Source organism: Streptomyces sp. NPDC090106 (genome assembly GCF_044747265.1).
Classification (GTDB): Bacteria; Actinomycetota; Actinomycetes; order Streptomycetales; family Streptomycetaceae; genus Streptomyces.
This window is the reverse complement of the sequence record NZ_JBIVDS010000023.1, coordinates 1-57,671: the sequence shown is the minus strand read 5'-3', so window position 1 is coordinate 57,671 and position 57,671 is coordinate 1. Positions and strand designations below refer to the sequence as shown.

The 57,671-nt window shown below is 72.1% G+C and carries 44 protein-coding genes and 1 other RNA gene (1 of these 45 running past the window's edge); 21 read left to right on the top strand and 24 right to left on the bottom strand.

Annotated elements, in window-relative coordinates; translation table 11 throughout:
- Positions 1–1,172, top strand: partial view of a glycoside hydrolase family 3 C-terminal domain-containing protein gene (locus ACIPSE_RS44160; protein WP_401675181.1) — the end only. Its footprint begins 1,729 nt before the window's first position; only the last 1,172 of its 2,901 coding nucleotides appear in the window; the start codon falls outside the window, past its left edge; it ends in the stop codon at positions 1,170–1,172.
- Positions 1,173–1,240: 68 nt separating this feature from the next.
- Here ACIPSE_RS44160 and ssrA read toward each other — a convergent pair.
- From ssrA to ftsE, 5 genes are all read right to left on the bottom strand, one after another.
- Positions 1,241–1,635, bottom strand: a transfer-messenger RNA (tmRNA) gene (ssrA, locus tag ACIPSE_RS44155).
- A 91-nt stretch (positions 1,636–1,726) separates the two neighbouring features.
- Positions 1,727–2,269: an SsrA-binding protein SmpB gene (gene smpB / locus ACIPSE_RS44150; RefSeq protein WP_401675221.1), complete on the bottom strand. Its 543-nt coding sequence runs from the start codon at positions 2,267–2,269 to the stop codon at positions 1,727–1,729.
- A 91-nt stretch (positions 2,270–2,360) separates the two neighbouring features.
- Positions 2,361–3,530, bottom strand: a complete 1,170-nt coding sequence (locus ACIPSE_RS44145; protein ID WP_401675178.1) for a S41 family peptidase — start codon at positions 3,528–3,530, stop codon at positions 2,361–2,363.
- Positions 3,531–3,597: 67 nt separating this feature from the next.
- Entirely contained in the window at positions 3,598–4,515 is a 918-nt protein-coding gene (gene ftsX / locus ACIPSE_RS44140; protein WP_401675175.1) for a permease-like cell division protein FtsX, read from the bottom strand.
- 36 nt (positions 4,516–4,551) lie between these two features.
- Positions 4,552–5,241, bottom strand: coding sequence for a cell division ATP-binding protein FtsE (gene ftsE / locus ACIPSE_RS44135; protein ID WP_401675173.1), 690 nt, complete (start codon positions 5,239–5,241; stop codon positions 4,552–4,554).
- A 246-nt stretch (positions 5,242–5,487) separates the two neighbouring features.
- Here ftsE and ACIPSE_RS44130 point away from each other — a divergent pair, with 246 nt between their 5' ends.
- The gene (locus ACIPSE_RS44130) at positions 5,488–5,679 is read left to right on the top strand and encodes a hypothetical protein (RefSeq protein WP_401675171.1); all 192 of its coding nucleotides are present in this window, start codon (positions 5,488–5,490) and stop codon (positions 5,677–5,679) included.
- Positions 5,680–5,773: 94 nt separating this feature from the next.
- Here ACIPSE_RS44130 and ACIPSE_RS44125 read toward each other — a convergent pair whose 3' ends face one another.
- The 4 genes from ACIPSE_RS44125 to ACIPSE_RS44110 all read right to left on the bottom strand — a co-directional run bounded on the left by ACIPSE_RS44125 (position 5,774) and on the right by ACIPSE_RS44110 (position 10,880).
- The gene (locus ACIPSE_RS44125) at positions 5,774–6,349 is read right to left on the bottom strand and encodes a hypothetical protein (RefSeq protein ID WP_401675168.1); all 576 of its coding nucleotides are present in this window, start codon (positions 6,347–6,349) and stop codon (positions 5,774–5,776) included.
- A gap of 320 nt (positions 6,350–6,669) precedes the next feature.
- A complete protein-coding gene (prfB, locus tag ACIPSE_RS44120; protein WP_401675165.1) occupies positions 6,670–7,773 on the bottom strand; it encodes a peptide chain release factor 2 in 1,104 nt (367 codons plus the stop codon).
- A gap of 85 nt (positions 7,774–7,858) precedes the next feature.
- Positions 7,859–9,094: a serine/threonine-protein kinase gene (locus tag ACIPSE_RS44115; RefSeq protein ID WP_401675163.1), complete on the bottom strand. Its 1,236-nt coding sequence runs from the start codon at positions 9,092–9,094 to the stop codon at positions 7,859–7,861.
- Between the two features lie 136 nt (positions 9,095–9,230).
- Positions 9,231–10,880: a serine/threonine-protein kinase gene (locus ACIPSE_RS44110; RefSeq protein WP_401675160.1), complete on the bottom strand. Its 1,650-nt coding sequence runs from the start codon at positions 10,878–10,880 to the stop codon at positions 9,231–9,233.
- A gap of 486 nt (positions 10,881–11,366) precedes the next feature.
- On the opposite strand from ACIPSE_RS44110, the gene ACIPSE_RS44105 reads away from it, so the two are divergent.
- The 5 genes from ACIPSE_RS44105 (at position 11,367) to ACIPSE_RS44085 (ending at position 20,768) form a co-directional block, all read left to right on the top strand.
- Positions 11,367–14,690 (top strand): FHA domain-containing protein, encoded by a 3,324-nt coding sequence (locus ACIPSE_RS44105; RefSeq protein ID WP_401675219.1) that lies wholly within the window; start codon positions 11,367–11,369, stop codon positions 14,688–14,690.
- Between the two features lie 177 nt (positions 14,691–14,867).
- Positions 14,868–16,256, top strand: a complete 1,389-nt coding sequence (locus ACIPSE_RS44100; RefSeq protein ID WP_401675157.1) for an ABC transporter substrate-binding protein — start codon at positions 14,868–14,870, stop codon at positions 16,254–16,256.
- Between the two features lie 8 nt (positions 16,257–16,264).
- On the top strand, positions 16,265–17,620 hold the full coding sequence (locus ACIPSE_RS44095; protein WP_401675154.1) for a carbohydrate ABC transporter permease: 1,356 nt from the start codon (positions 16,265–16,267) through the stop codon (positions 17,618–17,620).
- Positions 17,617–18,498 (top strand): carbohydrate ABC transporter permease, encoded by an 882-nt coding sequence (locus ACIPSE_RS44090; RefSeq protein WP_401675151.1) that lies wholly within the window; start codon positions 17,617–17,619, stop codon positions 18,496–18,498. Before ACIPSE_RS44095 ends, ACIPSE_RS44090 begins: the two co-directional genes overlap by 4 nt.
- A gap of 149 nt (positions 18,499–18,647) precedes the next feature.
- Entirely contained in the window at positions 18,648–20,768 is a 2,121-nt protein-coding gene (locus ACIPSE_RS44085; protein ID WP_401675148.1) for a CDP-glycerol glycerophosphotransferase family protein, read from the top strand.
- Between the two features lie 148 nt (positions 20,769–20,916).
- Here the strand turns inward: ACIPSE_RS44085 and ACIPSE_RS44080 are convergent, their stop codons facing one another.
- Positions 20,917–21,330 (bottom strand): organic hydroperoxide resistance protein, encoded by a 414-nt coding sequence (locus ACIPSE_RS44080; RefSeq protein WP_401675145.1) that lies wholly within the window; start codon positions 21,328–21,330, stop codon positions 20,917–20,919.
- A 125-nt stretch (positions 21,331–21,455) separates the two neighbouring features.
- Here ACIPSE_RS44080 and ACIPSE_RS44075 point away from each other — a divergent pair, with 125 nt between their 5' ends.
- Both ACIPSE_RS44075 and galE read left to right on the top strand, forming a co-directional pair.
- A complete protein-coding gene (locus ACIPSE_RS44075) occupies positions 21,456–21,941 on the top strand; it encodes a MarR family winged helix-turn-helix transcriptional regulator (RefSeq protein WP_401675142.1) in 486 nt (161 codons plus the stop codon).
- A gap of 62 nt (positions 21,942–22,003) precedes the next feature.
- Positions 22,004–23,017, top strand: coding sequence for a UDP-glucose 4-epimerase GalE (galE, locus tag ACIPSE_RS44070; RefSeq protein WP_401675139.1), 1,014 nt, complete (start codon positions 22,004–22,006; stop codon positions 23,015–23,017).
- Here galE and ACIPSE_RS44065 read toward each other — a convergent pair.
- Entirely contained in the window at positions 23,014–24,681 is a 1,668-nt protein-coding gene (locus tag ACIPSE_RS44065; RefSeq protein WP_401675136.1) for an alpha/beta fold hydrolase, read from the bottom strand. The genes galE and ACIPSE_RS44065 overlap by 4 nt on opposite strands.
- A 175-nt stretch (positions 24,682–24,856) precedes the next feature.
- Between ACIPSE_RS44065 and ACIPSE_RS44060 the strand changes: the two genes are divergently transcribed.
- Together ACIPSE_RS44060 and ACIPSE_RS44055 are read left to right on the top strand one after the other, a co-directional pair.
- Positions 24,857–26,017 carry a sensor histidine kinase gene (locus ACIPSE_RS44060; protein ID WP_401675133.1) on the top strand — a complete coding sequence of 387 codons (1,161 nt, stop codon included), beginning with the start codon at positions 24,857–24,859 and terminating at the stop codon, positions 26,015–26,017.
- Positions 26,014–26,736: a response regulator transcription factor gene (locus ACIPSE_RS44055; RefSeq protein ID WP_401675130.1), complete on the top strand. Its 723-nt coding sequence runs from the start codon at positions 26,014–26,016 to the stop codon at positions 26,734–26,736. The genes ACIPSE_RS44060 and ACIPSE_RS44055 overlap by 4 nt, the downstream gene beginning before the upstream one ends.
- On the opposite strand, the gene ACIPSE_RS44050 is transcribed toward ACIPSE_RS44055, so the two are convergent.
- Positions 26,723–27,349 carry a TetR/AcrR family transcriptional regulator gene (locus ACIPSE_RS44050; RefSeq protein WP_401675127.1) on the bottom strand — a complete coding sequence of 209 codons (627 nt, stop codon included), beginning with the start codon at positions 27,347–27,349 and terminating at the stop codon, positions 26,723–26,725. The genes ACIPSE_RS44055 and ACIPSE_RS44050 overlap by 14 nt on opposite strands.
- 267 nt (positions 27,350–27,616) lie before the next feature.
- Between ACIPSE_RS44050 and ACIPSE_RS44045 the strand changes: the two genes are divergently transcribed.
- Both ACIPSE_RS44045 and ACIPSE_RS44040 read left to right on the top strand, forming a co-directional pair.
- Complete coding sequence (locus tag ACIPSE_RS44045) at positions 27,617–28,543, top strand: ABC transporter permease (RefSeq protein WP_401675124.1); 927 nt, start codon at positions 27,617–27,619, stop codon at positions 28,541–28,543.
- The gene (locus ACIPSE_RS44040; protein ID WP_401675121.1) at positions 28,536–29,369 is read left to right on the top strand and encodes an ABC transporter ATP-binding protein; all 834 of its coding nucleotides are present in this window, start codon (positions 28,536–28,538) and stop codon (positions 29,367–29,369) included. The genes ACIPSE_RS44045 and ACIPSE_RS44040 overlap by 8 nt, the downstream gene beginning before the upstream one ends.
- Here the strand turns inward: ACIPSE_RS44040 and ACIPSE_RS44035 are convergent.
- The 4 genes from ACIPSE_RS44035 to ACIPSE_RS44020 form a co-directional block, all read right to left on the bottom strand.
- Positions 29,366–29,818: a GtrA family protein gene (locus ACIPSE_RS44035; protein WP_401675118.1), complete on the bottom strand. Its 453-nt coding sequence runs from the start codon at positions 29,816–29,818 to the stop codon at positions 29,366–29,368. The genes ACIPSE_RS44040 and ACIPSE_RS44035 overlap by 4 nt on opposite strands.
- 120 nt (positions 29,819–29,938) lie before the next feature.
- A complete protein-coding gene (locus ACIPSE_RS44030) occupies positions 29,939–34,870 on the bottom strand; it encodes an NAD-glutamate dehydrogenase (protein ID WP_401675115.1) in 4,932 nt (1,643 codons plus the stop codon).
- Between the two features lie 509 nt (positions 34,871–35,379).
- The gene (locus ACIPSE_RS44025; RefSeq protein ID WP_401675112.1) at positions 35,380–36,045 is read right to left on the bottom strand and encodes an HAD family hydrolase; all 666 of its coding nucleotides are present in this window, start codon (positions 36,043–36,045) and stop codon (positions 35,380–35,382) included.
- Positions 36,046–36,151: 106 nt separating this feature from the next.
- A complete protein-coding gene (locus ACIPSE_RS44020; RefSeq protein WP_401675109.1) occupies positions 36,152–36,667 on the bottom strand; it encodes a DUF6912 family protein in 516 nt (171 codons plus the stop codon).
- A gap of 330 nt (positions 36,668–36,997) precedes the next feature.
- On the opposite strand from ACIPSE_RS44020, the gene ACIPSE_RS44015 reads away from it, so the two are divergent.
- Positions 36,998–37,600, top strand: a complete 603-nt coding sequence (locus ACIPSE_RS44015; RefSeq protein ID WP_401675106.1) for an Rv3235 family protein — start codon at positions 36,998–37,000, stop codon at positions 37,598–37,600.
- 150 nt (positions 37,601–37,750) lie between these two features.
- Here the strand turns inward: ACIPSE_RS44015 and secA are convergent, their stop codons facing one another.
- The gene (secA, locus tag ACIPSE_RS44010) at positions 37,751–40,591 is read right to left on the bottom strand and encodes a preprotein translocase subunit SecA (protein ID WP_401675103.1); all 2,841 of its coding nucleotides are present in this window, start codon (positions 40,589–40,591) and stop codon (positions 37,751–37,753) included.
- A gap of 267 nt (positions 40,592–40,858) precedes the next feature.
- On the opposite strand from secA, the gene ACIPSE_RS44005 reads away from it, so the two are divergent.
- The gene (locus tag ACIPSE_RS44005; RefSeq protein ID WP_401675100.1) at positions 40,859–41,431 is read left to right on the top strand and encodes a GNAT family N-acetyltransferase; all 573 of its coding nucleotides are present in this window, start codon (positions 40,859–40,861) and stop codon (positions 41,429–41,431) included.
- 64 nt (positions 41,432–41,495) lie between these two features.
- Entirely contained in the window at positions 41,496–42,674 is a 1,179-nt protein-coding gene (locus ACIPSE_RS44000; RefSeq protein ID WP_401675097.1) for a winged helix-turn-helix domain-containing protein, read from the top strand.
- A gap of 22 nt (positions 42,675–42,696) precedes the next feature.
- Here ACIPSE_RS44000 and ACIPSE_RS43995 read toward each other — a convergent pair whose 3' ends face one another.
- The 7 genes from ACIPSE_RS43995 to mtnA all read right to left on the bottom strand — a co-directional run bounded on the left by ACIPSE_RS43995 (position 42,697) and on the right by mtnA (position 51,727).
- Positions 42,697–43,443 carry a response regulator gene (locus tag ACIPSE_RS43995; protein WP_401675095.1) on the bottom strand — a complete coding sequence of 249 codons (747 nt, stop codon included), beginning with the start codon at positions 43,441–43,443 and terminating at the stop codon, positions 42,697–42,699.
- Between the two features lie 208 nt (positions 43,444–43,651).
- Entirely contained in the window at positions 43,652–44,344 is a 693-nt protein-coding gene (gene hpf / locus ACIPSE_RS43990) for a ribosome hibernation-promoting factor, HPF/YfiA family (protein WP_401675092.1), read from the bottom strand.
- A gap of 311 nt (positions 44,345–44,655) precedes the next feature.
- Positions 44,656–45,672, bottom strand: a complete 1,017-nt coding sequence (locus ACIPSE_RS43985) for a ComF family protein (RefSeq protein ID WP_401675089.1) — start codon at positions 45,670–45,672, stop codon at positions 44,656–44,658.
- Between the two features lie 129 nt (positions 45,673–45,801).
- Positions 45,802–47,685, bottom strand: a complete 1,884-nt coding sequence (locus ACIPSE_RS43980; RefSeq protein WP_401675086.1) for an LpqB family beta-propeller domain-containing protein — start codon at positions 47,683–47,685, stop codon at positions 45,802–45,804.
- On the bottom strand, positions 47,675–49,717 hold the full coding sequence (mtrB, locus tag ACIPSE_RS43975) for an MtrAB system histidine kinase MtrB (RefSeq protein WP_401675083.1): 2,043 nt from the start codon (positions 49,715–49,717) through the stop codon (positions 47,675–47,677). The genes ACIPSE_RS43980 and mtrB overlap by 11 nt, the downstream gene beginning before the upstream one ends.
- A 1-nt stretch (position 49,718) precedes the next feature.
- On the bottom strand, positions 49,719–50,408 hold the full coding sequence (gene mtrA, locus ACIPSE_RS43970; protein WP_187284748.1) for a two-component system response regulator MtrA: 690 nt from the start codon (positions 50,406–50,408) through the stop codon (positions 49,719–49,721).
- Between the two features lie 176 nt (positions 50,409–50,584).
- Positions 50,585–51,727, bottom strand: coding sequence for an S-methyl-5-thioribose-1-phosphate isomerase (gene mtnA / locus ACIPSE_RS43965; protein WP_401675081.1), 1,143 nt, complete (start codon positions 51,725–51,727; stop codon positions 50,585–50,587).
- 140 nt (positions 51,728–51,867) lie between these two features.
- Here mtnA and ACIPSE_RS43960 point away from each other — a divergent pair, with 140 nt between their 5' ends.
- The 5 genes from ACIPSE_RS43960 to ACIPSE_RS43940 are packed head-to-tail and all read left to right on the top strand — an operon-like array spanning position 51,868 to position 57,511.
- Positions 51,868–53,262 carry a glycerophosphoryl diester phosphodiesterase membrane domain-containing protein gene (locus ACIPSE_RS43960; RefSeq protein WP_401675078.1) on the top strand — a complete coding sequence of 465 codons (1,395 nt, stop codon included), beginning with the start codon at positions 51,868–51,870 and terminating at the stop codon, positions 53,260–53,262.
- 4 nt (positions 53,263–53,266) lie between these two features.
- Positions 53,267–54,022, top strand: coding sequence for a DUF4129 domain-containing protein (locus tag ACIPSE_RS43955; RefSeq protein ID WP_401675075.1), 756 nt, complete (start codon positions 53,267–53,269; stop codon positions 54,020–54,022).
- Positions 54,019–55,212 carry a DUF4350 domain-containing protein gene (locus ACIPSE_RS43950; protein WP_401675072.1) on the top strand — a complete coding sequence of 398 codons (1,194 nt, stop codon included), beginning with the start codon at positions 54,019–54,021 and terminating at the stop codon, positions 55,210–55,212. The genes ACIPSE_RS43955 and ACIPSE_RS43950 overlap by 4 nt, the downstream gene beginning before the upstream one ends.
- Positions 55,209–56,201, top strand: a complete 993-nt coding sequence (locus tag ACIPSE_RS43945; RefSeq protein ID WP_401675070.1) for an AAA family ATPase — start codon at positions 55,209–55,211, stop codon at positions 56,199–56,201. Before ACIPSE_RS43950 ends, ACIPSE_RS43945 begins: the two co-directional genes overlap by 4 nt.
- A complete protein-coding gene (locus ACIPSE_RS43940; RefSeq protein WP_401675067.1) occupies positions 56,201–57,511 on the top strand; it encodes a DUF58 domain-containing protein in 1,311 nt (436 codons plus the stop codon). Before ACIPSE_RS43945 ends, ACIPSE_RS43940 begins: the two co-directional genes overlap by 1 nt.
- Positions 57,512–57,671 lie beyond the last annotated feature (160 nt).

Sequence of the window (57,671 nt, the reverse complement as noted above, 5' to 3'; positions counted from 1 at the left end):
TCGCGGAGGCCGTGGCCGCCGTCGAGGGCCGGGACTCGGCGGTGGTGGTGATCGGCTCGATGCCCGCGATCAACGGCCGTGAGGCCCACGACCGCACCGACCTGAACCTCGCCCCCGCCCAGGAGGCCCTGGTCAGGGCGGTCCGCGCGGCCAACCCGAACACGGTCGTGGTCGTCGAGAACAGCTACCCGACGGCCCTCGGCGCTCTCCAGGACGAGGTCCCGGCGCTGCTGTGGACCTCCCACGCGGGCCAGGAGACCGGCAACGCGCTGGCCGACCTGCTCTACGGCGACGCCAACCCTTCGGGCCGCCTCACCCAGACCTGGTACCGCTCCGCCGCCGACCTGCCGTCGATCCTCGACTACGACATCATCAAGTCCGACCGCACCTACCAGTACTTCAAGGGCCAGGCCCTCTACCCCTTCGGGTACGGGCTGTCCTACACGACGTTCCGCTACGGCGCCCTGCGCAAGGTCCCCGGCGGCTACGAGGTCGAGGTGACCAACACGGGCAGCCGCACCGGCGCCGAGGTCGTCCAGCTCTACACCCACCAGCGCGTCTCCCGCGACAAGCAGCCCCTCAAGCAGCTCAGGACGTTCGCCCGCGTCACCCTCGCCCCCGGCCGGTCCACGACGGTCAGGCTGAAGCTCACCGCCGACGACCTCGCCCACTGGGACGTCACCCGCTCCCGGTGGGTGGTGGAGAAGGGCACGTACGACATCCTGGCCGGCTCCTCCTCCGCGGACGTCCGCGCCCGCACCACCTGGCAGGTCCCCGGCGAGACCATCCCGGCCCGCGACCTGAGCCGCGCCACCCGCGCCGAGAACTTCGACGACTACTCCGCCACCGGCCTCGTGGACGAGTCCAGGGAGCGCGGTACGGCGGTGGCGGCGGCCTCCGACCGGGCCTGGCTGAAGTTCGCGGACGCCCGGCTCGGTTCGGGCGCCTCGACGTTCACCGCCCGCGTGGCCGGAGCCGCGGGCACCGTCGAGATCCGCCTCGGCTCCCCCACCGGCACCCTCGTCGGCACCGCGGCCGTCGCCGGGACGTCCTCGCCGTACACCTATGAGACGGTCACGGCCGATCTGACCCGGGCGGCGAAGGGCCGCACCGATGTGTATCTGGTCCTGAACGGAAAGGGCCTGCGCCTGGCGACGTTCACGGTGACCTGAGAGAAACCGTGCCGGGACAAGACGAAGGCCCGGTGGTCGGGGACCACCGGGCCTTCGCTACATGGGAATTGTGGAGATGGCGGGAATCGAACCCGCGTCCAACGGTGTGGAATCAGGGCTTCTCCGTGTGCAGTCCAGTACGAGTTTCTCGGCCCTCCGGATCACCTGGACAAGTCCGGAACGGGCCCAGTCACTGTTAGATTTCCCTCTTCACCCCGTGACCGGGATCAAGGTTTAGTCCCCTAGCTGATGCCAGGATCCGGGTCGGGAACACCCCCGGGCTGACACTCCCATCAAGGAGCTATTCGATCACTACCTGATCAGGCAGCGAGAGCGAAAAGCTCGGGAGAATCGCTCTTGGAATTGGCGATTATTGGTTTCGGCCTGTGGTTTACGAGATCATGGCCGCTTCCTCGACACGCTTCCCCTGCTTCGACATCCGCTGTCGAAACCGATCATCCCCATGTGTTTTTTTCAATCACACGCGCCCTCGGTGGGGCACAGGTGCCATCGTACGTGACCAACGCACGCCGATGCCACTGTATTCCGCGCCGCTAGGCGCCCCGCTGCCTGCGCTTCGCCGCCGCGATCGCCCGGTCCGACTCCCGCCGGTCCTGCTGCTCACGCAGGGTCTGGCGCTTGTCGTACTCCTTCTTGCCGCGCGCGAGCGCGATCTCGGCCTTGGCGCGCCCGTCCTTGAAGTACAGGGCGAGGGGCACGATCGTGTGACCCGTCTCCTGGGACTTGGACTCCAGCTTGTCGATCTCCTCGCGGTGCAGGAGCAGCTTGCGCTTGCGGCGCACGGAGTGGTTGGTCCAGGTGCCCTGGTGGTACTCCGGGATGTGGGCGTTGTGCAGCCACGCCTCGCCCTGGTCGATCTGGACGAAGCCGTCGGTCAGCGAGGTGCGGCCCTCGCGCAGCGACTTGACCTCGGTGCCCATCAGGACGATCCCGGCCTCGTAGGTGTCGATGATCGCGTAGTCGTGCCGGGCCTTCTTGTTCTGGGCGACGATCTTGCGCTTGCCGCCCTTCTCGCCGTCCCTGGCCTTGTCGGCGCTCCCGCCCTGCTTGGGCTGGGACTCCTTGGGTACGTACATTCCCTTGCTCATAGTGCCGTCCATTTTCGCACTACGCGGGGGGTGCGGGGGAAGCGGTTTACGCGGCGCGGCCCAGCCGGCCCGCCACGGCCTACGACTCGGGGCCCAGCCCGCTGAGCACGGTCTCCGCGCTCTCGATCAGCCGCTGGTCGGCCTCCAGGTCCGGGGTGATGCCCACCCCGTCGACGCCGCGCCCCGAGGGGGTGCGGTAGTGGCCGACGGTCAGCTCGGCGACCGAGCCGTCCGGCAGGCGGCTGGGCATCTGCACCGAGCCCTTGCCGAAGGTGCGGGAGCCCACGACGATGGCCCGCCCGCGGTCCTGGAGGGCCCCGGTGAGCAGCTCGGCCGCGCTCATCGTGCCGCCGTCGACGAGCGCGACCAGGGGTCTGGTGGTGTCACCGCCGGGCGCGGCGTGCAGGACCTGCTGGGCGCCGTCGAGGTCGTAGGTGGCGACGAGACCGCCGTCGAGGAAGGCGGAGGCGGCGGTGACGGCCTCGGTGACCAGACCACCGGAGTTGCCGCGCAGGTCGAGGACGATCCCGGAGTCGAGCGGGGAGCGCCGTACGGCGTCACGGACGAGGTCGCCGGAGCCCTTGGTGAACGAGTCGATCCTGATGAGGGTGACGCCGTCGGCGAGCCTGCGGACGGTCACGGAGTCCGTGGACAGCTTCGCCCGCCGCAGCGTCTCGCTCCACGCGCGCGTGCCCCGCTGGAGGCCGAGCGTGACCGTCGTGCCGGCCGCCGCGTCGGTGGCGTCCCCGCGGAGTAAGGAGACGACCTCGGTGACGGGGCGCCCGTCGACCTTCGCCCCGTCGACGGTGCGCAGCAGATCGCCCTTGCGGATGCCGGCGGATGCCGCGGGCGAGTCCGCGCTGACCTTCGTCACCTCGATCCGGCCGTCCCGCTCCCGGCGGGCCCACAGGCCCACTCCGGTGTAGCGGCCGTCGAGGGCCTGCTCGAACTCCTCGAACTCGCCCCGGGAGTAGACGGCACCCCAGCGGTCGCCGCTGCGGCTGACGGCCCGCTCGGCCGCCTCCATGGGCGACTTGCCGTCGGCCATGGCCTCCTCGGCGGCCTTCGCCACCTCCTCGTGGCGCCCCGCGGGGGCCGCCGAACGGGGCGCGTCCGGGGTGCCTTTCCGGTCGCTCACCGGCAGCGACCCCGTCGCCGCGCCCGCGACCAGCACGCTCGCGAACACCAACGTCAGAGCCGCCCCGCGGCGTACGCGGCGGGGCTGACAGAACAGGTCACGGCCTGACATGCGGGTGAGTCTAGGACAACGCGAAGGGCCGCACGGTCGGTTGACCGCACGGCCCTGTTGGCGTGTGTCACACCTTCAGGTACTTGCGCAGCGCGAAGAACGCGGCCAGCGCCGGCATCAGAAGGCTGGTGGCCAGGATGAGCGGGAGCTTGGCCAGCACGGCGTCCCAGCCGATGAAGTTGATGAGGTTCAGCTTCTCGGACAGGGCAAGGCCGTGGTCGATGATGAAGTACCGGGAGACCAGCAGGAAGGCACAGGCGACACCGCCGCCGATGAGCCCGGCGACCGCGGCCTCCATGATGAACGGCGCCTGGATGTAGAAGCCGGAGGCGCCGACCAGCCGCATGATGCCGGTCTCCCGCCGCCGGCTGAACGCCGAGACGCGCACCGTGTTGACGATCAGCATCAGGGCGACCACCAGCATGAGGGCCATCACCGCGCGGGCGGCCCAGTTCATGCCGTTGAGGAGGCCGAAGAGGTTGTCGAGGATGCCCTTCTGGTCCTGGACGGACTGCACGCCGTCCCGGCCGTCGAAGGCGGTCGCGACGACCTGGTACTTCTCCGGGTCCTTCAGCTTGATCCGGTACGACTCCTGCATCTGGTCCGGCGTGAGCGACGCGGCCAGCGGGGAGTCCCCGAACTGCTCCTTGTAGTGCTTGTACGCCGCGTCCTGCGACTCGTAGGTGACCTTCTCGACGACCGACATCTTGTCCAGGTCGGCGAGGATCTCCTTCTTCTGGTCGTCGGTGACGGCGCCCTTGGCGCAGTTGGGGTCGGACTCGGCGTCGCTCTTGTTGCAGAGGAACACCGAGACGTTGACCTTGTCGTACCAGTAGCCCTTCATCGTCTGCACCTGGTCGCTCATCAGGAGCGAGGCGCCGAACAGGGTGAGCGACAGGCCGACGGAGACGACGACGGCGAACGTCATCGTCAGGTTGCGGCGGAGACCGACACCGATCTCGGAGAGTACGAACTGGGCACGCATGGCGGGTGGGTCAGGCCTTTCCGTGGACGGTCGCGGTCAGTGCTGGTAGCCGTAGACGCCGCGTGCCTGGTCTCGGACAAGGCGGCCCTGCTCCAGCTCGATGACGCGCTTGCGCATCTGGTCCACGATGTTCTGGTCGTGCGTGGCCATGACCACGGTGGTGCCCGTCCGGTTGATGCGGTCGAGCAGCTTCATGATGCCGACGGAGGTCTGCGGGTCCAGGTTGCCGGTGGGCTCGTCGCAGATCAGCAGCTTGGGCCGGTTGACGAAGGCCCGCGCGATGGCGACGCGCTGCTGCTCACCGCCGGAGAGCTCACCGGGCATCCGCTCCTCCTTGCCGCCGAGCCCGACGAGGTCGAGCACCTGGGGCACGGACTTGCGGATCTCGCCCTTGGACTTGCCGATGACCTCCTGGGCGAAGGCCACGTTCTCCGCGACCGTCTTGTTGGGCAGGAGCCGGAAGTCCTGGAAGACCGTTCCGAGCTGGCGCCGGATCTGCGGCACCTTCCAGTTGGAGACGCGCGCGAGGTCCTTGCCCAGGACGTGCACCTGGCCGTGGCTGCACCGCTCCTCCCGGAGGATCAGCCGCAGGAACGTCGACTTCCCGGAGCCCGAGGACCCCACGAGGAAGACGAACTCGCCCTTCTCCACTTCCAGGGAGACATCCCTGAGTGCGGGACGGGTCTGCTTGGGGTAGACCTTGGAGACACTGTCGAATCGGATCACGGATGCACCACGGGTCGCCGGGGGTAGATGAGCGTGACCATACGCGACCCGAGTGTGCGTCCGCAGGCGCCCGGAGGGGTTGCGAGGGGGTTGTGCCTTTTTGTTCCGCCGTCGTGCGGGTCCCGCGGGTGGCCTCCACCACGACCCCGCGCGGCCTGGGGGCGAACCTGGCACAGTGGAGGGGGGAACGTTCTCCGGCCCGGAGGCGTTCTGTGTACGGACACCATTCATGAGGAGGGCGAGCGCATGACGTACGACCGGCTGGTGTGCGCTAACTGCGCCGCGCCCGTGACCGAGGGTCGCTGCCCCGTCTGCCGGGCCAACCGTCAGCGGCTCCAGCAGGAGAACCCGCTGACCCAGCTCAACCCGATGGCGCTGATCGCCCTGCTCGCGGTGCTGATCGCCGCGGTGGCCCTGCTGGCCCACCAGACGGTCTGAGTCCGTCCCACGACGCCCGAGGGGCCCGGAGCGAGAACTTCTCGCTCCGGGCCCCTCGTCACGTTGTCCGCGTGCCGTACGCGGACGGCGGCCGTCAGGCCGCGGCGCCGCCACGGCCGCCCGCGAGGCGGGGCAGGACGCGGAAGCCGACGCCGCCCGCGATCATCGTCGCGGCACCGATGACCAGGAACAGCGTCTTGTCGTTGGCACCGGTCTCGGCGAGTTCGTCGCCGCCGCCCTGGGCCGCCGTGTCGGAGGCGTCCGTGCCGGTGTCGGTGAGGGCGGAGGTGCCCTCACCCTGGGTGTCGGTGTTGGAGCCGCCGTCGGGGTCGGCGTTGTTGCCGCCGGTGCCGCTGCCCTCCGTGCTGTCGTCGGAGGGGTCCGTGGCGGTGGGCTCCTCGGAGGGCTCCTCCGAGGGCTCCTCGGTCGGTTCGGTGGGCTCCTCGGTGGGCTCCTCCGTGATCGGAGGCTCCTCGGTCGGGGGCTCCTCGGTGGGGATCTCCGTCGCCGTCTCGGTCGGCTCCGGAGTCGGGGACTCGGTGATGCACGAGAGGTCGGTGATGTCGCACTCGTCGGCGGAGGCGACTCCCGCGGCGGTGAACGAGGCACCTGCGGCGATCACGGCGCCCGCGGCTATGCGCGCGAGCCGGATCCGCGTCTTCTTGGTCATGTGGTTGCTACCCCCAGTAGCTCATCGTCGATGGGGCGGGCGCCCGGGACCGTGATCGACGGGGGTGGCGGTACTCAACTCTCCCCCGGTTCACATGCGTCCCGGAGATACGCATGCCGCGCTTCACCCTTCCCATTTTTCAAAGCAACGTCAAGGGCGTTGCGTACGCGATGTCCTACTGCGAGGGCTTTGCCGGAAGTTGAAGTGTGTGAGTGTGATGTAAAACCCAGACGGACGCGCACACAAAAGGCAACTGCCGCCACGAGGGCGGCAGTTGCCTTGTCGATAAATGGCCCCGAAATGCCCTGACGGACCGGGGACTACTTCTCCTGCTGCTTGCGCCAGCGAATTCCGGCTTCCAGGAAACCGTCGATCTCGCCGTCGAGCACGGCCTGCGGGTTGCCGACCTCGAACTCCGTGCGCAGGTCCTTGACCATCTGGTACGGGTGCAGGACGTAGGAGCGCATCTGGTTGCCCCAGGAGCTGCCGCCGTCCTTGAGGGCGTCCATCTTGGCCCGCTCCTCCTGGCGCTGCCGCTCCAGCAGCTTGGCCTGGAGGACGTTCATCGCCGTGGCCTTGTTCTGGATCTGCGAGCGCTCGTTCTGGCAGGAGACGACGATGCCGGTCGGCAGGTGCGTGATGCGCACCGCGGAGTCGGTCGTGTTGACGCCCTGGCCGCCGGGCCCGGAGGACCGGTAGACGTCGATGCGCAGATCGGACTCGTCGATGTCGACGTGGTCGGACTGCTCGACGACCGGCAGCACCTCGACGCCCGCGAAGGAGGTCTGGCGGCGGCCCTGGTTGTCGAAGGGCGAGATCCGCACGAGCCGGTGGGTGCCCTGCTCGACGGAGAGCGTGCCGTAGGCGTACGGGACCTGCACGGCGAAGGTGGTCGACTTGATGCCGGCCTCCTCCGCGTACGACGTCTCGTAGATCTCCGTCTTGTAGCCGTGGCGCTCGGCCCAGCGCAGGTACATGCGCTGGAGCTGCTCGGCGAAGTCGGCGGCGTCGACGCCGCCCGCCTCGGCGCGGATGTTGACGAGGGCCTCACGGGCGTCGTACTCGCCGCTCAGCAGCGTCCGTACTTCCATCTCGTCGAGCGCCTTCTTGACGGCCGTGAGCTCGGACTCGGCCTCGGTGCGGGTGTCCGGGTCGTCCTCCTCCTCGGCCATCTCGAAGAGCACGGAGAGATCGTCGATCCGACCGCGCAGGGCCTCGGCCTTCCTCACCTCCGACTGGAGGTGGGAGAGCTTGCTGGTGATCTTCTGCGCCTCGTCCGGGTTGTCCCACAGGGACGGCGCGGCCGCCTGCTCCTCGAGCACGGCGATGTCTGCCCTCATCGTGTCGAGGTCCAGAACGGCCTCGATCGACTCCATGGTCGAGGAGAGGGACTTGAGCTCTTCGGATACATCGACGACTGCCACACCACCAGCCTAACGGCTCCGCCAAGCCGACTCGCCCGCGCCCGCCTCCGGGCGCGGGGAGCGCCGGAAACACCGGCCGGGGCCCCTACGGCGTCCCCGGGGCCGAGTTCTTCGTGTCCTGGGTGGGCGCGCCCGTGTCGTCGTCCGAGGTGGCGAGCCAGGTGCCGAGCCCCGCCGCGGCGACGAGGGTGAGGGCGGCGACGCCGAGGGTGATCCGGCGGCGCCGGGTGGCCGCCTTGTGGCGGGCGGACCCCGGCCGGGGCGCGCCCGAGGCCCGGGGGACGCGAGCGGTGCCGCGCGCCCCGCCCGCCAGCTCGTCCGGCGCCGGCACCCGCATCGAGGTGTGCGTGTCCCGGTTGGAGTCGGCCGGTTTGGCCCCGGGCACGAGCGGCACCGCGCCCCGCCGCACCGGCGCGGCCCGCGCGGGCTCCTCCGGCGGGACCTCGTCGTCCTCCTCGGCCCCGGCGTCGGGCTCGTCGACGTCGAGCGGCGGCATGCCGGCCAGCATCGGCAGCAGCTCGCGCAGCCGCGCGCCCAGCTCGGAGGCGCGCAGCCGGGAGGCGGGGGCCTTGGCGAGGCACTGGACGAGGAGCTGCCACAGCTCGTCGGGGATGCCGGGCAGCGGGGCCACCGTCTCGGTGACGTGGCGGCGCAGGACCGCGCCGGGGTGCCCGCCGCCGAAGGGGGTGAAGCCGGCGAGGAGCTCGTAGAGCACCGTCGCGAGGGCGTAGATGTCGACGGAGGCGCGCGGCGGCAGGCCCTCGACGATCTCGGGGGCCAGATAGTCCGGGGTGCCGATGATCTTCGTGGCCCGGGTCCGGCGCGGGGTGTCGATGAGCTTGGCGACCCCGAAGTCCGTGAGGAGCGCGTGGTGGGACCCGGCGGGTCCGAGGGGGCCCTGCATGTCGAGCAGGACGTTCTCCGGCTTGACGTCCCGGTGCACGACCCCGGCGGCGTGGGCCGCCGCGAGCCCGTCGGCGACGTCCGCGACGATCGCCACGGCGGCCTCCGGCGCGAGCCGCCGGTCGCGGTCCAGGCGGGTGCGCAGATCAGTGCCGCGGACGAGGTCCATGACGAGGGCGAGGTCGTTGCCGTCGACGACGAGGTCGCGGACCGAGACGACGTTGGGGTGCTCCAGGCCGAGCAGCGCCGTGCGCTCCTGGACGAAGCGGCCGACGAGTTCCTGGTCGGAGGCCAGGTCCTCGCGCAACAGCTTGATGGCGACGGGCCCCTCGGGGCCCTCGCCCAGCCACACCGTGCCGGCGCTGCCCCGCCCGAGGATCTGGTGGGCGGTGTACCGGCTGCCGATCTTCCGTGCCAAGACTGCTCCTACCGACGCGTGTTGCCGCTCAAACTACGCGTCCGACGAGCCGACCTTCACCTCGGAGGACGAAATCACCCGCCAGGTGTCGACAAATCCCCAGAGTCACGAGCGACCCGGGGCCGGAGCCGGGTGTCTACTGCCCCGAACCGCCCAGATCGCCGATCCAGCCCGTCACCGTGTTGAACATGTCGGTGAGCTGCTCCCAGTAGCCCTTGCCGGTGCCGATCCACTCCTGGAGGGGGCTCAGCTCCCAGATCAGCCAGCCCGCGACGAACAGGATGACGATCGTGAACAGACAGCCCTTGAGGCAGCCGAGTCCGGGGATCTTCATCGGGTTGGCACCGCGCTGCCGCGGCTGCCGGGGCTCACGCTGAGGCTGCTGCGGCTGCTGGGGCGGCGGCGCGTACCGCTGCGGCTGCTGCTGAGGCTGCCGCTGGGGCTGCTGCGGCGGCGCGTACGGCTGCGGCTGGGAGCGGCGCTGCTGCGGCTGCCCGTAGCCCTGCGGGGGCTGCTGCGGCTGCTGCTGCGGGCGGGCGACCTGGCGCTGGGGGCGGCGGCGCAGCGGGTCCTGGTCGGGGTCGAGGTACTGGACCTGGGTCTGTTCGTTGCGGTCGCGGGCCGCGCGGAGCTGGTTCTGCCAGGGGTGCGGGTCCTCGGGACCGCCCTGTCCCGGCTGGCCCGGCTGCCCGGGGCGGCCCTGCGGCATCGGCGGCAGGACGGCCGTCGGGTCGCCCGCGCCCCGGTGCGGCAGGACGGCGGTGGGATCGGCGGCGCCGGTGTGCGGCAGGACGCTGGTGGCCGCGTTCGGGTCGTACGCGCCGCCCTGGGGCAGCACCTGCGTCGGGTCCCCGGAACCGGGCACGGGCGCGGGCGCCGGGTCGGGCGCGAGGAGGGCCGCGACGCCCTCGGCGGCGGCGATCTGCGCGGAGTTGGCGTGCACGCCGATGCCCTGGGCGACGGCGCGCAGGCCGCGCGCGAGGTTCTCGGCGCTGGGCCGGTCGTCCGGGTTCTTGCGCAGGCAGCGCTCGATGACCGTCCAGAGCGGGTCGGGGACGGTGGAGGGGCGGCGCGGCTCGGCACTGAGGTGCTGGTGCAGCACTTCGAGGGCGGAGCCGCCGGAGAACGGCGGACGGCCCGTGACCAGCTCGTACAGCAGGATGCCGGCGCCGTAGACGTCGACGGCGGAGGTCTGCGGGCGGCCCTCGGCGGACTCGGGGGCGATGTAGGCGGGCGTGCCGACGAACTCGTGGGTCCGGGTCAGGCCGGGTGAGTCGGCGAGGCGCGCGATGCCGAAGTCGGTCAGCATCGGGTGCATCTGGCCGCCCTGCTGCGCGAGGAGCACGTTGGCCGGCTTCAGGTCGCGGTGGACGACGCCGTCGGCGTGGCTCGCGGCGAGGGCGTCGGCGATCTGCGCGGTGAGCAGGGAGGCCCCGACCGGGCTGAAGGGACCGTTCTCGCGCAGATAACGGTGCAGGTCGGGGCCGTCGACGAGGTCCATGACGAGGGCGAGGAGATCGCCCTCGACGACCAGGTCGCGGACCCGGACGATGTTGGGGTGGGTGAGCCGGAGCAGGACGGAGCGCTCCCGCAGGAACCGCATCACGATGTCCGGGTCGCTCGCGAGCTCCTCCTTGAGGACCTTGATCGCGACGGTCTCACCGGGCTGCCCCTGCACGGCCGCGTCGGAGCCCGCGACCTCTCGCTGGCGGGCTCGCCAGACGGTCCCCGTGGCCCCGCGTCCGAGCGGCTCCTCGAGGAAGTACTTGCTGCCTACCGGCCGCACGTCATGCGCTCCCTGCTCGGTTGTCTGTGTTCCGACCCACTGTAGTGCCGCCACCCATATGCACAGCCTGTCGTCCTTCTGTGCGTCTTACGTTCTGTGCGTCTTACGTACCGGCGGCCCGGGCCGTTCGCCCGGGTTCCCGTCGCCGGTCCGCGAAACCGCTCCGTCGGCGTTCCTCTCGACTCGACGTTCCCCTTCGACGTCCGCGTTCAACGTTCCCGTTCAACGTTCCCGTAACTGTTCGAAGGAAAGACGCTCGACCCGGTCGGCCGGTTGCCGAAGCCGGACGTGACCGATCTCAAGTGATCAACGGCGCCGCACCTGTCAGGCACTTTTAGGGGCAGAGCTGACCAATCAAGATCACTTGATGCCAGGGGGAGGGCAGACTGTCAGTGGCAGGTGCGAGGATGCGTGCACGTACTGGCCGATGTGCTCGTGGGGGGCGGGGAGTTGTCCGCGCCCGGGCAGAAGGGACCGCTGACGGCGATGCAGATCCGGCTGACCGTCGTAGACCCGTCGGCCCCGCCCGTCGAGGGAGCCAGGGGCCGCGCCGCGAGCTGTGACGTGCTGATCACGGCACCCGCCGGGACGGCCCTCGCCGCCGTGGCCTCCGCGCTCGCCTCGGTCGTCTCCGGCGACCAGGGAGCGCCCACCTCCGGAGCGCCCGTGCTGTACGCGGGCGCGGAGCGGCTGGACGCGCAGCGCTGCACCCTCGGCGAGCCCCCGCTGACCGACGGCGCCGTCCTCGCCCTCGGCGCCCCGGCCGACCCCGAACCGCACCCCGAGGTCGCCGACGCCCCGACCCGCCTGGACGTGGTCGCGGGCCCCGACGCGGGCGGCGTCCATCTGCTGCACGGCGGCCGGGTCGAGATCGGCCGCTCCGCCGACGCCGACGTCCCCCTGGACGACCCGGACGTCTCCCGGCTGCACTGCGCGGTCACCGTCGGCGCCGACGGCCGGGTCTCGGTCGCCGACCTCGACTCCACCAACGGCACGGTCCTCGACGGCACGCGCGTGGGCGCCCGCCCGGTCCGCTTCGCGCCCGGCGCGCTGCTGCGCGTCGGGGAGTCCGCGCTGCGGCTCGCGCCCGCGGGCGGGCCCGGCGCCCGGCTGCGCACCGCACCGGACGGCGAGGGCCACGTGCGCGTGACGGCCACCGAGAGCGACGGCCCCACCGGCCCCACCCGGCACACCTACGGCACCGCCGAGTTCGGCAGCGGCCGGCCCGCGCGGCCCGGCGTGCCGGAACAGGGCGGGGCACCGCGCATCGAGAGCCGCGGAGCGCAGGCGTACGAGATCAAGGGCGCCGTCTCGCGCCGCAGGGTGTCCGGCGTCGCGAGCGCCGGGGCGACGCACGGCGCCGGACTGCGCACGGGTGCCGAGCCCCCGGCCGCCTCCCCCGCCTCTCCTTCCCCATCCTCATCCTCATCCCCATCCCCTTCCCCTTCCCCGGAGCACGCGCAGGCCGCGGACGACCCCGGGACCGGCCACCGCAAGAGCACCCCGCTGCGCGGCACCGACGTGCCCCAGGGCGTCCGCAAGCGGGGCGGGCTCGGCGCGTGGGCGCGGCGCCTGGCCGGAGGGCGCGGCGAGGCGCTCCCCGACGGCGAGGAGTACGACGAGGAACCCGCCGAGGGCGCCGTGCGTCCCCCGGCCGCCGCACCGCAGCAGCCGGACGCCTGGCCCGACCCGGCGGCACTGCTGCTGACGGCGCTCGGCCCGGGCCCCCGGCTGTGGGAGCGCGGCCCCGGCCATCCCGAGGCCCTCACGGTCCGGCTGGGCACCGCGGACCGCGCGGCACCCGACGGTTCGGGCCTGCTGCCCGCGGTCCCGGTGACCGCCGATCTGCGCGAGGCGGGCGCACTGGGCCTCGCCGGTCCGCGCGAGCGGCTCGCGGGGCTGGCCCGCGTGGTGCTGGCGCAGCTCGCCGCCCTGCACTCCCCCGACAGCCTGGAGCTGGTCCTGATCAGCGCGGACCGCTCCCGCACCCTGGAGGAGCGCACCGCCGAGTGGTCCTGGCTGGGCTGGCTCCCGCATGTCCGGCCGGGCCACGGCCAGGACTGCCGTCTGCTCGTCGCCTACGACCGCGAGCAGGCGACGGCCCGGACGGAGGAGCTGCTCCGGCGCCTGGACGACACCCCGCGGACGTCCCCGTCCCCGATCCCGGCGCAGGCCTCCGGCGGCGAACCGGCCCGGCGGCCCTCCTGGGCGCGGGACGAGGAGGAGGCGCAAGGTTTCGCCGGGCCGTACACCGTCGTCGTCGTGGACGGCGACCCGGGCGGCGCGGACGTGCGCGAGGCGGTGGCGCTGCTGGCCCTGGAGGGCCCGCGGGCCGGCATCCACGTGGTGTGCCTGGCCGAGACGGCTCCGGCCTCGCCCGCCTCCCCGGTGACGGACACCTACGAGGCGGCGTGCGCGGCCTCGCCGACGTTCCGGGAGTGCGGCGCGGTCGCCCTGCTCAGCGGGGACGTGGCGACGGCCCTGCGGCTGCTGCGGGTGGCCCGGGGCGGCCCGGCCGACGGCCCAGGCGAGCACACGCCCGCCGGTCCCGTGGGGCACGGCACCGTGGCCGTGGTGGACGCCGTGTCGTCCGCCTGGGCGGAGCGGTTCGCGCGCGCCCTGGCCCCGCTGCGGACCGACGGCACCGGCAGCGAGCGGCACCCCCGGGTGTCGGCGCCGCTGCCCCAGATGGCGCGGCTGCTGGACGAGTTGGGGCTGGCCCGGGCCACCCCGGCGTCCCTGATGGCCCGTTGGGCGGACGCGGCCGACGACACGGAGGCGCTGGGCGGGCGGGCCTGGGCGGTGCTGGGCGCGGGGCCGCGCGGTCCGGTCGGCGCGGATCTCGTCGGCGACGGCCCGCATCTGCTGATCGAGGGCCCGCCCGGCAGCGGCCGGACCGAACTGCTGCGGGCGGTCGTCGCCTCGCTGGCCGCCGCCGAGCGGCCCGACCGGCTGAGCATGGTCCTGATGGACGGCCGCGACACGGTGACCGTGCCGGGCGGCCACGGGGAGGGCCTGCGGGTCTGCACCGACGTACCGCACGTCACGACCCATCTGACGGCCAACGACCCGGTCGTCATGCGGGAGTTCGCCCAGTCTCTGTCGGCCGAGCTGAAGCGGCGCGCCGAGCTGCTGGGCCGGTCCGACTTCGCCGAGTGGCACACGGGCCGTGAGCTGTCGGGCCGGATGGTCGCCCAGCGGGGCGGTTCGTCCGGCGCCGGTGACCTGGACTCCGCGCCCAGCTCGACGATGCGGCTGCGCCCCGGCGCGGCCCGTCAGCAGGCCGAGCCCGCGCCGCCGTTGCCCCGGCTGGTCGTCGTGGTCGACGATCTCGACGCGCTGGTCTCCCCCGCGCTCGGCTCACCGGGGCGGCCCTCCGCCGGGTCCGTGATGCGGGCCCTGGAGGCCGTGGCCCGTGACGGCGACCGGCTCGGCGTCCATCTCGTCGCGGCGGCGGCCTCCGGCGGGCGGACGGCGGAGTCGGAGGCGTCCCGGCGGGCGGCTCTGCGGGTCACGCTCGACGCGGTGGCTCCCGGGCCGGACGAACCCGCGCCGGGCCGGGGCCGGTTGACCTGTCCGGACAGCCGGATCACGCCCTTCCAGGGCGGCCGGGTCACCGGGCGCATCCCCCGCACCGCCACGCTCCGCCCCACCGTCGTCGCCCTCGACTGGCACCGCATGGGCGACCCCCCGACCCGCCGCCCGGTCCGTGAACTGGGCAACGGCCCCACCGACCTGGCCCTGCTGGCCAGCGCCCTGGAACGAGCGGCGAGAGAGGTGGCGGCGACGGAGGTCCCGTCCCTGCTCTGACTTTCCAGCCCGTCCGGCGTTCGAGGGCGAGGGAGATCCGGCCGCACCGGTCACGACGCGGTCACGATCGTCCGGTTGACACCGCAGGCGGTCTTGCCGACCCCATGCCCCCGGCGTAGACCAGAGCCCACGGGACAGCGCTCGCACGTTCGTCGAGGCACGAAGAACGGGGCAGGGATGCACAGCACGCGCACGAGCAGCACCTACCGAACCCGAAGGGCCGCCACCGTCACGGCCGCACTCCTCGCGGGAGCCCTCACGCTCACCGCGTGCGGCGGCAGCGACGACGACAAGGACACCGGCAGCAGCGAGAGCAAGGGCTCCTCGACCGGCGCCTCCTCCGTCGAACTCCCCAAGCTGGACGGGCAGACGCTGGAGGTGGCCGCCGTCTGGACCGGGCCGGAGCAGGAGAACTTCACCAAGGTCCTGGACGAGTTCAGCAAACGCACCGGCGCGAAGGTGAACTTCGTCCCGACCGGCAACAACACCTCCACGTTCCTCGGTACGAAGATCGAGGGCGGCCAGCCCCCGGACGTCGCGTTCCTGCCGCAGGTCGGCGTGTTGCACCAGTTCGCGGAGAAGGGCTGGGTCAAGCCGCTCGGCGCCGACGCGCAGGCCCAGCTGAGCAAGAACTTCTCGCAGGGCTGGCAGGACCTCGGCGCGTACGACGGCAAGCAGTACGGCGTGTACGCGAAGGCCGCCAACAAGTCGCTGATCTGGTACAATACGGCGGCGTTCGAGGCGGCGGGCATCACGGACACCCCGAAGACGTGGAAGGACTTCCTCACCACCGCGCAGACACTGTCCGACGCCGGCAGCCCGGCCGTCTCGATCGGCGGCGCGGACGGCTGGACGCTCACCGACTGGTTCGAGAACGTCTATCTGTCCCAGGCCGGTCCGGAGAAGTACGACCAGCTGGCGAAGCACGAGATCAAGTGGACGGACCCGTCCGTGAAGGACGCGCTGAGCACGCTGGCCGAGCTGTGGGGCAAGGACGAGCTGATCGCGGGCGGCCGCAAGGGCGCGCTGGACACGGAGTTCCCGAAGTCGGTCACCCAGACCTTCTCCGGTGACACCCCGGCCGCGATGGTCTACGAGGGCGACTTCGTCACCGCGAACATCAACGCGGACACCAAGGCGAAGGTGGGCACGGACGCCAAGGTGTTCCCGTTCCCGGCGGTCGGCGACAAGTCACCGGTGGTCTCCGGCGGTGACGTGGCCGTGGCGCTGAAGGACGGCGCGGGCGCGCAGGCGCTGCTGACCTTCCTCGCCTCCACGGACGCGGCCGAGATCTGGGCGGCCCAGGGCGGTTTCCTCTCCCCCAACAAGGAGATGGACCAGGGCACCTACAAGGACGACGTGACCGGGGAGATCGCCAAGGCGCTGATCGCGGCCGGTGACGACTTCCGCTTCGACATGTCCGACCAGGCGCCCGCGGCGTTCGGCGGCACCCAGGGCACCGGCGAGTGGAAGGACCTCCAGGACTTCCTGCGCGATCCGGGCGATGTGACGGGGGCCCAGCAGAAACTCGAGGCGGACGCCGCCAAGGCCTACAAGAACGGCTGAGGGCGCCGATGGCCTCCGTGGCGAACCCGGCGGGGGGCGCGGGCGACGCGCCGGCACCTCCCGCCGCACCGCGCAAGAGCGTGACGGGAACCAGGCTGTGGGTGGCGGGGCTGTTCCTGCTGCCCGCGCTGGTGCTGCTCGGCGCGTTCGTGGTCTACCCGATCGGGTATTCGGTCTGGCGTTCCTTCTACGACGCCGACGGCTCGGGTTTCGTGGGCCTCGGCAACTACGGCGACATCTTCAGCGACGACGCGACGCTGACCGCCGTGCGCAACACGGCGATCTGGGTGGCGGTCGCCCCCGCGCTCGTCACCGCGCTCGGTCTGATCTTCGCGGTGCTCACCGAACGGGTGCGCTGGGGAACGGCGTTCAAGCTGATCGTCTTCATGCCGATGGCGATCTCCATGCTGGCCGCGGGCATCATCTTCAAGCTGGTGTACGAGGCGGACCCGGACCAGGGCGTGGCGAACGCCGTGGTGACGAGCGTCCATGACGCGTTCGCGGACGCGTCGGTGTACCCGAAGGCCCGCCCGAACGCGACGGTCAGCGACCTGAAGGCGTCCGGCGGCGGCGCGTTCACCTCGACGGGCACCGTCCGGGCGGGCACCCCGGTGCTGGTCCCGCTGGTCGGCATCGCGCCGAACAAGCTGCCGGGCTCCCCCAAGGACGCGAAGGCCCCGCCGTCGGGCGAGGGCATCACCGGCACCGTCTGGCTGGACTTCAAGCTGGGCGGCGGCGGCACGAAGGGCGAGGTCGACGCGGGCGAGAAGGCGCTGGAGGGCGTCGAGGTCGAGGCGGTCAAGGGCGGCGAGGTCGTCGCCTCGACGAAGAGCGGCGCCGACGGCACCTTCACCCTGCCCGGCGAGGCGGACGGCGCCCAACTGCGGCTGCCCGCCTCGAACTTCGCGGCGCCCTACAACGGCGTCGACTGGCTCGGCCCGACCCTGGTCACCCCGGCCATCATCGGGGCGTACGTCTGGATGTGGGCGGGCTTCGCGATGGTGCTGATCGCGGCGGGGCTCGCGGGCGTGGACCGCAATCTGCTGGAGGCGGCCCGGGTCGACGGGGCCAACGAGTGGCAGGTGTTCCGCAAGGTCACCGTGCCGCTGCTGGCGCCGGTCCTGGTCGTCGTCCTCGTCACGCTGATGATCAACGTGATGAAGATCTTCGACCTGATCTACGTCATTCCGCCGCAGCCCAGCCAGGACGACGCCAACGTGCTGGCGCTCCAGCTCTATCTGGCGTCCTTCGGCGGCGGCGCCAACGACGGCCTGGGCAGCGCGATCGGCGTGATCCTGCTGCTGCTCGTCATCCCGGTGATGGTCGTGAACATCCGCAGGCTGCGAAGGGAGCGTGAGCGATGACCGCCCTGGACACGCCGGTGCGCGCGAAGCGTTCCGTGGCCGCGCGGGTGGCGAGCGGGGCGGCGGGCGGGGTGATGCGGGTCTTCCTGCTCGTCGTCGCGCTGATCTGGCTGATGCCGACCTTCGGGCTGCTGATGTCGTCCTTCCGCGATCCGACGGACATCGCCACCTCCGGCTGGTGGAAGGTGTTCTCGGCCCCGGCCCAGCTCACCGCCAAGAGCTACGAGACGCTCCTCGACAACGACACCATCACCAGCTCCCTGTTCAACACCATCTGGATCACGGTCCCGTCGACCCTGCTGGTGGTGTTCATCGGCGCGATGGCCGGATACGCCTTCGCGTGGATGGACTTCAAGGGCCGCGACTGGTGGTTCCTGGTCGTGGTGGCCCTGCTGGTCGTGCCGGTGCAGATCGCCCTGATCCCCGTCGTCACGCTCTACCGGCACCTGGGGATCTTCGGCGACATCCTCGGCGTGGTCCTCTTCCATGTCGGCTTCGGACTGCCGTTCGCGATCTTCCTGCTGCGCAACTTCTTCGCGGAGATCCCCCGGGAGCTCCTGGAGGCGGCCCGGCTGGACGGCGCGGGCGAGACCCGGCTGTTCCTGACGGTCGTGATGCCGCTCGCCGCGCCCGCGCTGGCCTCGCTCGGCATCTTCCAGTTCCTGTGGGTGTGGAACGACATGCTGGTGGCGCTGGTGTTCTCCAACTCCGGTTCGCAGCCGCTGACGGTCGCCCTCCAGCAGCAGGTACGGCAGTTCGGCAGCAACATCGACGTGCTGGCGCCCGGCGCGTTCATCTCGATGGTGATCCCGCTGGCCGTGTTCTTCGCGTTCCAGCGGGAGTTCGTGTCCGGGGTGATGGCGGGCGCGGTCAAGTAGCCGCGCCGACGGGCTGGTTGGGGGCGGGCCGAATCGGTCCGCCCCCTCGTTCCCGCCGCCGCTGTCCCCCGTATGCAGCAGCGGACGTAACCAAGGGGTCCCCGGGGCCGTTCCCGGGCCGTCCGCCCGCGCCGACCCATGGATGTGCCTTGCCCAGGTTCAGTGTCATCGTGCCCGCGTACCAGGTCCAGGCGTATCTGCCCGAGTGCCTGGAATCGGTGCTGGCCCAGTCGTACGACGATCTCGAGGTGATCGTGGTCGACGACCGCTCACCGGACGCCTGCGGGGAGATCGCCGGTGAGTTCGCGGCCCGCGACGCGCGCGTGACGGCGGTGCGCCTGGCCGAGAACCACGGGCTGAGCGGCGCGCGCAACGCGGGCCTGGAGGCGGCGACCGGCGACTACGTCGTCTTCCTGGACGGCGACGACACGCTCGCCCCCGACGCGCTGCGGGCGATCGCCGACCGGCTGAAGGAGACGGGCGAGCCGGACGTCCTGGCGTACGGGCACGCGGTCGTCGACTGGACGGGCACGGCCGTGCCCGACACCACCGCCCTCCAGCCCACCGAACCCGCGCCGTTCCGGCTGGAGGACCGCCCGGGGCTGCTGCACCTGCCGACCCCGGCCTGGAACAAGGCGTGCCGCAGGGAGTTCGCGTCCCGTTTCGCCTTCGCGCCGGGCCGCCACGCGGACCTCGCGTGGTCGTACCCGGTGCTGCTGTCCGCGCGGACCGTCGCGACCCTGGACCGGGTCTGCGTCCGGCACCGCGTGCGCCGCGGACACCGCTCCCCCGGAAGCGACTTCGACGTCTTCGAGCAGTACGACCGGCTCTTCGCGTTCGTCGGCAGGCGCCGTGAACTCGCCGCGTGGCGGCCCGTGTTGTACCGGCGGATGCTCGACCATCTGGCGGAGCTGCTCGCCGTGCAGCGTCCGCGCGCGGAGTTCCTGCGCCGGGCCCGCGCCCACCACCGCGGTCACCGCACGCCGGGCCGCCACCCGTTCCGGCTCGGCCACACGCTGATCGGCCTCGGCATGCACCGCGCCTACGCGGCACGGGAGTCGGCGGGACACCTCGGCCGGCGCACGCGCGCTCTGGCGGCCCGTCTGGCCGGGGCTCTGCGCGGTGCCGCGCTCCGCCTGCACCACCGTGTCCAGCGGTTCCTCCCCCTCCAGGAGGACCGCGCGGTGTTCACCACCCTCCACGGCAACCCGGGTGCGCTGGAGGCCGCGTTCCGCGCCCATGCCCCGCAGGTGCGCACGTCCCGGCTGGCCCCGCCCGGTACGGCGGCCCGCTCGACGGCGCTGGCCCGCGCCAAGTACCTGGTCACGGACGGCCGGTTGGACCACGCCCCGGCCAAGCGCCCCGGCCAGATCCACGTCCAGACCCAGCAGGGCACGCCGCTGGGGCACATGGGCCTGGATCTCCAGGAACGCCCGGCCGCGGCACGGGACTTGGACTTCGCGGCGCTCCTCGCCGACGTCGACCGGTGGGACTACGTCCTGTCCCCCAACCGGCACACCACCCTGACCTGGGAGCGCGTCTACCCGGGCGGCTACACGACCCTGCCGTACGGCAATCCCCGCAACGACGTGTTCCAGCGGGCCACTTCGCAGGACGTACGGCGGCTGCGCGAGTCGCTCGGCGTGCCCGAGGGCACCGTGGCGATCCTCTACGCCCCGGCGCACCGCGACTACCGCCGCACCCAGCTCCCGCCGCTCGACCTGGACCGGGTCCTGCGCCGGCTGGGCCCGCGGTTCGTGATCCTGGCGCGGACCCCGTACCCGGCCACGCACCGGGTCGTCGACGTCAGCGGGCATCCGAGCGTGGAGGAGCTCTGCCTCGCCTCGGACGCGCTGCTCACCGACTACGCGTCCCTGATGTTCGACTACGCGGGCCTGGACCGGCCGATCGTCGTCCACACGGAGGACTGGGAGGCGTACGACGCCTCCCGCGGCACCTACTTCGACCTGCGCGCCTTCCCGCCGGGGGCGGTCGCCCGCGGCGAGGACGAGCTGGTCGACATCTTCACCACCGGCCACTGGCGCGGCTCCCGCTCCACCCAGCTGCGCGCCGCGTTCCGCGAGCGGTTCTGCCCCTACGACGACGGCCGCGCCGCCGAGCGGGTGGTGCGGCGGGTGGTGCTGGGCGAGAGCGCTCCGGCGCCGGTCGTGCCGGTGGAGGAACGGACGCCGGTACCGTCGGCGGCCGAGGGCCCGGCGGCGAGCGTGCCGCGGCCCGCGTCGCCCCTGACCGTCATCGAGCAGCTCTGACCCGGGAGTTCCCATGCCGTCCAGCCCGTCACGGCCCACCCCGACCCGGCCGACGACCTGGCGCCCGACGGGGCGTCCGGGCCGGCTGAGGAGTCGGGCCGCTCGCCCGGTGACTCCTCCGATCACTCCTCCGATGACTCCCCGATGACTACTCGATGACGAGCTCGACGGGGATGTTGCCGCGGGTGGCGTTGGAGTAGGGGCACACCTGGTGGGCGGTCTCGACGAGCTTGCGGCCGGTGGCCTCGTCGAGGCTGTCGGGCAGCTCGACGCGGAGGGTGACGGCGAGACCGAAGCCCTCGCCCTGCTGGTGCAGACCGACCTCGGCGGTCACCGCGGCGTCGCTGACGTCGACCTTGGCCTGGCGGCCGACGAGGCCGAGGGCGCTGCCGAAGCAGGCGGCGTACCCGGCGGCGAAGAGCTGCTCGGGGTTGGTGCCCTGACCGTTGCCGCCCATCTCGACGGGGAAGCCCAGCTGGAGGTCGATCTTGCCGTCGTTGGAGACGGCACGGCCCTCACGGCCGTGAGTGGCGGTGGCGACAGCGGTGTAGAGCGCGTCCATGGAGATCCATCCCTCTCGTGAGTCCTGCGTTGCGGCGGTCCTTCCCGGGCCGCCTCACGACCACAAGTAGAGCACACAATTAAATTGTGCACAACTAAATGGTGGGCAAGAGCTACCCTGGAGCCATGAACACGCCTCCGACCGCCGCCGAGGCCGCCCCCGACGCCACCGCCGACTGGCTCCGCCTCGACCAGCAGATCTGCTTCTCCCTGAACGCCGCCTCCCGCGCCTTCGGCGGTGTCTACCGCGTGATCCTCAAGGACCTCGGCCTCACCTACCCGCAGTACCTGGTGATGCTGGTGCTGTGGGAGAACGGCGACCTGCCCGTCAAGCAGCTCGGCGCCCATCTGCGCCTGGACTCCGGCACGCTCTCCCCGCTGCTCAAGCGCCTGGAGGCGGCCGGACTCGTCCGCCGTGAGCGCAGCGCCCGGGACGAGCGGTCCGTGGACGTCCGGCTCACCGACGAGGGCGCCGCCCTGCGCGAGCGGGCCCTCCAGGTCCCGCGCCGGATCGTCTCGGCGACCGGGTTCGAGGTGGACGAGATCCGCGCGCTGCGCGAACGCCTCGACCAGCTGACGGCCGCCCTCGACGACGCCGCGGCACACGCCTGACGCACGGGCACGGCAGACTTCACCCGGTGAGGACCGGGAACCGACGGAGGGGGACGGCCCACATGACCTGGCTGATCACCGGCGGCGCCGGCTACATCGGGGCGCACGTCGTACGGGCGATGACCGGGGCGGGCGAACGGGCGGTGGTCTACGACGACCTGTCCTCGGGCGTCGCCGCCCGGCTGCCAAAGGGCGTACCGCTGGTGGTGGGCTCCACCCTGGACGCGGACCGGCTGGCCTCGGCGCTCGCGGAGCACGGGATCACCGGGGTCGTGCACCTGGCCGCCAAGAAGCAGGTCGGCGAGTCGGTGGAGCGTCCGCTGCACTACTACCGGGAGAACATCGAGGGCCTGCGCATCCTGCTGGAACGGGCGACCGCGGCGGGCGTGGGCTCCTTCGTGCTCTCCTCCTCGGCGGCCGTCTACGGCATGCCGGACGTCGACCTGGTGACGGAGGAGACGCCCTGCGTCCCCCTGTCCCCCTACGGCGAGACGAAGCTCGCGGGTGAGTGGCTGGTGCGGGCGACGGGCCGGGCGACCGGCCTGTCCACCGCCTGTCTGCGCTACTTCAACGTGGCGGGCGCGGCGAGCCCGGAGCTGGCGGACACGGGCGTCCACAACCTGATCCCCATGGTCTTCGAGAAGCTCACCGAGCACGCCGCGCCGCGCATCTTCGGCGACGACTACGCGACCCCGGACGGCACCTGCGTCCGCGACTACATCCACGTCACCGACCTGGCCGAGGCCCATGTGGCGGCGGCCCGCGCCCTGCGCTCCTCCCCCGGCCGGTCGCTCACCCTCAACATCGGCACCGGCACCGGCGTCTCCGTCCGCGAGATGATCGACCGCGTCAACGCCGTCACCGGCCACGACCTCCCCCCGGTCGTCGGCCCGCGCCGCCCCGGCGACCCGGCCCGCGTGGTCGCCTCCGCGGACCGGATCACCGCCGAACTGGGCTGGAAGGCCCGGCACGACGTCCAGGACATGATCGCCTCGGCCTGGCAGGGCTGGCTCCGCCTGCACCCCTGGGCGGCCCGGGACCACGGCCCGGAGAGGAACGCCCAGGACACGCGCTAGGTCCAGGCGAGTTCCGCCGCGCGGGACGTCCCCGCCGGACGGGTCTCCCGGCCGGTGAGCGCGGGCGTCGGCAGGGCCGCGTCCGAGTCGGGCTGGAGACCGGCGCAGGAGCCGCCGTCGGGGGCGCCGGTGGCGAAGTAGGCGGCGAGGTGCGCGGCGCACTCCGGCACGAAGGGCAGCGAGCCGTGCATGTAGTCGCCGACGGTGAACACGGTGCCGCCGATGGTCCGCCGCATGTCGCCCACCCACGGGTACGGCGTCGAGGACTCGTAGCGGTGGCCCGACATCTGGAGCGAGCCGTCACCGTGCCGCAGGACGGAGGTGCGGACCGGGAGCGCCCAGCCCGCGCAGGTGGGGCGCAGCGCGGTGAGGTCGCCGGTGACGGGGTTGGCGCGGAGGTTGTCCTGGTACTCGCGCCACAGCGGCTCGAACTCATGCGAGCTGGTGTCCTCGTTGCACAGGTACGCCAGCCCCGCCGTGGAGTTGTTCCGCTCCGGGGTGCCCGCGGGCGGCTCCGGCTCCTGGGACGGTTCGCCGATGACCGCCTTGACCGCCTCGGGCGCGGGACCGCCGTTCACCGCGGTGGTCAGGGCGCGCAGGATCGCTCCGGCGTCCTCCCACATGAGGTTGGGCGCGGCGGCGAGGAACGACACGAAACTCCCGTCGAGCGGGAGGGGCACGTCCGAGAAGCGCCAGGCCTCCGCGTCGGCGGCCTCCCGCAGCGCGGTCACCCCGGCCCGCACCTCCGCCTCGGTGTCGCCGAGCCCGTACGTGCCGTCGTGCGCGGCGAGCCACCGCGCGAACGGCGCGAACCCGGCCTCGGTGGCCCGCGCGGAACCGTCGAACCGGTACGCGAGGTCGTACGCGCGCGGCGAGACGACGCTGTCGAGCCACATCCGCCCGACCGCGGCGGGGAACATCGACCGGTACACCGCGCCCAGCTGGGTGCCCCAGGAGACGCCGAAGTAGTTCATCCGCCGCTCACCGAGCGCCCCGCGGATCCGGTCCAGGTCGCGGGCCGCGTTGGCGGTGGTGAGCTGGGTCAGGAAGGCGGGGTCGGAGGCGGAGCAGGCCGCGTTCCGCTCGGCCTGCGCGTCGTAGAACCGCTTCAGGCCGCTCTCGGTCCACCGGCCGACCGGGGGTTCGACCCCGGAGCCGCCGTCGCCCTCGGGGCAGTCGTAGGAGGTGCTGTAGCCGACGCCGCGCGGGTCGAAGCCGATCAGGTCGTAGCGCTCGTTGAGTGCCGCGGCGGACGGGCTGCGGAGCGACAGCTCGATCGGCATGAGGTAGCCGCTGCCGCCGGGTCCGCCCGGGTTCATCGACAGGGCGCCGAGGCGGTGCCCGCTGTCCTTGGCCCTGAGGCGGGTCAGCGCGACGGTGATGTGCCGGCCCCCGGGCCTGGCGTAGTCGAGCGGCACGCTGATGGTGCCGCACTCGGTGCGTCCCCACATCTCCCGGAACCCGGGGCGGTCCTCGTCCGGGATGCCCAGCGCGTCGAGGACGTCGTCGGAGTAGACGGGGCACTCCTTCCAGCGCACCTTCGCGGCGGACGACGTGGGCGCCGCCGTCTCCCGGGCCGCCGCGACCGGCGCCAGACACAGACCCGTCACCCCCAGGGCGAGCACCGCCGCGGTCAGCGAACGAGCCCGTAAGCGGTTGATCATGACCCCTCCTCGTGCACCCGGCGGGTGCGTCGACGTCCTTGCCGCCGTCCTTGCTACGCGCCCGGCGGCAACAGCGCGGATACGGCCGTTGTTGCCGCGCTGTTGCCGCCCGGGGCCGATACTCGGGTTCCGGGTGCCGGGTCCGGCGGGGCCCGGCAGGGGGGAGTCGGTCGAGATGTCCTTGTGGTGGCGCCCGCGTTCCATCCGCACCCGGCTGACACTGCTGTACGCGGTGCTCTTCCTGGCCTCCGGGATCGTGCTGCTGACGCTGGTCGCGCTGCTGGTGTTCCGGTCGCCGGTGCTGGTGACGTTCGAGCCGACCGCGCCGGACCCGCCGCTGCCGGGCATGGACGGCGTGCCCGCCCCGCCCGGGGGTGTCGCCTCGGTGGCGCCCACCTGGGACACCGTGCGGGCGCTGCTCGCGCAGTCGGCGATCGGGCTCGCGGTGATGGCGGCGGTGTCGACGGGGCTGGGCTGGCTCGTCGCCGGACGGGCACTGCGCCCGCTGCGCACGATGGCCGCGAAGACCCGCCGGATCTCCGAGCACAACCTGTACGAACGCCTCGCGCCGGCCGGGCCGGGCGACGAGCGCGACCCCGGCCGGTGGGACGAGGCGGGCGAACTCGCGGAGACCATCGACGCGTTGCTGGCCCGGCTGGAGTCGGCGTTCGAGGCGCAGCGCCGGTTCGTCGCGAACGCCTCGCACGAACTGCGCACCCCGCTCGCGATGATCCGCACCTCGGTGGACGTGGCCGTCGCCAAGCCCGGGCCGGTGCCGAAGGAGGTCACCGCCCTCGCCGCCAAGCTGCACGAAGGGCTCGGCACCGCCGACCGGCTCCTGGAGGGGCTGCTGACCCTGGCCCGCGCGCAGGACCCCGGGCGGGCGGGCATCACCTCGGTGAGCCTCGCCGAGCTGACCGCGTCCGCGCTCGGGGCACGCGCCGGGGCGATCGCCGAACGGGGGCTGACCGTCGAGCACCGCGCCCCCGCGGAGCCGGTGGCCCTGCACGGCAACGCGACCCTGCTGGGCAGCCTCGTCGACAACCTCGTGGACAACGCGATCCGGCACAACGAACCCGGCGGCTGGCTGCGGATCGCGGGCGGCGCCGACCGCGGCCGGGTGCTGCTCACCGTGGAGAACGGCGGGCCCGTCCTGGACCGGTACGCCGTCGCCGTGCTCGGCCGGCCCTTCCAGCGCCTGGGCCCCGACCGCACCTCGCGCGAGGGCAGCGGCCTCGGCCTCTCCATCGTCGCGGCGGTCGCGGCGGCCCACGGCGGCCGTCTCGTCCTGTCCGCGCGAGCCGAGGGCGGGCTGACGGCGCAGGTGGTGCTGTGAGGGTGCTGGTCGTGGAGGACGTGCGGCGGCTCGCCGACGACATCGCCGAAGGGCTGCGCGACCAGGCGATGGCCGTGGACGTCGCCTACGACGGGCTCAGCGCCGCCGAGAAGGCCGCGGTGACCGACTACGACGTCGTCGTCCTCGACCGTGACCTGCCCGGTCTGCACGGCGACGTGCTGTGCCGCCAGATCACCGGGGCGCCCGACCCGGCGATGGTCATCATGCTGACCGCGGCGGGCTCCCCCGGCGACCGCGTGGAGGGGCTGCGGCTGGGGGCCGACGACTACCTCGCCAAGCCGTTCCACTTCTCCGAACTGGTCCTGCGCATCCGCTCGCTGGCCCGCCGCCGCCCCGCGAGCAGGCCCCGGGTGCTCAGCCGCGCGGGCATCGAGGCCGACCCGGTGATGCGGACCGTCACCCGGCTCGGGCGGCCCCTGAACCTGTCGCCGAAGGAGTTCGAGGTGCTGGTGGAGCTGCTGGCCGCGGCCCCCGCGCCGCTGAGCGCCGAGCAGTTGCTGGAGAAGGTGTGGGACGAGAACACCGACCCGTTCACCAAGACGGTCACCGTCACCATGGGCCGGCTGCGCCGCAAGCTGGGCCCGCCGGACGTGATCAGCACGGTCGCGGGGGCGGGCTACCGGATCGCCGGTGAGACCGGAGGGACGGACACCGAGGGAGCCGGGGGCTTCGAGGGCTCCGAGGTCACAGGGCCTTGAGCGCCGCCGCCGTGCCCCGGGCGAGCGCGTCCAGATAGCCCTTCGGCAGCTTCGGGCTGCGGATGATCACCGAACGCCAGTACAGGGGCCCGGAGATCAGGTCGAGGGCCAGTTCGTCGTCGAGACCGGGCCGGACCTCGCCGCGCTGCTCCGCCGCCACCACGATCTTGCTGGCGACGCCCTCCTGCCCGTCCCGCAGGGCCTTCTGCACGGCCTCCGCGATCTCCGGGTTGCGGGCCGCCTCGGCCTGGAGGTCGGGCAGGATCTGCGAGGCGATGGGGTGCCGCAGCGCCCGGGACGTCACCTCGTACAGCAGCCGCAGGTCGCTCTCCAGCGCGCCCGTGTCCGGCGCGGGCAGCCCCTGGACCGCCAGCGCCGAGACGACGTCCAGGACCAGGTGCAGCTTCGAACGCCACCGCCGGTACACCGCCGTCTTGCCGACCCCCGCCCGGCGCGCGATGCCCTCGATCGACATGCGCGCGTACCCGACGGCCGCGAGTTCCTCGAAGACGGCCGCGCGGATGGCTTCCGTCACGTCCTCGCGGAGCACGGCCGCTCCGGCCGGGGCACGGCGGCGCGGACGCGTCTGAGGCTCGTCGGCGTTCGTCGTCATGCGGCCAGCATAGGGCGTTACGACGATACGGTCCCGTCCCCACGCAGAACGGGAGGACGGAACGGTCCCGTCCTCACGAGAACGCGACGACGAAACGGTTGCGTTCCGACGCCGACTCGTCCTACGCTCACGTTGCGACGATACGGTCCCGTCCCGACGTAAGAGAACGTGAAGAGAAGCGTAAGGAAACGCCGGGTTACACGGGACCGTGCGACCCAGCCCCACCGCGGGCGCACCACCCCCACCCCCCGAACGAAAGCAGCGGATGTGAGCCAGGTCCTCCACACACCGCCCCCGACGACGGCACCCTCCGGGTCCGCCGAAGGCGACCTCGCGGCTCTCGCCGCACGGCACGGTCTCGCGGTCAGCGGTGCGCGACCCTCGCTGCGCGAGTACATCAGCCAGTTGTGGGCCCGGCGCCACTTCATCACCGCGTTCTCGACGGCCAAGCTCACCGCGCAGTACAGCCAGGCCAAGCTCGGCCAGCTCTGGCAGGTGATGAACCCGCTGCTCAACGCGGCGGTGTACTTCTTCATCTTCGGTGTGCTGCTCGGCACCAAGAAGGGCGTGCCGGACTACATCCCGTTCCTGGTGACGGGCGTGTTCATCTGGACGTTCACCCAGAGCTCGATCCTGGCGGGCACCCGCGCCATCTCCGGCAACCTGGGCCTGGTCCGCGCCCTGCACTTCCCGCGCGCGGCACTGCCGATCTCGTTCTGCCTCCAGCAGCTCCAGCAGCTGCTGTTCTCGATGGCCGCGCTGGTCGTCATCCTGCTCTGCTTCGGCGTTCCGGTGGCGGCGTCCTGGCTGCTGGCCCTGCCCGTGCTGGTGCTCCAGTTCGTCTTCAACGCCGGCGTCTCGATGATCATGGCCCGGCTCGGCGCGAAGACCCCCGACATCGCCCAGCTCATGCCGTTCGTGCTGCGCACCTGGATGTACGTGTCCGGCGTGATGTGGAGCATCGACAACCTGCTGAGCAAGCACAACGACCTGCCGTCCTGGGTCGGCCCGGTCCTCCAGGCCAACCCGGCCGCCGTCTACATCGACCTGATGCGCTTCGCCCTGATCGACAGCTTCCACGCGAGCCAGCTGCCGCCCCACGTCTGGGCGATCGCGGCGGGCTGGGCGCTGCTCGCCGGGATCGGCGGCTTCATCTACTTCTGGAAGGCTGAGGAGACGTACGGCCGTGGCTGACATCGTGAACGAGCAGATCCCCACCGTCGTCGCCGACCGCGTCGACATCGTCTACCGCGTCAACGGCACCGGCGCGGGCAAGGGCTCCGCGACCGCCGCCCTCAACCGCATCATGCGCCGCGAGAAGACCGAGAAGGCGGCGGGCGTGCGCAAGGTGCACGCGGTCAAGCAGGTGTCGTTCGTCGCCTACCGGGGCGAGGCGATCGGCCTCATCGGCACCAACGGCTCCGGCAAGTCCACCCTGCTCAAGGCCGTCGCGGGTCTGCTCCCCGTGGAGAACGGCGCCATCTACACCGACGGCCAGCCCTCCCTCCTCGGCGTCAACGCCGCCCTGATGGGCGACCTGACCGGCGAGCGCAACGTCTTCCTCGGCGGGCTCGCGATGGGCATGTCCCGGGAGCAGATCAAGGAGCGCTACCAGGAGATCGTCGACTTCTCCGGCATCAACGAGAAGGGCGACTTCATCACCCTGCCCATGCGCACCTACTCCTCCGGCATGGGCGCCCGGCTCCGCTTCTCCATCGCCGCCGCCAAGGACCACGACGTCCTCCTCATCGACGAGGCCCTCGCCACCGGCGACCGCTCCTTCCAGCGGCGCTCCGAGGCCCGTATCCGCGAACTGCGGCAGCACGCGGGCACGGTGTTCCTGGTCAGCCACAACAACAAGTCCATCCGCGACACCTGCGAGCGGGTGCTGTGGCTGGAGCGCGGCGAACTGCGCATGGACGGGCCCACCGAGGACGTCATGAAGGAGTACGAGGCGTTCACCGGCGACACCAAGCCCAAGGCGAAGCCGAAGCCGAAGCCCAAGGCGGCGGCCGTCTAGAGCTTCTCGTGCGGGAAGACCCAGGTGCGGTAGACGAGGAACCGGAAAGCGGACGCCAGCACGATCGAGGTGGCCTTCACCGCATTGGACTCCAGCGGGCCGTGCAGCCCCAGGCCGTGGTATCCGACGTAGAACAGTCCGCTCTCCATCGCCACACCGATTCCGCTGAACACGAAGAACAGCACGACCTGCCGGCCGGTGCGGGCCTCCCGCCCGCGGTAGGCGAAGAAGCGGAAACCGAGGTAGTTCGTGCTCATGGCGACCGTGCTGGCCAGCACGGTCGCCACCATGGCGCGCCGGCCGAGCCCGTGCAGCAGCACGTTGAACACGGCGAGATTCACCACGAACCCGCTCGCGCCGACGACCCCGAAGTTCAGCACTTCGCGGACGATCCGCCGCAGCGGGTTCAGGGGAGCGGCCACGCGCTCCCCGGAGAGGTTCACAGTCACGGCACAAGGGTTAGCGGGGAAAAGTAAGCACGTTCCGCGCCTTTGCCCAATGCAAGCCAAGAAAAGGGGCGCCCCGGGCTCGTGAGAGCCCGGGGCGCCCCGTCGTCGCCGGAAGAGCGGCTACGAGTGCGTGCGCAGCAGGGTGCGCATCGTGCGCATCGCGACCGAGAGGTTGGCGAGGTCGAAGGCGTCGGAGCCCTGGATCTCCTCCAGTGTGGTGCGGGCGCGGCCCAGGATCGCGGCGTTCTTCTCCTCCCAGGCCTCGAAGCGCTGCTCCGGGGTGGAGGTGCCGTTCCCGACGGCCAGCACGTCGGCCGTGAGGGCGGCGTGCGCGGCATACAGGTCCTCGCGGATGGAGGCGCGGGCCATGGACTGCCAGCGGTCCGCGCGGGGCAGCTCGATGATGCGGTCCATGAGCTGGGTGATGTGGAGCCGGTCGGCGAGGTCGTAGTACACCTCGGCGACGTCCAGCGGCTCCTTGCCCATGCGGTCGGCCACCGAGACGATGTCGAGCGCCGGGAAGGCGGAGGAGAACCCGGCCACGCGCGTGGCGAGTTCGTCCGGGACACCGGCGCCGGTCAGCTCGTCGTGGATCTGCTGCCACCACTCCAGGTCCGCGCCGCGCAGCAGCTTGGTCAGCTGCGACCAGACCTGCTCGACGCGCTCGGCGAAGAAGTCGACGGTCTCGGCGAGCTGGAGCGGCTGCGGCCGGTTGTTGAGCAGCCAGCGCGTGCCGCGCTCGACGAGCCGGCGCGAGTGCAGCCGGATCCGGGTCTGGACGTCGGCCTGGACCTGGTTGTCGAGGGCCTCCACCGCGTCCCACACGGCGGCCGAGCGGAAGATCGCGCGGGCCGCGGTCTGCGCCCGGACGATCTCCTCCAGGGACGCCCCGGTCTCCTCGCGCAGCCGGTGCAGATACGTCGTACCGCCGGTGTTGACCGTGTCGTTGACCAGGACCGTGGTGATGATCTCGCGGGCCAGCGGGTGGCTGTGCATCTGCTCGGGGAACTTCTCGCGCAGCGCGGTCGGGAAGTACGCGTCGAGCAGGGTGCGCAGGTAGGGGTCGTCCGGGAGCGTGGTGAGCAGCAGCTCGTCGGAGACCGTGATCTTCGTGTAGGCCAGCAGGACGGCCGTCTCGGGGCTGGTCAGGCCCTGACCGTTGGTGAGGCGTTCGCGGACCTGGCGGTCGGTGGGCAGGAACTCCAGCGCCCGGTCGAGGTGCCCCTCGCGGACCAGGTGACGCATGAAGCGCTGCTGGGCGTGGAGCATGTCCTTGGACTGGGCGAGCGCGTTGGCGAGCGCCGTGTTCTGCGCGTAGTTGTTGCGCAGGACCAGGTGGCCGACCTCGTCGGTCATCTCGGCGAGGAGCTTGTTGCGCTGCTTGACGGTCATGTCGCCGTCGGTGACCAGGCCGTTGAGCAGGATCTTGATGTTCACCTCGTGGTCGGAGGTGTCCACGCCCGCGCTGTTGTCGATGGCATCGGTGTTGATCTTGCCGCCCTGGCGGGCGAACTCGATCCGGCCGAGCTGGGTGAGCCCGAGGTTGCCGCCCTCGCCGACGACCTTGACGCGCAGGTCGGCGCCGTCGACGCGGATCGGGTCGTTGGCCTTGTCGCCGACGTCGGCGTTGGACTCGGCGCTCGACTTGACGTACGTGCCGATGCCGCCGTTCCACAGCAGGTCGACCGGCGACTTCAGGATCGCCTTCATCAGGTCGGACGGCGTCATCTTGGAGACCTTCTCCTCGATGCCGAGGGCCTCACGGATGTGCGCGTTGACCGGGATCGCCTTGGCGCTGCGCGGGAAGACCCCGCCGCCGGCCGAGATCAGAGCGGTGTCGTAGTCGCCCCAGGAGCTGCGGGGCAGGTCGAACAGGCGGCGGCGCTCGGCGTAGCCGGTGGCCGCGTCCGGGTTCGGGTCGATGAAGATGTGCCGGTGGTCGAAGGCGGCGACCAGGCGGATGTGCTCGGAGAGCAGCATGCCGTTGCCGAACACGTCACCGGACATGTCGCCGATGCCGACGACCGTGAAGTCCTCGCTCTGCGTGTCCACGTCGAGCTCACGGAAGTGCCGCTTGACGGACTCCCAGGCGCCGCGCGCGGTGATGCCCATGCCCTTGTGGTCGTAGCCCGCGGAGCCACCGGAGGCGAAGGCGTCGCCGAGCCAGAAGTTGTAGTTCTCCGCGACCCCGTTGGCGATGTCGGAGAAGGTCGCGGTGCCCTTGTCGGCGGCGACGACGAGGTAGGTGTCGTCCTCGTCGTGGCGGACGACGTCCGCCGGGGGCACGACCTCGCCGGCCACCATGTTGTCGGTGATGTCGAGCAGCGCGGAGATGAACGTCTTGTAGCTGGCGATGCCCTCCGCGAGCCACGCGTCCCGGTCCACGCCCGGGTCGGGCAGCTGCTTGGCGACGAAGCCGCCCTTGGCGCCGACGGGCACGATGACGGTGTTCTTCACCATCTGCGCCTTGACCAGGCCGAGGATCTCGGTGCGGAAGTCCTCACGCCGGTCGGACCAGCGCAGACCGCCTCGGGCGACCTTGCCGAAGCGCAGGTGCACGCCCTCCACGCGCGGCGAGTACACCCAGATCTCGAACGCCGGGCGGGGCGCCGGGAGGTCGGGGATGGCCTGCGGGTCGAACTTCATGGAGACGTAGTCGTGCGGCTTGCCGCCCTGCGCCTCCTGGAAGAAGTTGGTGCGCAGGGTCGCCTTGATGACGGTCAGGAAGGACCGCAGGATGCGGTCCTCGTCGAGGCTCGCCACCTGGTCGAGCGCGGCGTCGACCTCTTCGAGCAGGGCGTCCACGATCTCGTGCCCGGCGCGCTGGCGGTCCGGCGACATCCGCGCCTCGAACAGCGAGACGAGCAGCCGGGTGGTGTGGACGTTGTTGCGGAGGGTGTCCTCCATGTAGTCCTGCGAGAACGTCGAGCCCGCCTGGCGCAGGTACTTGGCGTAGGCGCGCAGCACCATCGCCTGACGCCAGTGCAGCCCGGCGCTGAGGACGAGGGCGTTGAAGCCGTCGTTCTCCGCCTTGCCGGTCCAGGTCGCGGCGAACGCCTCCTGGAACCGCTGGCGGCCGTCGTCGCCGAGGTAGTCGCCCGCGCCGTTCTGCGACCGGGGCATGCGCAGCCCGAAGTCGTAGATCCACGCGGTCGTCCGGTCCGAGCAGCGCAGTTCGTAGGGCCGCTCGTCGGTGACCTCGACGCCGAGGCGGCTGAGGACCGGGAGCACGGCCGACAGGGAGACCGCCTCGCCCTTGCGGTAGATCTTGAAGCGGCGTTCCTCGGGGGCCGAGCCGACCGGCTCGTACAGGCTCAGGGCGAAGGTGTTCTCCTCGCTGAGCTGTTCGAGGTGGCACAGGTCGGCGACCGCCGAGCGCGAGGTGTGGTCGGCCTTGTAGCCCTCGGGGAAGGCGCCGCCGTAGCGGCGCAGCAGTTCGGCGGCGCGCTCCTCGCCCAGCTCGCCGGTGAGCGCCTCGGCGAACCCGTCGGCCCAGGAGCGGGCGGCCTCGACGAGACGGGCCTCGATGCGCTCCTTGTCGCTGTCGCTGAGCTCGGGGAGCTCGGTGCCCTGCGGGACGCGGACGACGAAGTGCAGCCTGGACAGGATCGACTCGGTGTTCCAGGCCGTGAAGTCGACGCTGTTGCCGCCGAGTTCCTCCTTGAGGATGTCGATGATCCGCAGCCGTACGCCGGTGGTGTACCGGTCGCGCGGGAGGTAGACGAGGGCGGAGTAGTAGCGCCCGTACTCGTCCTGGCGCAGGTACAGGCGCAGCCGCCGGCGTTCCTGGAGGTAGAGGACGGAGGTGACGATGGCCTGGAGCTCGTCGACCGGGGTCTGGAAGAGCTCGTCGCGCGGGTAGGTCTCCAGGATCTGGAGCAGGTCGCGCCCGTCGTGGCTGTTGGGCGAGAACCCTGCCTTCTGGAGGACCTCGTCGACCTTGCGGCGGATGACCGGAACCCGGCGCACGGACTCGGTGTAGGCGGCCGAGGAGAACAGCCCGAGGAAGCGCCGCTCGCCCACGACATTGCCGTCGGCGTCGAACTTCTTCACGCCGATGTAGTCCAGGTAGGACGGCCGGTGGACGGTCGCACGGCTGTTGGCCTTGGTCAGCACCAGGAGCTTGTGCTCGCGTGCCTTGGCGCGGGCGTCGGCGGGCAGCCGCTCGAAGGAGGGGCTGACGGGGTGGCTCTCGTCCTCCGCGTGCTGCGGGTCGGAGCGCAGGATGCCGAGACCGGTGCCGGCGACGGCGGCCAGCGAGTCGTCCTCGCGCAGCTCGTACTCGCGGTAGCCGAGGAAGGTGAAGTGGTCGGCGGCCAGCCAGCGCAGCAGCTCGCGGGCCTCGTCGACCTCCTGCTCGCGCAGGTCGGACGCGGTGGGCTCGGCGGGCAGGTCGTCGGCGATGCGCAGCGCCGCGTCGCGCATCTTCTCCCAGTCCTCGACGGTCTCGCGGACGTCGGACAGGACCCGCAGCAGATCCGTGGTGATCTGCTTCAGATCGGCCCGGTCGGTCTCGCGGTCGATCTCGACGTGGATCCAGGACTCGGTGTACGCGTCGTGCGGCAGCTCTCCGCCGGGGCGCTTGGGGAGCACCTCGACGAGCCGGCCGGTGAGGTCGCGGCGGACCACGACCTGCGGGTGGATCACGACGTGGATGCCGCGCCCCTGCCGGGTCAGCTCGTTGGTCACGGAGTCGACGAGGAAGGGCATGTCGTCGGTGACGACCTCGACGATCGAGTGGGTGCACGCCCACCCGTTCTCCTCCACGGTCGGCGTCAGCACCCGTACGTTGGCGGTGCCCTGTGGCCGGTTCTCGGCCAGCCGGTAGTGCGAGAAAGCGGCTCCGAAGACGTCGACCGGGTCGCGACCGCTCAGGTCCTCCGGGGCGGTGTGCAGGTAGTAGCGCTGGAGGAACGCGAGCACGGACTCCCGGTCGGGGGTGCCCTCATCCGTCGTCCCGGTCGGTAGATGCCCCCCGACCGGGCTGTTCTCAGCTACCCGAGCGGCCCTCTCCAGCAGCTCGGCCTTGGCTTCGTCCAGCTTGGTCTGCATTGTCCTCTGGCTCCTGTCGCGCGCCGTTGCGTGACGTTGAAGGAAAGTACGGTCTCTTCCCTTGCGGCTCGCCGCCACGGCCCGGGTTCTCCGGTCTGCTCCGACGCTATGCCGCAAGGTGAGATGGGCGGGGCGATATCAGCCAATGTCGACGCCGCCGAGCGGTGTGACGCTGCTCTCTGCGCTGCCGTGGTTCCGAGGATGCGCGGCGCCCTGGAGGCACCCGCACCTCCGTCCCGCCCACGCGGACCAGCGAACGCCGCCCGGTCACGGATGTGGTCCGTGGTCGCCGGGCGCAGGGCAGGGGCATCGGTGCCCCCGCGAGCTATCGCGCTGATCACGCCACCAAGGCTATCGCTCCTTACAGGGGCCCCGTCACGAGCCGTATGTGTACAAAACCAGGGGGTGAATTTTGACGTTCTGCACAGACCCGAACCGGCCGTCCGTGCGGAAGGGCCCCTCCCGCGAGCGACCGCGGACGGCTCCCCGGCGACTCCCGAGGCGGCTCCCTAGGCGGCTATTCGCCCGGCCTCGGCGACCGCCTCGTCCAGGGTGTCCACCACCGGGACGCCGACCTCCTCCAGGCTGGCCCGGCTGTGCGACCCGCCGGTGTACAGCACGGCCCGCGCGCCCACGTGCAGCGCGGCGACCGCGTCGTCGGCCGCGTCCCCGATCACGACCGTCCGGGCGGGGTCCACGCCGGTGAGCGCGGCAAGGTGGCGCTCCATGTGCTCGGCCTTGCTGCCGCCGGACGGTCCGGTGCGGCCGTCCACCCGCAGGAAGTGGGACTCGATCCCGAAGCCCCGCACCAGCGGCACGAGTTCGTCGTGCCCGTACATGCTGAGGATCGACTGGCTCCGCCCGGCCCGCCCCCATCCGGTGAGCAGGTCGCCGGCCCCGGGGGTCAGCCCGCACGTGCCGCGCTGCGCGGTGTAGTAGCGGTGGAAGGTCTCGTCCATGACGAGCCACTCGGCCTCGGTGGGCAGCCGGCCCATGAGGCGCTCGTAGAACTTCGGCACCGGCACGCAGTACAGCGCGCGGTACCGCTCCATCGTGATCGGCGCGAGCCCGAGCTCGGCGAACGCCGCGTTCGTCGCCCCGATGATCGCCTCGTTGTCGTGGAACAGGGTCCCGTTCCAGTCCCAGACGATGTGCGCGTCCGTGTGCTTCCCCATGCACAAAACGTACCCGCCTCCACTGACAGCGAGGAGAAGCGCAGGTCGGAGGGGCATGAACGGGACCACCCGGCGCAGCGGCCGAAACGTTCGCCGGCTCGGCGGCTCAGCCGCCCAGGCCGACCAGGTTCGGGATCTCCTGCGTGGCGTACCAGAGCAGTTCGTGGTCCTCGGTGCCGTCCACGACGAACTGGGCGTCGTCGTCCCCGCCGTCCGCCGCGGCCAGCGCCCCCGCTCCCGCGGTCACGTCCTCCTCGGCGTCGCCCGCGTCGACGTGCACGGCGGCGGCCTTCGCCAGCCGGACCGGGCCGGTGACCCTGAGCTCGCCGAGCGCCGCCGGGTCGAGCCCCCGGTCGGGGTCGGTGACCGCGGCCCCGTCGGCCACGTCGACGGCGACGACGACCCGGCGGCGCGGCGCCTCGGGGTCGGCGGCGAGCAGCCGCAGGGAGGCGAGGGCGGCCCGGTTGAGCGCCGCGTACTCCAGTTCCTCGATGTCGTCGGAGAGGTACCACTCGCGCAGCGCGGGCGTCACGGCGTAGGCCGCGAACGACTCCGAGCCCACCTCGCCCGTCTTGTACGCCTCGGCGAGACCGGAGAGGGTCAGGGGGACGTAGACGCGCATGAGGGCCGCTTTCGTGGTCGGGGGGCGGGTCGCGGGGAGGCCGGTGACCCGCCCGCGGAGAGTTTCAGGATACGTGCGGCCACCCCCCTGGCGTCCCCTTTCGGGTCCCCGCCCGCCTCCCGCGGGACGTCAGCCCCGGTCCGGGACGTCACCCGGTCCGGCCCCGCGGCCACGGGCCCGGCGCGGTCCCGGTCACCCGGATAAGTGAAGCCTCCGCGATCCCGGCGCCGGCTCCCGCCTCCTTGCCGTCGCCCCGCCGGGCCCCGTACAAGATCCCCAGCCACAGAAGTTACCGCCCGGTACGACACGGGCCCACCGAACGGGGATGCCATGAACAAGGTCATGACCAGGAGCCAGTCCCGCCCGGCCGCCCGTCCGCCGGCCCGCCGCGACTCCCGCCGCCCGGCGGGCGCCCCGCCCCGTGTCCCGACCGGCGGCGGAGCCCTCCGCACCCGTTCCGGCGACGGCCGGCCGAACCCGTCGGCCGCCCCCGCCCCGGTCACGGGCCCCAGGGACAACCGGCCCGCCCCGGCCCCGGTCCCGGCGGCGGCCCCCGTGGTCCCCGCCCAGACCCCGCGCAGGCCCGTCCCCCAGCCGCGCCCCACCGACCTCTTCGCCGACCTGCTACTCGCCGTCCTCAGCGGCCAGCGCCCCGTGCACGCGATGCTCCGGCACACCGTCGGCGGCGCCTACGACCGGCTGGCCGAGCTCGCGGAGCACAGCCCGCTGCGCACACGCGGCCCGCGCCCCGTCGTCCGCGACATCGGCTACTACGAGGCCTCCCCGGGCGCCGTGGAGGCCTTCGCCCGCATCGGCGCGGGAGACCAGCTGCGGGCGCTGGCCTTCCGCCTGGAGCGCGGCCAGGACCTGCGCTGGCGCTGCACGGCGGTGGAGCTGGGCGTCCCCGGCGCCGTCCGCGCGGCGGGCGGCTGACCGGCGCCACGCCGTAGGGGACCCATGGCACGCCAGAAGGGACCCATGGCACGCCGAAGGGCCGGGCACCCGAGGATGCCCGGCCCTTCCGGCCGTCACCGCGCCGTCGGCACGGTGACCGCCTTGGTCACTTCCGCGGCCACTCCGCGGTCACTTCTTGCGGCGACGCCCGCCCCGCGCCTGCTTGCGGCGCTCCGCGCGCGTGAGGCCGTCCGCCTCGGAGCGCACCGGCTCGTCGTCGTCGGCGAACTCGCCCTCGACGACACCGCCCTCGCCGTCCACGGTCGGCGCGGAGAAGTGCAGGTCCCGGCGCTGCGGGGCGTCCAGGCCCTTGGCGCGGATCTCGGGACGGGCGCCCGCCTGGGCCGGCACGGCGTCCGCCTTGTCCAGGGACGGCTTCGCGTCCTCGACGGGGACCTCCTCGACCTGCTGCTCGACCTGGACCTCCAGGTTGAACAGGTAGCCGACCGACTCCTCCTTGATGCCCTCCATCATGGCGGTGAACATGTCGAAGCCCTCGCGCTGGTACTCGACCAGCGGGTCCTTCTGGGCCATCGCGCGCAGGCCGATGCCCTCCTGGAGGTAGTCCATCTCGTAGAGGTGCTCGCGCCACTTGCGGTCCAGGACCGACAGCACGACCCGGCGCTCCAGCTCCCGCATGATCTCGGAGCCGAGCTGCGTCTCGCGCGACTCGTACTGCTCGTGGATGTCGTCCTTGATGGACTCGGAGACGAAGTCGGCGGTCAGACCCGCGCGGTCGCCCGCCGCGTCCTCCAGCTCCTCGACGGTGATCTTCACCGGGTAGAGCTGCTTGAAGGCGCCCCACAGCCGGTCGAGGTCCCAGTCCTCCGCGAAGCCCTCGGCGGTCTCCGCGTCGATGTACGCGTCGATCGTGTCGTCCATGAAGTGCTGGATCTGCTCCTGGAGGTCCTCGCCCTCCAGGACGCGGCGGCGCTCGCCGTAGATGACCTCGCGCTGGCGGTTGAGGACCTCGTCGTACTTCAGGACGTTCTTGCGGGTCTCGAAGTTCTGCTGCTCGACCTGCGACTGCGCGGACGCGATCGCGCGCGTGACCATCTTGTTCTCGATCGGCACGTCGTCCGGAACGTTCGCCATCGACATCACGCGCTCGACCATCTGAGCCTTGAACAGGCGCATCAGGTCGTCGCCGAGGGAGAGGTAGAAGCGGGACTCGCCCGGGTCGCCCTGACGGCCGGAACGGCCGCGGAGCTGGTTGTCGATACGGCGCGACTCGTGCCGCTCGGTGCCCAGGACGTAGAGGCCGCCGAGGTCCTCGACCTCGTCCTTCTCGGCCTTCACGGCCTGCTCGGCGCGCTCCAGGGCGGCGGGCAGGGCGTGCGCCCACTCCTCGATGTGCTCCTCGGGGTCGAGGCCGCGCTGGCGCAGCTCCGCCTCGGCGAGGTCCTCGGGGTTGCCGCCGAGCTTGATGTCGGTACCGCGGCCGGCCATGTTGGTGGCCACGGTGACGGCGCCCTTGCGGCCGGCCTGGGCGACGATGGTCGCCTCACGGTCGTGCTGCTTGGCGTTGAGCACCTCGTGCTGGACGCCGCGCTTGCTGAGCTGCTGCGAGAGGTACTCGGACTTCTCGACCGAGGTGGTGCCGACCAGGATCGGCTGGCCCTTCTCGTGCTTCTCGACGATGTCGTCGACGACCGCCTCGAACTTCGCGACCTCGGTGCGGTAGATGAGGTCGGACTGGTCCTTGCGGACCATCGGGCGGTTGGTCGGGATGGGCACCACGCCGAGCTTGTAGATCTGGTGGAACTCGGCGGCCTCGGTCATCGCCGTACCGGTCATGCCGGAGAGACCCGGCATCTCCTTGCCGTCGTGGTCGGCGCGCTTGTAGAGGCGGAAGAAGTTCTGGAGGGTGATCGTGGCGAGCGTCTGGTTCTCGTCCTTGATCGCCACCCCTTCCTTCGCCTCGATCGCCTGGTGCATGCCCTCGTTGTAGCGGCGGCCGGCGAGGATACGGCCGGTGTGCTCGTCGACGATCATGACTTCGCCGTCCATGACGACGTAGTCCTTGTCCTTCTTGAACAGTTCCTTCGCCTTGATGGCGTTGTTCAGGTACCCGACGAGGGGGGTGTTCACCGACTCGTAGAGGTTGTCGATGCCCAGCCAGTCCTCGACCTTGGCGACACCGGCCTCGTGGATGGCGACCGTGCGCTTCTTCTCGTCGACGTCGTAGTCGCCGGTCTCCTCGAGGCCCTTCAGCGGCTGGCCCGCCTCGCCCTTCTTCAGCCGGGTGACCAGCTTGGCGAAGTCGCCGTACCACTTGGTGGCCTGGTCGGCCGGGCCGGAGATGATCAGCGGCGTACGGGCCTCGTCGACGAGGATGGAGTCGACCTCGTCGACGATGGCGAAGTTGTGGCCGCGCTGGACGAGTTCGTCCTGGGACCACGCCATGTTGTCGCGCAGGTAGTCGAAGCCGAACTCGTTGTTCGTGCCGTACGTGATGTCGCAGGCGTACATCTCGCGGCGCTGGGCCGGCGTCATGTTGGCGAGGATGCAGCCGACTTCCAGGCCCAGGAACTTGTGGACGCGGCCCATCATCTCGGAGTCGCGCTCGGCCAGGTAGTCGTTGACCGTGATGAGGTGGACGCCCTTGCCGGACAGCGCGTTCAGGTACGCGGGCAGGGTGCCGACGAGCGTCTTGCCCTCACCGGTCTTCATCTCGGCCACGTACCCGAGGTGCAGCGCGGCGCCGCCCATGATCTGCACGTCGTAATGGCGCTGCCCGAGGGCGCGCTTGGCGGCCTCCCGCACGGTGGCGAAGGCCTCGGGGAGCAGGTCGTCCAGGCTCTCGCCGTCGCTGTACCGCTGCTTGTACTCATCGGTGAGGGCCCGCAGCTCGGCGTCGGAGAGGTCGACGAAGTCCTCTTCGATGGAGTTGACCTGGTCCGCGATGCGGTGCAGCTTGCGCAGGATCTTGCCTTCGCCTGCACGCATGATCTTCGAGAGGACGGACACGGGGGTTGGTCTCCTTGCCGGTCGGGCCTGGGACGGTCGGTTTCCATGTGACGTGACTGAGCAACGGCCATCGTATGCGAGGACCAGGCCACCCCGGGAGCCTGCTGTGGGCGACGGCGGTCCACCGCTTCAAATCTCCGTCAAGGGCACAACGGGCGGGGGTGGCCGATAGTGCCGCACCGGGTCGCGAATCGCACGAAAAGTGATCACCCGCGCACGCGGCGCAAACCCGTGGCGCTCCCCGCCGAGGGCGCGCAGAATCGGGCGATGGACCCCGCCACCCTCACCACCTCCCGCCTCCTGCTGCGCACGGTCGGCCCGCAGGACACCGACACCGTGTACGAGGCGGCCCAGGACCCCGACATCCTGCGCTGGACGTCGATCCCCTCCCCTTATCTGCGCGAGCACGCCGAGGGCTTCACCGGGCAGCTCGTCCCCGGCGGCTGGGCGAACGGCTCGATGTTCACCTGGGGCCTCTTCCTCCCCGAGGGCGAGGCCCTGGCGGGCATGCTGGGCCTGACGATGCGTTCGCCCAGCGAGGCGGAGATCGGCTACTGGTGCGCCAAGGAGCACCGCGGCAACGGCTATGTCACCGAGGCGGTCCTCGCCGTCGCCCGCTGGGCCTTCGTCCAGCTGTCCCTGGACCGCGTGGAGTGGCGCGCGGAGGTCGGCAACCGTGCCTCGCGCGCGGTCGCGGAACGCGCGGGCTTCACCGTCGAGGGCGTCCTGCGCTCCGCCCTCGTCCACCAGGGCGTGCGCCGGGACTGCTGGGTCGGCTCCCTGCTCCCCTCGGACCTGGGCCTGCCCTCGACCGCGCCCTACCTCCCGGCCCGCGACTGACCGGCGCCGGGGAGAACCCGCAGGTCGCCCCGCGTTGTCAGTGGCACCCCTTATCGTCCGACCCATGACGACCCCGCGTCCCTCGACCGAACTCACCGCCGACGAGGCCCGCCGTATCGCCCTGCGGGCCCAGGGCTTCCTCGGCACCCCCGACCGCAGGGCCGGCGTCCGCGGCGTCCTGCGCCACCTGGGCGCGGTCCAGCTCGACACCATCTCGGTCCTCGCCCGCTCCCACGAACTCATCCCGTACGCCCGCCTGGGAGCCGTGGGCCGCAAGGCGGTCGAGCAGGCCTACTGGAACACCGGCGCCGACGGCGCGCCCCACGCCTTCGAGTACTGGTCGCACGCCGCCTGCATCCTGCCCGTCGAGGAGTGGCCCCACTTCGCCTTCCGCCGCCGCGCCTACCGGGCCCGCCCGCACTGGCACCACGACCTGCCCGACGGCACCTACGACCAGGTCGTCAAGCAGCTGCGCGCCGAAGGCCCGCTGACGGCCACGGAGTTGGGCGGCGCGAAGAGGACCAGCGAGTGGTGGGACTGGTCGGGCACCAAGGTCGCCGTGGAGCGCGCCCTGATGTACGGCGAGGTCGTCTGCGTCGAACGCCGGGGCTGGAAGCGGGTGTACGACCTCGCCGAGCGCGCGATCCCGGCCGCGCTGCTGCACGACGAGCTGGACGACGCCGAGTGCCTGCGCCGCCTGGTCCGCCTGGCCGGGCAGTCGCTGGGGGTGGGCACCCGGGCGGATATCGCCGACTACCACCGCCTCAAGGCCGAGCAGGTCGACGCGGTGATCGCCGACTCGGGGCTGGTCCCGGTCCAGGTCGAGGGCTGGTCCAAGCCCGCGTGGGCCGACCCGGCGGCCCTGGAGACCACCCCGCGCGGACGCCACCGCACGACGCTGCTGTCGCCCTTCGACTCCCTGGTCTGGGACCGCGCGCGGACGGAGCGGATCTTCGGCTTCACCCACCGCCTGGAGGCCTACGTCCCCAAGCCGAAGCGGATCCACGGCTACTTCGCGATGCCGGTCCTGGCCGGCGGACGGCTCGTCGGCCGCGTCGACCCCGCGCGCGAGGGCGGCACGCTGGTCGCCCGCCAGGTCTCCCTGGACGGCCCCAAGGCGGTCCCGGCGGTGGCCCAGGCCCTCCTGGAGGCGGCGAACTGGGTGGACTGCACGGACGTACGCGTGGAACGGGTGGACGCACCCGCACTGCGCGAGCCCTTGGCGAAGGCGCTGGCGGGCTAGCGCGCGGAGAACCGGCGGGCGGTCAGCGGATCTCCAGGATCTTCTCGCGCATCGCGTAGACGACGGCCTCCATCCTGGAGTGCAGCTGAAGCTTCTCCAGGATGTTGCGCACGTGGTTCTTCACGGTGTTCTCGGAAATGAACAACTCCTTCGCGATATCGCGGTTGTTCATCCCCGTGGCGACGAGCTTGAGCACTTCCAGTTCACGGTCGGTGAGCCGCGGCGCGGGCACCAGCCGGCGTTCGTCGGTCCGCTGGATCATCGACTTGAACTCGGTGAGCAGTTTCGACGCCATGGAAGGACTGATCTGCGACTGGCCGTCGGCCACCGCGCGAATGGCGGTCGCCACCTCGTCCGTGGAGATCTCCTTGAGGAGATAACCGGTCGCGCCCGCCTTGATGGCGTCGTAGAGATCGGCTTCCTCGTCGCTGATCGTCAACATGATGATCTTGGCGCTGGGTGCGACCTCCTTGATGGAGGTGCACGCCTCGATTCCGCCGCGCTTGGGCATCCGCACGTCCATCAGGACGATGTCGGGCAGCAGATCGGCGGCCTTGTCGACGGCTTCCGCGCCGTCGCCCGCCTCTCCCACGACCTGGATGTCCTCCTCGGCCGCGAGCACGATCTCCAGTCCGCGCCGGAAGAGGGCGTGGTCGTCCACGACCAGGACACGGATCGGCTCCTTGCGTGAGGAGCCCACGTCCGGGCCCATGCCGGTGACGCCGTCGTCGGCATCCCCGTCATGCATCGGTCCGAAGCTGTCCGCCATCGTTCCTCCCCCTGAAGGCTGTGGCTGTGGCTGGTCCTGTGCCATCGCCAACCCAAGGCAACGGCCCACCGGTTGGGCCGGTGCGGCCATGATTCCATGCCCGGACGACCGCGTGGCCACAGAGCCGCCCCCAAAGGGGTCGCACACCGGTGCCCCTGGGGGCGCACACGCGCTCCAGGGGCACCTGCTCAGCCGCCGACCGGGCGGGTCAGCCGCCCAGCGTGCCACCGGCCGCGGGCGGCTGCGCCTGGGCGACCATCGGGTCCGTGCTGAGGTGGATGACGCCGTAGTCGTAGGCGTGTCGCCGGTAGACGACACTCGGTTCCTTGGTCTCGGAGTCGACGAACAGATAGAAGTCGTGCCCGACCAGTTCCATCTCGTAGAGCGCCTGGTCGAGAGACATCGGGGAGGCGACGTGGGTCTTCTCGCGGACGATCAGGGGGCCTTCGCCCTTGACCTCCAGCGAGCCGATCCGCTTGGTGGGCACGCCGTCCGGCTCTTCGTCGTGGACGGGGTCGCCGTTGCCGTTGAGTGTGGCCGCGCCCGGGACGTGGTCGGGCACCTCGGCCGCTGTCAGGCGGCGCGAACCGCGCCGTGAGTAACGCTTGTCGTGCTGCTTGCGCAGCCGTGCGTCCAGCTTCTCCGCGGCCAGATCGAGCGCCGCGTACGGGTCGCTCGCCGCCGCCTCGGCCCGGATCACCGGTCCGCGGGAGCGGAGCGTGATCTCCACACGGTCGCAGCGGTCGGCCTGTCGGGGGTTGGGCTCCTTGGACACCTCGACGTCGAGGCTGATCACCTTGCCGTCGAGCTTCTGGATCTTCTCCAGCTTCAGCTTCTCGGCCACGTGCTTGCGGAACCGCTCGGGCACCTCGGTCTTGCGGCCCTTGACGACGATGTCCACGCAGAACTCCGTTCCCGGATCACTCCGCTCGCGTGGCGGAGCATCTCCCTTTTGCACCAGGCTCCGGTGAGTCCCGGAACCTCGGACTCGGTGACTTCCACCTCCTCCCCCGCGGACGAGATCTCCACTCCACCGGTGCGGGTGATGTGAGAAAACCCGCGGCACGGCAATCGGATTCGAGAGGTGTGGCCTGGGCCTTTCCTCACAACCGAACATATCTCGCCCGGACGGAAGTCGTCACCCTCTACCGCGGCGTACCTCCGTTCAGGTGAATAGGCCCTCTCATTACCTGCAACGATGCAACTACTCGGTCAGTTCCGGTTTATTTCGAAAGCATCCGGTGTCGCCGCGACCACCGCCGCGCAGACGATGTCACCGGCGCGTGCCGTTCCCGGCCTCCTGGGCCCGCGGGCGCCGGCATCCCGCTCCCGCGCCCGGCTCCGCACTCGATTCGGCCCTCGATTCGGCACCGGTTCGTCCCTCCGTTCCCCCGTGCTCGTCCATCGTTCTTCTCTGCCTTCCCGAACCGGCGCCTCGTACACAGGCGGCACCGCCCTTCCGTACGCATCGATCCCCCTGGACGTCTCACCCGCACCGGCGATCAATCCCGATGTCCCCGCCCGGACGGCCCGCGCCGCCTCCGCCAGGGACGCGCCCGTGGTCATCAGGTCGTCGACGAGCACGACCGGCCCCTCCAGGAGCAGCCGGTCACCGCCGGGCACCACCGCGAGCGCGCCCGCGAGGTTCGCCAGCCGCTCGCGCGAGTTCAACCCGGCCTGGTCCGCCACCGCGCGCCGCTGCCGCAGCACGGCCAGCACCCGCGCCGGGATCCCCGTTCGCCGCAGCTCCCCCGCGGCGGCCAGGGCGATCCGCCGCGCCGGGTCGTGCCCCCGGGCCGCCACGGCCGCGCGTGCCGAGGGAACGGGCACGAGGAGCACCGCTCGGCCCTCCGACAGGCCCGCGGACCCCTGGACGGCCCTCTGGGAGGCCTCGCGGCCCTCTGAGCGGGCATCCTCGCGGCCCTCTGGGCGGGAATCGCGCAGCCCCGCCCGCACCGACGCCGCCAGGGCCTCGCCCAGCGGCGCGGAGAGGGCCAGGGCACCCCGCTCCTTGTGGGCGAGCAGCACCGCCCGGACCGCTTCGCCGTACCGGGCCGCCGCGTACACGGCCGGCAGCCCCGCCGGTTCCCGCACCGGCCGTACCCGGCTCACCGCGGTCCCCGCCAGGACGGCACGGCACCCCGGGCAGAGCACCGTGCGAGGCCTTCCGCAGCCCCCGCACTCGGCCGGCAGCACCAGTTCGGCGAGATCCCGCCACCACCCCCGCATGCCCACCACTGTGCCGACGGCCGGATCGCGCCGCCAGCCCTGTGGACAAAGGCCCTGGGGACCTGTGGACAACGAGCCTGTGGACGACGCCCGGGATGACAGGCAGGACGGGCAGGACGGGCAGGACGGTCAGCCGGGGTAGACCGGCGCCGTCCCGTCCTTCACGACCTGCTGCCACTTCGAGCCCGACACGAGCCGCACGATGCCGTCCTCCTCGGAGTAGGCCAGGAGCGGCAGCTGTGTGTCCTCCGCGGCGGCCAGCGCCTTCACCCCGGTCAGCGCGGCGGGCGCCGACCCCACCGGCGTGGAACCGTCGACCTGGACGTAGGACATCTGCTGCACGCCGCCGTGCTCGCGCCCGACCACCACGAGCCGGCTGTCGCCCGCCCACGACATGGCCGTGACCTCCTCCAGCTGCGGCGCCACGGCATGCAGTTCGAGGACGGAGACGGACTCGTCGTCCGCCTTGTCGCCCCGCTCGATCCGTCCGACGTAGAGGGACTTGGTGACGGTCTTCTCGCCGTCGAGGACCGCGTCCTTCTCCACGATCAGCGCGATCCGCACGCCGTCGGCGGCCACGCGCACCGCGGAGATGCGCCCGTCGAGCCCCGGCGTGGACACCTCCACCGGCTCCCCCGCGCCGCCGGTCAGGAACAGCAGCCGGGGGTCGCGGGGATCGCGGTCGGCGACCCACAGATTGCCCTCGCCGTCCCAACTGGGCGTCGTGAGACGGTCGTCCTGGGACTTGGCGGTGGAGCGCACCACCGGCTCGCCGAGCGAACCGCCCGACACCAGCGTGCCGACGTACAGCGAGCCGCCGTCCAGGCTGACGCCGGCCGCGGTGCGCTCGTCACGGGACACGGCCGCCGCCCGCAGCTGCTGCTCGCCCTCGCCGAACGCTCCCGGGACGGGGGCGGGCTGCGAGTTGACGCTGTCGCTCGCCAGCCGGACCAGCTGGTGCTTGCCGTCGATGAAGTACTGGAACTCGTTCTTCGAACCGCCGTGCTCCACCGCGTAGTCGGCCTCGGACTCGTCGAGTTCGCACAGCGCGGTGCCGTCCGAGCCCTGGAGTTCGACGTCCTCCACGCCGGAGGGGGACAGGTCCCGCAGGGTGAACAGGAGTTGGGCGGCCATCTCCTGGCACTTGCCCGAACCGACCCGGCCCGCCTTCACGTTGAGCGGCACGGTCAGCTTGTTCTGCTCGTCGGGCGTCAGCGAGGTGACGCCCTTCTTCAGCTTCAGCTGCGTCCCCGTGGGGAAGCTGGAGCGCACGACCTGGTCGAGCCAGCGCGAGGGACCCGCGAGCAGCAGCCGTACGGTCTGCGTCATCGGGTCGACCTTCTTGCGCACGTAGACCGGGTCGGCGACGGCCACCGGCGCCTCGCCCGGCGAGGCGTCGGAGGCGCCGGAGGAGTTCGAGGCGAAGTAGTACTTGTTGACCGAGCGGTAGTTGCGCAGGAAGTCGGACTTGCCCATGACCACGCCCGGCGGCAGCCGGTCGATGCGCCACTGGTGGGTCTTCTTCTCCCGCGTCAGGCGCAGGGGCTCGTCGTAGTCGCCGTCGGCGGGCGCGTAGGCCTGCTGGGCGTCGACGGTGGCGACCTTGGTGCCGTGCAGCGTGTACTCGGCCTCGGAGGCGTCGTCGCGGTCGCCCGTCGTCCCCGAGGAGGCGCCCGCGCCCTCGGTGAGCACGGTGAGGCCCGCCGCCGGGTCCCAGCCCTTCGCCGCCTCGGCGGTCAGGTACTTCTTGGCCGTCTCGAACCCGGGATCGTCACTGGTCAGCGCTTCGAGGAAGCCGTCCACGATGTCCGAGGGGGCCGCGTTCTCCCGTGGCGGCAGGGCGAAGACCCGCACCTGGGGGTCCTGCCGGGGCGTGGAGTCCACCCCGCGCAGATCCCCGCTGTCCGGCATCGAGGCGCACCCCGCCAGCAGTACGGTGCCGCACGCCGCGTACACCAGCGCGCGCACCGGCGTACGCCGCCGGCCGCCGCCCCCCGCGCGGTCAGCGCCCACGAGTTGCCTCCCCTTGCCTGTCACGCTCGTCCTGCCTGCCGCGCTCCCCGGAGGGCGGCGCTTCCTGCGCGCCCTGGCCCGCCGCCGGGCCGTCCGCCGGCTGCGCCCCTCCCGTGGGGCGCGGCACCACGCGCGCGCCGTTGCCGGGCAGCGCCGTCGGGTCCGCCGTAGGACGCACCCCGCGCGCGGGCAGCGGCGCCGGCTCACCGGACGTCTGCACCGGTACGGTGGCCCGCTTCTCCCCGTCGGGCAGTCCGGCGTCGTCCAGTCCCCGGTTGCGCCGGGAGTCCTTGGGCTCCAGCGGTATCGGCGAGCCCCGCAGCGGCTCGTCCGCGGTGCGCGGCAGCGTCAGCCGGAACTGCGACCCGCCGCCCGGCTCGCCCCAGGCCTGGAGCCAGCCGCCGTGCAGCCGCGCGTCCTCCAGGGCGATCGACAGACCGAGGCCCGTACCACCGGTGGTACGCGCGCGTGCCGGGTCGGCCCGCCAGAAGCGGCTGAACACGCGCGTGGCCTCACCGGGCTTGAGGCCGACCCCGTAGTCGCGCACCGCGACCGCGACGGCCCCGCCCGCCGAGGCAAGCTTGACGACCACGTCCTTGCCCTCGCCGTGCTCGACGGCGTTGACGACCAGGTTGCGCAGCACCCGCTCCACACGCCGCGCGTCGGCCTCGGCGACCACGGGCTGCTGATCGCCGACGACCCGTATCCGGGTCCCCTTGCGCTCGGCGAGCGGCGCCGCCCCGCCGACGACCCGCTGCACGACCACCCTGAGGTCGATCGGCTCCGCCTCCAGCGCCGCCGCGCCCGCGTCGAACCGGCTGATCTCCAGCAGGTCCGCGAGCAGCGACTCGAACCGGTCCAGCTGGTCGGCGAGCAGTTCCGCCGACCGCGCGGTCACCGGATCGAAGTCCTCGCGTGCGTCATGGATGACGTCGGCGGCCATCCGTACGGTCGTCAGCGGCGTCCGCAGCTCGTGCGACACGTCGGACACGAACCGCCGCTGCATCCGCGACAGGTCCTCCAGCTGCTGGATCTTCAGCTGGAGGTTCTGCGCCATCTTGTTGAAGGCTTCGCCGAGCCGCGCGATGTCGTCCTCGCCGGTGACCTTCATCCGCTCCTGGAGCCGCCCCGCCGACAGCCGCTCGGCGATCCCGGCCGCCATCCTGACGGGCGTGACGACCTGCCGCACGACGAGCCAGGCGATCGCCCCGAGAAGGACGACGACGAACAGCCCGGCGGTGGCCAGCGTGCCCTTGACCAGGCTGAGCGACTTCTCCTCCTGGGTCAGCGGGAAGAGGTAGTACAGCTGGTACGGGTCGCCGTTCGGATCGTCGACCTGCTTGCCGATGATCAGCGCGGGCTGCGACTCCGTGCCGTTGGTGTAATGGATGCGGGTGTAGCTCTGGGCGGCGGCCACGTTGCTGCCGTCGACACGCTCGCGCAGCGCCTCGGGCACGCTCGCCGTGGGGTCCACGCCGCCGGAGGCACGCGGCCCGCGACCGCCGGTGTCCCCGCCCGCGGCGGGCAGCGTGACGACGTCGAAGGCGCCCTGGCCGCCGCTGGAGAGGGACTCCACCAGGTCGCTCATCCACTGGATGCCGCTCTGGCTGGTCCGGCCGTCCCCGGTGTCGTCGCCCTCGTCGGTGATCGCGGTGTCGGACTTCTGCTGGGCCACGGAGAACCCGCCCGCGGCCTGGCTCTGCGAGGCCTTCACCTTCGCGTCCAGCAGACCGTTGCGCACCTGCCCGATCACGACGAAGCCGAGCAGCAGGACGACGCCGAGCGACATCAGCAGCGTCGTGGCGACGACCTTGAGCTGGATGTTGCGCCGCCACAGCCGCATGACCGGCAGCAGCGGCCGGCGCACCCAGCGCAGGAAGAGCCGCAGCACCGGGCTGCCCTGGACGCCCCCTTGCAGGAGTCCGCCCTCCAGGAGGCGCCCCCAGCGGGAGCCGCCCTGTTCCCCGCCGACAGGCCGCTCCGAGCGAGCCCCGGGTCGCCCGGGCGACGAAGCGGCACTGTCTCCGGACATGTCAGCTGGGTCCTGCCTTGTAGCCCACCCCACGGACGGTCACCACGATCTCGGGCCGCTCCGGGTCCTTCTCGACCTTGGAGCGCAGCCGCTGCACATGCACGTTGACCAGGCGGGTGTCGGCGGCGTGCCGGTAGCCCCAGACCTGCTCCAGGAGCACCTCGCGCGTGAACACCTGCCACGGCTTGCGCGCCAGCGCGACCAGCAGGTCGAACTCCAGCGGCGTCAGCGCGATCGACTGCCCGTCCCGCTTCACGGAGTGCCCCGCCACGTCGATGACCAGGTCGCCTATGGCCAGCTGCTCCGGCGCGGGCTCCTCCGACCGCCGCAGCCGCGCCCTGATCCGCGCGACCAGCTCCTTCGGCTTGAACGGCTTCACGATGTAGTCGTCGGCGCCGGACTCCAGCCCGACCACCACGTCCACCGTGTCGCTCTTCGCCGTGAGCATGACGATCGGCACACCTGACTCGGCGCGGATCAGCCGGCACACCTCGATACCGTCGCGGCCCGGCAGCATCAGGTCCAGCAGCACGAGATCGGGCTTGCTCTCCCGAAACGCGGCCAGCGCCTTGTCGCCATCGGCTACGAAAGACGGCTCAAAACCTTCACCACGCAACACGATGCCGAGCATCTCGGCCAGTGCGGTGTCGTCGTCGACGACAAGGACTCGTCCCTTCATAAACGACATCATCCCATTCTCATAACGGTGGCGAAGGCAGTGGTGAGGTACGTCACCGGCCAGTGACCATAGTCGCTGCAGGTCACTGCTGTCTGCCCACCCCGTGCAAGCTCCCTCCCGGCCGCCCGCCGAGCACCCCCGTCAAGGCCGGCGAGAACCCCGCGCCGCCCCTCGTCCACCGGCCATCGCTAGACGGCGGTCCGGGCGGCGGCTCTGGCGCACAGCTCCGCCAGCGCCTCGGCCGTCACCGGTGAGACGGCGCCCTCCTCCGTGACGATCGCCGTCACCAGCTCGGGCGGGGTCACGTCGAACGCCGGGTTGTACGCCTGCGTCCCCAGCGGCGCCACCGACATCCCGCCCCCCGGTCCCGTCACCGGAATCTGAGGCGCCATCACCTCGGTGACCTCGAACCCGGGCCGCTGCTCGACCTCGATCGACGCCCCGTCAGGAGTCTCCGGATCGACGGTCGTCACGGGCGCCACCACGATGAACGGCACATGGTGGTACCGGGCGAGCACCGCGAGCGGATAGCTCCCCACCTTGTTCGCCACCGACCCGTCGGCCGCGATCCGGTCCGCCCCGATCAGCACCGCGTCCACCTCGCCGGCCGCGAACAGCGACCCCGCCGCGTTGTCGGTGAGCAGGGTGTACGCCATGCCGGAACGCGCCGCCTCGTACGCCGTCAGCCGGGCGCCCTGGAGCAGAGGGCGCGTCTCGTCGACCCACAGCCGCCGCAGCCGCCCCACCCGGTGCGCGGCGAGCGCCACCGCGAACGCCGTCCCCTCGCCGCCCGACACCAGCGCACCGGTGTTGCAGTGCGTCAGGACACGGTGCCCGCCGCCGGGCATCAGCTCGTCGAGCAGCGCCAGCCCGCGCTCCGCCATCCGCGCGCTGGCCTCGGCGTCCTCCCGGTGCAGGGCGCGCGCCGCGTCCAGCGCGGCCCTCGCCGCCCGGGCCGCGTCACCGCCGCGCGCCAGCTCGCCCTGGTGGGCGGCCTGCGCCCGGCGGACCCCGACGGCGAGGTTCACCGCCGTGGGCCGGGCACCCGCCAGCGCGGTCGCCGCGTCGTCCACGTCGAACCCGCGCGCGGCGGCGAGCGCGACCCCGTAGGCCCCCGCGATCCCGAGCAGCGGCGCCCCGCGCACGGCGAGCGAACGGATCGCCTCCACCAGCGCGGGCGCGTCCGTGCAGACCCGCTCGACCTCCTCGGCCGGCAGTCTCGTCTGGTCCAGGAGCACCAGCACGGGACCCTCGGGTGGTTCCTCCCAGCGGATCACCGGTATCTCGGTGGACCTGCCGCCCTCGCCGGATTGCGCGTACTGATCAGCCATGCGGTCAGTCTGCCCCTTGTCCCGCGGAGTATTGAAGGTATGCAGCCGATACCGCGGCCGGTCACCCTGTCACCGCCCCATGGCACGATGGCTGCCAACCTGCCGCCGCGACCGCGGACGGGCACCGTGAAGGAGCGACGATGAAAGACACTCCGGGCTGGGCTTCGCCCGGATCCGCCCCGTCCGACGGACAGGAGCCCGGTGCGTCCGGCAGCCCTGCCGAGCCCGCCACTCCTCCCGGTCCCGCCGAGCCCGCAGCCCCGTCCGAACCGTCCGGCCCTTCGGACCAGGCGGGCCAGACGGGCCAGGAGCCGCAGGGCCCCGGCTCGAAGTGGTCCAAGGAGCAGCCGCCCCCCGCGCAGTGGTCCGCCCCGAGCGGCCCGCAGGCCCCCGGCCAGACCCCGCCGCCCCCGCCGCCCGGCCCGGGCTGGGGCTCCCGCCCGCCGGCCGGCCCCGGCGCCGGCCAGGGCGGATACGGCGGCTACGGCGGCCCCGGTGGACACGGCGCCCCCGGCGGCTGGGGCAGCGGCTGGGGCGGCCCCCCGCCCGCGGCCAAGCCCGGCGTGATCCCGCTGCGCCCGCTCGGCGTCGGCGAGATCCTCGACGGCGCGGTCTCCACCATGCGCACCTACTGGCGCACGGTCCTCGGCATCTCGCTGACCGTCGCCGTCGTCACCCAGGTCGTCGTCGTCCTGCTCCAGGGCCTGGTCCTCGACAACACCAGCACCGAGGCCCTCCAGGACCCGAGCGCCACTCTCGACGAGCTGACCGAGGCCATGGGCGACGCCCTCCTCAGCTCCAGCGCCGTCTTCCTCGTCTCCCTGATCGGCACGGTCGTCGCGACCGCCCTGCTCACCACCGTCACCAGCCGTGCCGTGCTCGGCAAGTCGGTCACCACCGGCGAGGCCTGGCGCGACGCCCGCCCGCAGGTCGCCAGGCTGTTCGGCCTGATCTTCCTGCTGATCCTCATCGGCATCGGCGTCGTCCTGGCCGGAGCGGTACCGGGCATCATCGCGGCCGCAGCCGGAGGCGGTGACGCCGCGGCCACCCTCCTCGTCCTCGGCATGGCGGGCGCCCTCGTCGTCGCCCTGTGGCTGATGGTCCGCTTCTCCCTGGCCTCGCCCGCGCTGATGCTGGAGAAGCAGGGCATCAGGAAGGCACTGGTCCGGTCCGCGAAGCTGGTCCGCGGCTCCTGGTGGCGCGTCTTCGGCATCCAGCTGCTGGCCGCGATCATCGCCGCCATCATCGCGGAGATCATCGTCCTGCCCTTCACCTTCCTCGCCGCGGCCCTGAGCGGCCAGAGCTTCACCGGCCTCCTCGACAACGGCGGCGACGTCGGCTGGACGTTCCTCGTCGTCAGCGGCGTCGGCGCGGTCATCGGCTCCATGATCACGTTCCCGATCACGGCAGGCGTCACCGTGCTCCTCTACATCGACCAGCGCATCCGCCGCGAGGCCCTCGACCTCGAACTGACCCGCGCGGCCGGCGCCCAGGACCAGGGCACCGGCACCCCCGGCCCCACCCCCGGAGGCTGATGCGGTGAGCCCGGCGGGGGGAGTTCTCACATCGGCACGGCTGCTGGCGCACTCCGGCGACACCTCCGTGCTGTCGCTGCCGTCACTGCTGTCCGGCGACGAACCACCGGTCACCGTCCCGCGCGACCCCGCGCGGGAGGCGGCCCGGCGCGAGCTGTCCAAGCGCATGTACCACGAGAACGACCCCAGCTGGTTCGCCCGCGCCCTCGACTCCTTCTGGGCCTGGATCGAGGACCTGTTCGGCGCGGCGGCCACCGCCACCCCAGGCGGCGCACTCGGCCTGGTCGTGATCATCGCGGCCGTCGTGGCGGTCCTGGGCGCCCTGTGGTGGCGCCTGGGCACCCCGCGTCGCCGGCCCACGCCCTCCGCCGCCCTGTTCGACGACCGTCCCCGCACCGCCGCCGACCACCGCGCCGCCGCCGAGGCCCACGCCGTCCAGGGCCACTGGAACCAGGCCCTCCAGGAACGCATGCGGGCCGTCGTCCGCTCCCTGGAGGAACGCGCCCTCCTCGACGCCCGCCCCGGCCGCACCGCCGACGAGGCCGCCGCCGAAGCGGGCCGCGCCCTGCCCGCCCACACCGACCGGCTCCGCACCGCCGCCCGCGACTTCGACGACGTCACATACGGCGGTCGCAGCGCGACCGAGACGTCGTACCGGCGCATCGCCGACCTCGACCTCGACCTGGAACGCACCAGGCCCCAGCTCACCGGCAGCAGCCACAGCACGGCAGCCGACACCCGCCAGGGGGCCGCCGAATGACCACCGGGGCCACACTCCCGTCCACCTCGGTCTCGCCCACGGCCCGCCAGGTGTGGACCCGCGCGCGCGGCGTCCTGCTCGCCCTCGTGCTCCTGCTGGTGGCCGCGATCACGATCGCCGTGATCCGCTCCGACGCCCGGCACGGCCGCCTCGACCCACGCTCCGTCGACCCGCTCGGCAGCCGGGCCGTCGCCGAACTCCTCGACGAACGCGGGGTGTCCACCCGCGTGGTCGCCACCCTCGACGAAGCACGCGCCGCCGTCGGCCCGGACACCACCCTCCTGGTCGCCGAACCCGACCTGCTGACGCACCGCCAGCAGTCCCTGCTGCGCATCGCGACCGCCCCCGCCGGCGGCCGTACCGTCCTCGTCGCTCCCGGCAGCCGGTCCATCGGACGGCTCGCCCCCGACGTCACCGCGGACCCGCTGACCAGCGACGCGTCGACGCTCGACCCCGACTGCGACCTCCCCGCCGCGCGACTCGCCGGAGCCGCCGACACGGGAGGCGTCCGCTACTCGACCGTCCACCTCGCGGCCGACGCCTGCTACCCCAGCGAGCGCCTCGCCACCCTGCTGCGCGTACCGGCCCCCGAAGGCGGCGACACGGTCGTCCTCGGCGCGCCCGACATCTTCTACAACGACCGCCTCGACGAGCAGGGCAACGCCTCCCTCGCCCTCCAGCTCCTCGGCTCCCGCCCCCATCTGGTCTGGTACCTCCCCTCGCTCTCCGACCCGTCGGCCACCGACCCGGACGACGAACGCGACTTCTTCGACCTGCTCCCCTCGGGCTGGAAGTGGGGCACGCTCCAGCTCTTCCTCGCCGCTGCCCTGGCCGCCCTGTGGCGGGCACGCCGGCTCGGCCCCCTGGTGCCCGAGAAACTCCCCGTGGCGATCCGCGCCTCCGAGACCGTCGAAGGCCGCGCCCGCCTCTACCGCAAGGCCGACGCCCGTGACCGGGCCGCCCTCGCTCTTCGCTCCACCACCCGCACCCGACTCGCCCCCCTCGTAGGCGTCCCCGTCTCCCAGGCGCACACGCCCGAGACCCTGCTGCCCGCCCTGTCCGACCACCTCCGCGGCGACGGACAGGCCCTGCACTCCCTGCTCTTCGGCCCGCCGCCCAGCGACGACACCGCACTCGTCTCCCTCGCCGACCAACTCGACGCCCTCGAAAGAGAGGTACGCCGTCCATGATGGCCCCGACCACTGACAACGCCGGGAACACGGGGGACGCGGCAGCCGCCCGCGCCTCCCTGGAAGCCCTGCGCGCCGAGATCGCCAAAGCCGTGGTCGGCCAGGACCCCGCAGTGACCGGCCTCGTCGTCGCCCTCCTGTGCCGCGGACACGTCCTTCTCGAAGGAGTCCCCGGGGTGGCCAAGACGCTGCTCGTCCGCGCCCTCGCCTCCGCCCTCGACCTCGACACCAAGCGCGTCCAGTTCACCCCCGACCTCATGCCGAGCGACGTGACGGGCTCCCTGGTCTACGACACGCGCACCGCCGAGTTCTCCTTCCAGCCCGGCCCGGTCTTCACCAACCTCCTCCTCGCGGACGAGATCAACCGCACGCCCCCCAAGACCCAGTCGTCCCTCCTCGAAGCGATGGAGGAACGCCAGGTCACCGTGGACGGCACCCCCCGCCCGCTCCCCGACCCGTTCCTGGTCGCGGCCACCCAGAACCCGGTGGAGTACGAGGGCACGTACCCCCTCCCGGAAGCCCAGCTGGACCGCTTCCTCCTCAAACTCACGATCCCGCTCCCCTCCCGCCAGGACGAGATCGACGTCCTCACCCGGCACGCCGAGGGCTTCAACCCCCGCGACCTGCACTCCGCCGGCCTGCGCCCGGTCGCGGGCCCCGCGGACCTGGAAGCGGCACGGGCGGCCGTGGCCAAGACCTCGATCTCCCCGGAGATCACGGCCTACGTGGTCGACATCTGCCGAGCCACCCGCGAGTCCCCGTCCCTCACCCTCGGCGCCTCCCCCCGCGGTGCGACGGCCCTCCTCGCGACGGCCCGCGCCTGGGCCTGGCTGACCGGCCGCGACTACGTCATCCCGGACGACGTGAAGGCCCTCGCCCTCCCCACGCTCCGCCACCGCGTCCAGCTCCGCCCCGAGGCGGAGATGGAGGGCGTGACAGCCGACTCCGTCATCCAGTCGATCCTCGCCCACGTCCCCGTCCCCCGCTGATGGCCCTCACCGGACGCGCCGCACTCATCGCGGCCCTGGGTTCGATCCCCGTCGGCATCTGGGACCCGAGCTGGACGGGAATCCTCGCCGTCAACGCCCCCCTGGCGGTGGCCTGCGCCTGCGACTTCGCCCTCGCGGCCCCCGTACGCCGCCTCGGTCTGACCCGCTCGGGCGACACCTCCGTACGCCTGGGCGAGACCGCCGACGTCACCCTCACCGTCACCAACACCTCGGGCCGCCCCCTGCGCGCCCACCTCCGTGACGCCTGGCCGCCCAGCAGCTGGCTCCCCGGCACCGAGATGGAAGCCTCCCGCCACCGCCTGACGGTCCCCGCCGGCGAGCGCCGCCGCGTCACCACCCGCCTGCGCCCCACCCGCCGAGGCGACCGCAGGACCGACCGCGTCACCATCCGCTCGTACGGCCCTCTCGGCCTCCTCTCCCGCCAGGGCACCCACGAAGTCCCCTGGACGGTGCGGGTGTTGCCGCCGTTCACGAGCCGCAAGCACCTGCCCTCGAAACTGGCCCGCCTGCGCGAACTCGACGGCCGCACCAGCGTCCTCACCCGAGGCGAGGGCACCGAGTTCGACAGCCTGCGCGAATACGTCCCCGGCGACGACACCCGCTCCATCGACTGGCGAGCCACCGCCCGCAACTCCGCCGTCGCAGTCCGCACCTGGCGCCCGGAACGCGACCGGCACATCGTCCTGGTCCTCGACACCGGCCGCACCTCGGCGGGCCGCGTCGGCGACGCACCACGCCTCGACGCCTCCATGGACGCGGCCCTGCTCCTGGCAGCGCTGGCGTCCCGCGCCGGCGACCGCGTGGACCTCCTCGCCTACGACCGCCGCGTACGTGCCCTGGTCCAGAGCCGCGCCGCGAGCGACCTCCTCCCGTCCCTGGTCAACGCCATGGCGACGCTGGAACCGGAGCTCGTGGAAACGGACGCCCGCGGCCTTGCGGCCACCGCCCTCAGGACGGCCCCCCGCCGTTCCCTGATCGTCCTCCTGACCACTCTCGACACAGCCCCGGTCGAGGAGGGCCTCCTCCCCGTCCTGGCCCAGCTCACCCAACGCCACACGGTTCTCCTGGCCTCCGTGGCCGACCCCCACGTCTCCCTCATGGCCAAGAGCCGCGGAAACCCCGACGCCGTCTACGAGGCCGCGGCAGCAGCCCAGGCCCAGAGCGAACGCCATCGCACCGCGGACCAGCTCCGCCGACACGGCGTCACAGTCGTCGACGCGACACCGGAGGAACTGGCACCAGCACTGGCTGACGCATATCTGGCACTCAAGACGGCAGGACGTCTGTAAACGGAAGACCCGCGAGTCGGGGGACACTGGGAAACCAGAGAAATCCCCCGGCCTTTCTCCCCGGAAACGCAGAAAACCCCCGTACCGAATTAACGGTACGGGGGTTTTCTCAAAATTTGTTCGGCGGTGTCCTACTCTCCCACAGGGTCCCCCCTGCAGT

Excerpts from the sequence above, each read along its gene's own strand:
- smpB (WP_401675221.1), bottom strand. The coding sequence starts at position 2,269 with ATGTACGTACCCAAGGAGTCCCAGCCCAAGCAGGGCGGGAGCGCCGAC.
- ACIPSE_RS44145 (WP_401675178.1), bottom strand. The coding sequence starts at position 3,530 with ATGTCAGGCCGTGACCTGTTCTGTCAGCCCCGCCGCGTACGCCGCGGG.
- ftsX (WP_401675175.1), bottom strand. The coding sequence starts at position 4,515 with ATGCGTGCCCAGTTCGTACTCTCCGAGATCGGTGTCGGTCTCCGCCGC.
- ACIPSE_RS44130 (WP_401675171.1), top strand. The coding sequence starts at position 5,488 with ATGACGTACGACCGGCTGGTGTGCGCTAACTGCGCCGCGCCCGTGACC.
- ACIPSE_RS44125 (WP_401675168.1), bottom strand. The coding sequence starts at position 6,349 with ATGACCAAGAAGACGCGGATCCGGCTCGCGCGCATAGCCGCGGGCGCC.
- ACIPSE_RS44105 (WP_401675219.1), top strand. The coding sequence starts at position 11,367 with ATGCAGATCCGGCTGACCGTCGTAGACCCGTCGGCCCCGCCCGTCGAG.
- ACIPSE_RS44100 (WP_401675157.1), top strand. The coding sequence starts at position 14,868 with ATGCACAGCACGCGCACGAGCAGCACCTACCGAACCCGAAGGGCCGCC.
- ACIPSE_RS44095 (WP_401675154.1), top strand. The coding sequence starts at position 16,265 with ATGGCCTCCGTGGCGAACCCGGCGGGGGGCGCGGGCGACGCGCCGGCA.
- ACIPSE_RS44090 (WP_401675151.1), top strand. The coding sequence starts at position 17,617 with ATGACCGCCCTGGACACGCCGGTGCGCGCGAAGCGTTCCGTGGCCGCG.
- ACIPSE_RS44080 (WP_401675145.1), bottom strand. The coding sequence starts at position 21,330 with ATGGACGCGCTCTACACCGCTGTCGCCACCGCCACTCACGGCCGTGAG.
- ACIPSE_RS44075 (WP_401675142.1), top strand. The coding sequence starts at position 21,456 with ATGAACACGCCTCCGACCGCCGCCGAGGCCGCCCCCGACGCCACCGCC.
- galE (WP_401675139.1), top strand. The coding sequence starts at position 22,004 with ATGACCTGGCTGATCACCGGCGGCGCCGGCTACATCGGGGCGCACGTC.
- ACIPSE_RS44065 (WP_401675136.1), bottom strand. The coding sequence starts at position 24,681 with ATGATCAACCGCTTACGGGCTCGTTCGCTGACCGCGGCGGTGCTCGCC.
- ACIPSE_RS44060 (WP_401675133.1), top strand. The coding sequence starts at position 24,857 with ATGTCCTTGTGGTGGCGCCCGCGTTCCATCCGCACCCGGCTGACACTG.
- ACIPSE_RS44050 (WP_401675127.1), bottom strand. The coding sequence starts at position 27,349 with ATGACGACGAACGCCGACGAGCCTCAGACGCGTCCGCGCCGCCGTGCC.
- ACIPSE_RS44030 (WP_401675115.1), bottom strand. The coding sequence starts at position 34,870 with ATGCAGACCAAGCTGGACGAAGCCAAGGCCGAGCTGCTGGAGAGGGCC.
- ACIPSE_RS44025 (WP_401675112.1), bottom strand. The coding sequence starts at position 36,045 with ATGGGGAAGCACACGGACGCGCACATCGTCTGGGACTGGAACGGGACC.
- ACIPSE_RS44020 (WP_401675109.1), bottom strand. The coding sequence starts at position 36,667 with ATGCGCGTCTACGTCCCCCTGACCCTCTCCGGTCTCGCCGAGGCGTAC.
- ACIPSE_RS44015 (WP_401675106.1), top strand. The coding sequence starts at position 36,998 with ATGAACAAGGTCATGACCAGGAGCCAGTCCCGCCCGGCCGCCCGTCCG.
- ACIPSE_RS44005 (WP_401675100.1), top strand. The coding sequence starts at position 40,859 with ATGGACCCCGCCACCCTCACCACCTCCCGCCTCCTGCTGCGCACGGTC.
- ACIPSE_RS44000 (WP_401675097.1), top strand. The coding sequence starts at position 41,496 with ATGACGACCCCGCGTCCCTCGACCGAACTCACCGCCGACGAGGCCCGC.
- ACIPSE_RS43995 (WP_401675095.1), bottom strand. The coding sequence starts at position 43,443 with ATGGCGGACAGCTTCGGACCGATGCATGACGGGGATGCCGACGACGGC.
- ACIPSE_RS43985 (WP_401675089.1), bottom strand. The coding sequence starts at position 45,672 with ATGCGGGGGTGGTGGCGGGATCTCGCCGAACTGGTGCTGCCGGCCGAG.
- mtrB (WP_401675083.1), bottom strand. The coding sequence starts at position 49,717 with ATGTCCGGAGACAGTGCCGCTTCGTCGCCCGGGCGACCCGGGGCTCGC.
- mtrA (WP_187284748.1), bottom strand. The coding sequence starts at position 50,408 with ATGATGTCGTTTATGAAGGGACGAGTCCTTGTCGTCGACGACGACACC.
- mtnA (WP_401675081.1), bottom strand. The coding sequence starts at position 51,727 with ATGGCTGATCAGTACGCGCAATCCGGCGAGGGCGGCAGGTCCACCGAG.
- ACIPSE_RS43960 (WP_401675078.1), top strand. The coding sequence starts at position 51,868 with ATGAAAGACACTCCGGGCTGGGCTTCGCCCGGATCCGCCCCGTCCGAC.
- ACIPSE_RS43950 (WP_401675072.1), top strand. The coding sequence starts at position 54,019 with ATGACCACCGGGGCCACACTCCCGTCCACCTCGGTCTCGCCCACGGCC.
- ACIPSE_RS43945 (WP_401675070.1), top strand. The coding sequence starts at position 55,209 with ATGATGGCCCCGACCACTGACAACGCCGGGAACACGGGGGACGCGGCA.
- ACIPSE_RS43940 (WP_401675067.1), top strand. The coding sequence starts at position 56,201 with ATGGCCCTCACCGGACGCGCCGCACTCATCGCGGCCCTGGGTTCGATC.